Source organism: Streptomyces sp. NPDC091972, assembly GCF_044756385.1.
Classification (GTDB): Bacteria; Actinomycetota; Actinomycetes; order Streptomycetales; family Streptomycetaceae; genus Streptomyces.
On sequence record NZ_JBIVSV010000001.1, the window covers coordinates 844309 to 900712 of the forward strand.

Genomic DNA, 56404 nt, shown 5'->3' on the forward strand with positions numbered 1-56404 from the left:
GTCCGGGCGGACCCGGAGCGCGGCCCTGTGGCCGAGCAGGATCGCCGCCCTGGCACTGCTGGTCTGCGGTGTCCTGTGCTTCCCGCTCCAGCAGGACCGGGCGTCCGTGCAGGTGTACGGGTTCGCGCTCGGGGTGTCCCTCCTGTGCGTGCTGCTCGCCGCGATGACCCTGCGCCCCGCCGTCCCGGTCCTGGCCCTCGCGGTCGTCGTGCCGGCCGGGGTGGCCGCGGGCCAGCTGCTGAACGGGCAGTTCCGCTCGGCCGGGCTCGCCCGGGCCCTGGAACTGCCGCTGGCCCCGGCCTGGCTCGCGGGGACGGCGGCGGTGTGCGCGTCGCTGGCCGCGCTGACCGCACTGGTGGTGCATGTCGCCACGCCGCCACCGCCGGAGCACGTGCTGGCACGGCGACGGACGGCGGAGGCCATCCGCGAGGCGGCGGACGCCCCCCTGGCCCGCTAGCCGGCGGGTGCGGAGGCTAGGAGCCGCCCCTCTCCCGGAGGCCGCCGAGGACGCGGTCCGGGGTGAGGGGCAGCTCCCGCAGGCGTACGCCGGTGGCGTGGAAGACGGCGTTGCCGATCGCGGCCGCCGTTCCCACGATGCCGATCTCGCCGATGCCCTTGCTGCCCATGGGGTTGAGGTGGGCGTCGTCCTCGTCGATCCAGTGCGCCTCGATGTCGGGCACGTCGGCATGCGTGGGCACGTGGTACGCGGCCAGGTCGGACTCGGTGAAGTCACCGAAGGCGGCGTCCACCGTGCTGCCCTCGGTCAGCGCCATGCCGAGCCCCATGGTCATGCCGCCGACGAACTGGGAGCGCGCGGTGCGGGCGTTGAGGATGCGCCCGGCGGCGTACACCCCCAGCAGCCGGCGCACCCGGGTCTCACCGGTGACCGTGTCGACGGCGACCTCCGCGAAGTGGGCGCCGAAGGCATGACGGGCGTAGGGGCTGTCGGCGTCCGCGCGGCCGGCGGTGTCGGCACGGACCTCGATCCCGTCCGCGGGCAACGGCCCGCCGGCCAGGCGTTCCGTGAGCCGGGTGCACGCCTCGTGCACCGCCCAGCCCCAGGACGCGGTGCCCGACGAGCCGCCGGCGAGTGACGCGGCGGGCAGGTCGCTGCGGCCCACCTCGGTCCGCACCCGGGCCACGGGTACCGCGAGCGCGTCGGCGGCGATCTGCGCGAGCACCGTCCGGGCGCCCGTGCCGATGTCGGTGGCGTTGATCCGTACGACGAACGTCCCGTCGGGCAGTGCCCGCGCCGCCGCCGTGGACGGTTGCGCCATGACGGGATAGAGGGCGGCGGCCACTCCCGAGCCCACCAGCAGCGGGCCCTCGGCCCGGGAGCGCGGCCGTGGGTCCCGCTCGGACCAGTGGAAGCGCCGGGCGCCCTCGCGCAGGCACTCGACCAGGTGCCGGCTGCTGAAGGGCTTGCCGCTGTCGGGCTCGGTGTCCGGCTCGTTGACGATCCGCAACTCCACCGGGTCCATGCCGAGTTCGACGGCCAGCTCGTCCATGGCCGACTCCAGGGCGTACATGCCGGGCGCCTCGCCGGGCGCCCGCATCCAGGACGGGCTGGGCACGTCGAGGGGCGCCACACGGTGGGCCGTGCGGGAGTCGGGGGCCGCGTACATCACCCGTGCGGGCACCGCGGCCTGCTCGACGAACTCCTTGATGCGCGAGGTGTGGGTGGTGACCTCGTGGAGGAGGGAGGTGAGCCGTCCGTCGGGGCGGGCCCCTAGGCGCAGCCGGTGCAGGGTGGGGGCGCGGTGTCCCACGACGGAGGGCAGAAGACGGCGGGGAAGGGCAAGGGTGACCGGCCGTCCGGTGTGCCGGGCGGCCATCGCGGCGAGCACCACGTCCGGCCGGGGTGTGCCCTTGGAGCCGAAACCGCCGCCCACGTGCTCGGCGTGCACGGTCACGTGGTCCTCCGGGAGGCCGAACAGGCCCGCCAGGACGGCGCGTACGACCGTGGAGCCCTGAGTGGAGGTGTGCACCGTGAGCCGGCCGTCGTGCCACTCGGCCGTCGTCGCGTGCGGTTCCATCGGGTGGTTGTGCAGCGGGGGCACCCGGTAGCCGGCGTCGACACGGACCGGGGCGGACGCGAACGCGCCCTCGGGGTCGCCGTGTTCACGGGTCCCCGGGAAGCCGCCGTTGGCCTCCTCGGGGGCGTACGCGTCCGGGTGCGTGGCGGTCAGGATGACGTCGTGGTCCTCCACGACGTAGTCGACCCGCACGGCGGCGGCACCCGCGCGGGCGGCCTCCAGGGTCTCGGCCACCACCAGGGCCACGAACCAACCGCGGTGCGGCACACGGGAGTCGCGCAGGACGGCGAGGGTGGGGTCCTCCGGCTCGGACAGCCTCGGTGTGTTCTCGTGGGTGAGCACGGCGAGGACTCCGGGCACGTCCAGAGCGGCCCCGGTGTCGATGCCGGTGACCCGGCCCCGGGCGATCGCGGCGGGCACGGGCCAGGCGTGCGTGCGGCCGGGACGGGGCTGTTCCGCCGCGTAACGGGCGGTGCCGGTGACCTTCTCGCGGCCCTCACGGCGCTCGACGGGAGCGCCCAGAGCGGTGGCGGTGCCGTGCGCGGTGGCGTCCATGCGTCCTCCTCAGGCCCTGGCGGCCGCGGTGAGCCGGGTCAGGACGTCCACGGCGAGCGAGCGAGCCAGCGGCACCTTGTAGGCGTTGTCCCGCAGCGGCTCGGCGGCGGACAGCTCCACTTCGACGGCGTGCTCGAACGCGTCCGCCGTGGGTGCCGCGCCCAGCAGCGCCCGCTCGGCCCGCAGCGCCCGCCACGGCCGGTGCGCCAGCGCCCCGAAGGCGATCCCGGCGTGGTCCACCACCCCGTCCGTCACCCGCACCACGGCGGCCACCGAGGCGAGGGCGAAGGCGTACGACGCCCGGTCCCGGGCCTTGCGGTAGGCGGACGGCAGCCCGGCCGAGGCCGTCGGCAGCAGCACCCCGGTGACGAGTTCGCCGGGCAGGATCTCGGTGTCCCGCTCCGGCTGGGCCCCCGGCAGCCGGTGGAAGTCGGCGACGGGGACACTCCGGGCGCCCCCGGTGCCGTACAGCTCGACGCGGGCGTCCAGCGCGGCGAGCGCGACGGCCATGTCGGAGGGGTGGGTGGCGATGCAGTGCGGGGAGTGCCCGAGCACCGCGTGGTCCCGGTGCACGCCCTCGCGGGCGCCGCAACCACTGCCCGGTTCCCGCTTGTTGCACGGTTTGGAGACGTCCTGGAAGTAGGGGCAGCGGGTGCGCTGGAGCAGGTTGCCGCCCGTGGTGGCCGCGTTGCGGAGCTGCCCCGAGGCGCCCGCGAGCAGCGCCTGGGACAGGGCCGGGTAGCGGGTGCGGACGGCGGGATGGGCGGCCAGGTCGCTGTTGCGGACCGTGGCGCCGACGCGCAGCGAGCCGTCCGGGAGCTCGTGGATGTCGTCGAGGGGCAGCCGGCTGACGTCGACGAGCACGTCCGGCTGTTCGACGCCGAGCTTCATCAGGTCGACGAGGTTGGTGCCGCCCCCGAGGTAGCGGGCGCCGGGCCGGGCGGCGAAGAGCTCCGCCGCCTCCTCGGCGCTGGTCGCGCGTACGTAGTCGAAGGTCTTCACCGGATCACGTCCTCGACCGCGTCGACGATGCGTGGATAGGCGCCGCACCGGCACAGATTGCCGCTGAGCCGTTCGCGGATCTCGTCCCGGTCCAGCGGGACGGAGTGCCCTGCGGGGGTGTCGCCGGTGACGCGCGAGGGATGGCCGGCCGCGGCCTCGTCGAGCATGCCGAGGGCCGAACAGAGCTGGCCCGGGGTGCAGTAGCCGCACTGGAAGGCGTCGCGGTCAAGGAAGGCCCGCTGGAGGGGGTGCAGTGCGTCCCCTTCACCGGCGAGACCCTCGACGGTGCGGACCTCGCTGCCGTCCAGGGCGACCGCGAGCAGCAGGCAGCTGTTGACCCGGCGCCCGTCCACCAGGACCGTGCAGGCCCCGCACTGGCCGTGGTCGCAGCCCTTCCTGGCCCCCCACAGGTCGAGGTCCTCGCGCAGGACGTCGAGCAGGACGCGCCGGTGGTCGACGAGGAGAGTGCGGGGTTCTCCGTTGACCGTGAGCTTCGTCTCCGAGCAGGTGGCGCTGTCGTTGTTCTCGCCGCTCATGATGACGGTGACCTTCCGGACGGACCGAGGTGCTGTCCCCACCGCGTATCCACAGCGGGCCCTCCGACACCTCCCGTCACGCCGGGAGAGCGCCCTGCCTAGGCTGGCCCCATGAACGCCGACGTGCTGCGCGCCGCCTACGGGGCCTTCGCGGCCGTCGTACGCCCGCTCGGGGACGAGGAGTCCTGGCGGCCCACCGGGTGCACCGGCTGGGCGGTGCGCGACCTGGTCTTCCACTGTGTCGGCGACGCCCAGCGGGCCCTGGTCGCCCTGCACACGCCCGTGGCCGGAGCAGCCGACCGGGACGCGGTGACCTACTGGCGGGACTGGGCGCCGGACCCGGTCGGCGCGGCGCACGGCCGGCGCTGGAGCCGGGTGTGCGCCGGCATGTTCCTCGACTTCGGCCAGTTGCGCGAGCTCTACCTGGGGACCACCGCGGCCACCGTGCACGCCGCCGCGGGCGTCCGGCCGGACCTGCGGGTCTCCACGCAGGGACACGTGCTGACGGCCGAGGACCTCGTGCACACCCTCGTCGTCGAGGCGACCGTCCACCACCTCGACCTCGTCACCGACCTGCCGGAGGCCGCCGGGCCGTCCCCGGCGGGCCTGGCCGCGGTGCGCGCCACCCTGGACGGTCTCCTCGGCCGGCCCGTCCCGCTCGACTGGAGCGACGAGCACTACGCCCGCGCCGCCACCGGGCGCACTCCGCTCACGGACGCCGAACGCCTCGCCCTGGGTGCGGACGCGGACCGCTTCCCGCTCTTCAGCTGATCTGCCGGTCCTGTTCCCCGTCGCGGGCCGGGGGCCGCAGGGTGCCCTTCCAGCGCCCGAAGGTCCTGGACAGCTGCTGCAACGGCGAGGTGGCCTCCGGATCGGCCCGGGGCTCGGGAACCGGGGCGTTCTCGCGGTAGATCGCCAGTGCCTCGTTGGCCCGCTCGGCGGCCTCCCGGTACAGGTCCCGGGACTTCGTCATCGCCTCCAGCGCCTCGGCGTACATCGCCACGAGCGCGCGCTCGCGTTCCAGCTCCTCCTGGAGCGTGAGGAGCTGCCACTGCTCCCGCAGCGCGGTCAGGGCCGCCTCGCCGCCGTCCGGCAGCGGCTTGGGCATCGCGGCGTAGCGCGTGACGGCCGCGATCAGTTCGGCGGGTTCCGAGCCGTCGAGGAACACACTGCGCACGGAGAAGTCCTGGCCGTCGTACCCGGGTGGCACCGGCGTCCCGGGCAGCACCACGGCTCCGCCGCGCGGCACCTCCACGCCGAACTCCTTCACCGCCCAGTTCAGGACCCGCAGCTGGTGAGGCTGCGCCCGGTGCTCGACTACCCGGTGGCGCAGGCTCGGCGGCAGCATGTCCGCCAGCGGGCGGCGGCCGCGCTGGTCGGTGGTCATGGCCTCGTGGACGACGACGTGCACGGCCCAGCTGCGGCGCACGGCCTGCCGGAGCACCCGCCGCACCTCCTTGTCCTCCTCGGGCAGCACGCTCAGGTCCCGCAGCCGCAGCCCGGTGGCGGCGTCGCGGTCCCAGAAGACGTCCTCGCCGTCGGGCCAGAACATGGTCGCCGGGGAGGGCCATCGCAGATCCCACGGCGCCTCCGCCTCGGCCGCCAGCACCCACTCCTGTCCGCCGCTCGACACGGGGGCGAGCGAGAGCCGGGCCCGGACGGTCACCTCACCGGCCACGCGCCAGCGGGCCTCGAAGATCCGCTCCGGGGCGTCCCCGGTCTCGGACGGCTCCTGGAAGTCGTCGAGGGTCGCGCTCTCCTTCAGTCGCTCCAGGTTCCGGCGCAGGACGTCGGCCGCGTCGGATCCGAGATGACGGCCGCGGGCCAGCCAGACGGTGGAGGGTGCGGGGTCTGCGGTGGGAGTGCTTGACATGGGTCCATCTGTGGAAGGGGGTGGTGTGTGCCGGGGCCAAGTATCGTCGCCGCCGGCCCCTGCGGACCAGGCGGGTCCGGCAGACGGACACACCCGGCATGCGGTGCCCGTCCGCCCGGGTCACTCAACACGATCCGTCCCGCGCACACGGGGCGCACACGCCGTGCACCGAGCAACCGCCGTTCACTCGTGCCCTGTTCATGGCCGGCACGCCAAAATGACCTCTCGAACAGGGCCCGCCCACCATCCGCATTGGGGCGGGCCCTGTTCGCGGTCACCGCGCCGTCCTGCGTCTGTTGCCCGCCTGCTACCGGCGCGAGCGCGAGGAGGAGATGGTCGAGACGTACCTGTGGGACGTCGACCAGGAGACCCAGGAGCAGAGCCGGCCCACCGTCGCAGAGGTGGGGAGTGTCGTCGCGCTAGCGGGGCGCCCCGCCGGTACGCCGTGCTCGGCTCCGCCCGTCCTGCTCCAGGCGGCGTCCGCCGTGGTCGACCGCGTCCTGGGGCTGACCTGGGCGTCGTCCCGGGGTGGCAGCCAGTGGGACATCTTCACGGACGGCTTCGTCGGCCACGGGTCTGGGCCGGCGTCGGCGCGGTCACCCAGTGGTTCCTGCCGCTGTTCCGGACGGTCGCCTGCCGCGCCCCCCTGCGCGACCACCGCGGCCCCGCCCAGGTGTCGGCGCTGGTCGCGGCCCTGCCCACGCTCTGGCCGCTGGCCGATCTTCTCTGGGTCCGCGACTTCGTTCCCTCGGACACCGCGTACGTCGTCGCGGCCGCCGTGCCGGCCTGGGCGTCGGCGCTCGCGCTGTGCGCGGCCCACCACCGTGACGCGCCCCCGGCGGCTCTGCCCGCGGGCGCGCCCGGCCTGGTCTTCGCCGCCTGCTGCGCGTTGCTGGGCGGCTCCGTCGTGGCGCTGCCCGGGGCCGACACCGTCTGGGCGCTCGTCACGTGCTACCTGGTGACGGCCCCCGCCTGGCTGCTGTACCGCGTACGGGGCGAGAGCCGCGTCCCCGCGGGAGAGGCGGCCGCCCTCGCGGCACTGGGGCTGCTCCTCCTGGCGGTCCGGATCACCGCCGTCCGCCCGTGGCTGGACCTGCTGCCCGGGGCGCTGGCGTCGGCGTCCTCAGCCAGGCGGCGGCCCTGGTCGCACTGACCGCCGCGCCGGCCGTCGTGAGCGGACGCGGCCTGCTCAGCCGTGGTACGTGATGTACCCGTTGCCGTCCCGGTCGTCGGCGCTCTTGGTGTACGCGTGGGTGTCGGCGTGCGCGCCCGAGGGCTTGTAGAGGCGGATCGTGTCCTTGTCGTTGTTCCAGAGGAAGTTGCAGTTGTTGCGGTAGACGACGTTGTTCGCGTCGGAGTCGGTGCCGCGGCCGCCGCGCAGCTTGACGTAGTCGCCGGGCTGGAGCGTGTGGTTCTTCGTGAACGTGAACTTGTTGGTGCTGGTGGAGTCCCTGACGACGTACCCCTTGAGGTTCACGGTCGCGGTCCGCGAGTAGTTCTTGATCGTCAGGTACTCGTCGTCGGTGTTGCCGGTGGAACAGCTGTTGGAGTCCCGGCCCGGGGCGTCGTACTGGACGCCCTTGACCTTCAGCGCCGACGAGTACTCGGTGGCGTGGGCCGGGACCGCGGTCAGCACGGTCAGCGCGCCCGCGGCCGCGACGGCGGCTATGTGTCCTCTGCGCATGGAAAAGCCCCCCTGTGAAGGTCTCGTGAAGAAGACCTGGAGCGTATACAACGTGAGGCGCGGAGGGGGGCTTTTCGGTTGAATCAGTAACCGACCCGGAATGTGGCGTCTTGCTTCTCGGCGGCGGTGGAGACCGGGTCGATGCGCAGTGCGTAGTTGAAGTGGCGGATGTAGCGGGTCGGGTTGTTGTAGGAGCGGAAGGAGGCCCAGCTCGCGTCCGCGAGGCCCGCCGTGCGGTAGAAGGTCGCGTCACCGGCGAAGGCCGACGTGCCGTCGTTCGCGTCGAGGCGGAGCGCGTAGTCGTAGTGCCGCAGATAGCGGTCGGGGTAGTTGACGGACCGGAAGGACACGCCGGAGCCGTCGGCGAGACCCGGGACGAGGGCCCACAGCGAGTCCTTGTAGGGCTCGACCGGGTACTCGTCGATGCGGCCCAGGTAGTTGGAGTGCCGCACGTAACGGGCCGGGTAGTTGTAGGACTTGAGCCGGTTCCAGGTCGGCGCGCCCCACCTGGCGAGCAGGTTGTCGTACTCGGTCCTGGTGATCGTGGCGATGCCGCAGTGCTTGGAGTTGACCGGCTGGGTGTAGGTCTTCTGGTCCAGGGCGGTCCAGGTGCCGGTGGCCGGGCTGCCGGCCTGCCACACGTAGAAGACGCCGTTGGGGGTGTAGGTGTCGCCCCACAGCCACCAGGTGCCGGAAGTGAGGGACTTGACGACGGTGGGGGCCTCGGTGCCGCCGTGGGCCACGCCCGCGCTGTACTCGGTGAAGCTGCCCGGGTTCAGGGTCGTGGACCTGGCGCTCACCAGCGTCTGGTTCTTCTTGAAGAACAGGTAGTTGTAGCCGTTCACGCCCACGGCCATGTCGCCGTCGATGACGTCGTAGCCGGGGTCGAAGAAGACCTGCGGCGCCGAGGTGGTGACGAAGTCGTCGGTGTAGTTGACCATGATCACGTTGTGGCCGCTGGAGTTGACCGAGGAGTAGATGACCGCGTACTTGCCCTGGCCGGCGTCCCAGAACGCCTCGGGTGCCCAGCTGTGGGTGGTCATGTCGTGCAGCTTCAGGCGCCGGTAGCCGGTGAAGGTGCGCAGGTCGGTGGAGTCCCAGACGTGGATGTACTGGCTGTTGTAGCTCCAGTCGGTGCCCTTGAGGTCGGTGGCCAGGACGACGAAGGTGCCGTCCTGCTTGCGCATCAGGAACGGGTCGCGCAGTCCGAGGGCGCCGGCGGTGGGGGTCACCAGGGGGTTGTTCTGGTTGAGGGGTGTCCAGTTGAGCCCGTCGGGGCTCACGGCCAGGTGGAGGCCGTAGTCGGTGCCGTCGCCGAGGTTGGTCGACTCGGTGAAGTAGACCATGGCGTACGCCGAGTCGGCGGCGTGCGCGGTGCCGGAGCCGAGGGTCAGGGCGAGCGGCACGGCGGCCGTCATGCCCAGGAGGCCGCGGCGGGACAGGTGGGGGTTTGCGCTCATCGTGGTCTCCAGGGTGGCGTGCGGGGGCACCAACTGGCCGGTATTTCGAACGAGGTTCGGTAAATCGATCAGAACCTAGAGCCTGGTCATGGGCGCGTCAATCGCCGTGCCGCCCTTTTGTGTTTCCTGTGGCTCCGGGGCGCTCGGAAGCGCCCCGGACGGAGGGGTCAGTGCCGCGTGTAGACGAAGCCGACCTTGTCGACCGCGTCACCGGAACGCCCGTGGAATCCGGCGATCTGCCACCCGGCGGGGGCGGTACGGGTCACGCAGTCGGAGGTGGCGGTGCCGCCGGCCAGTGTGCGGCCGAGGCTGGTGGTGAACTTCGCGTAGAAGATCCGCGTGTGGCCGTTGTGCTCGCCCTGGCAGAGCTGGGCCGCGGTCACGTACTCGCCGCTGCCCAGAGTCAGGGAGGACGCGGTGCCGCCGGTCCCGCCGTGGGCGAGGGTGGTGCCGTTCGCCAGCGTGAGGCTCATCCGGTCGACCCGGGAGCCGCTGCGCAGCTCGACGGCGGTGGCCCGGGCGCCGGCGGGGACGGCGGTGATGTCGTTGTAGTAGTCGCCGTGCGGGCCGCCGAACTGCTCGCTGAGCTGGTAGGCGGGGTTGCGCGACCAGGTGAAGCCGACGGCGATCGGGTCGTGGTCGGAGAGCATCAGGTCGTCGCCGGTGAGGAACTCGGCGTGCTCGTTGTCGTACGAGGTGGCGTCGAGGGAGACGAGCTTGCTGCCGCGGTAGAGGACCTTGTCGACGACCTCGCAGGTGTTGGGGACGGTGGTGCCGCTCTGGTCGCAGACCAGGGCGTCGCTGCCCTTGGCGGGCGGGGTGCCGCCGCGGACGAGCTGGACCCAGGGGTCGGTGAGTCCGTTGGCTGCGGCGAACTCGGCGATGGTGTCGCCGGTGCGGGTGTAGCGGGTGTTGGTGTCGCCCATGACCACGACGGCGTTGCCTGCGGAGTGGGTCCTGATGAACGCGGTGAGCTGGTTGAGGTTGTCCGCGCGCGAGGCGAGGTCTCCGTCGCTGGTGCCCGCGTTGGTGTGCAGGTTGTAGAAGTCGACGTAGACGCCCTCGGCGAGGCGCTCGCGCATGAAGGTGAAGCCCTTGGGGGTGAGGCAGTCACCCGAGTCCACCTGGCAGGAGTTCCAGCGCACCCGCTCGAAGTCGTCGGTGTCGTAGGGGATCTTGGACAACGTGTTCAGGCCGCTGCCGATGCCGGCACCGCCGCTGGTCGGGGTGCGGTGGGCGTGGTTCGTGTCGGCCGCGTAGAGGCGGGCGTGGTAGTTGAAGTCCTCCTGCACGTGGACGATGTCGTACGGCGCGATCCGCCGGCCGATCTCCGTGGTGCTCGGCTCGCGGGGCGTCGGTGCGCTGGAGATGGCCTCGGGCAGGCCGGCCACGTTGTAGCTGAGCACGCTGAAGGTGCCCGAGTCGGCGGCCGTGGCGGAGGGGGCGGCCGCGGTGAGTCCGCCGAGGACGGCGGCGGCCGCCGCCAGGGCGGCGAGGAGTCTGCGCATGGGGAGTGTCTCTCCTGGAGGAGTGGCGCGGGCAAGGGAGCGGGGCGGGACAGAAGTTACCGCTGGTTACCCCATGTTGTCGCCGCCCTGCGCACTCCGGGGCGGTCAAGTCCCCTGTCTCGGAACGGGTGTTGGGGCCACGCGTCCGCCGCCGTTCATGTGGCCTTCATGCGCGGTGGCTGAATTTCGGCCCTGAGGACGCCGCGGTTCCGGAGTGATACGGGTTGTGGAATTTCCGCGCGGCATATCTGTCTACGATATGAAGATCGTAGGGAGAGGGAACGCACGTGAGTGAACCACCAGTCCTCGTCTGCCCGGAGTGCGGGGCGCCCAGGGCGGCGGACGGCACTCCCTCCTGCTCCTGTGCGCACCGCGCCTCCGAGGCCCACCGCGAGTCCCGTACGGCCGAGGCGGCCGCGGCGGAGGACTTCGACCCGGTGCGCATACGGCCCTTCGTGGAGGTCGGCGAGGAACCGTCGGGTCCTCGACCTCCCTTGCTCACCGGGCACTTGGCCGATGTCACCATGGCCCCGGCGGACCCGGGCGGGGCGTCCGGCGAGGAGTCGCACCCGGAGTTCCCGGCCGACAGCGGCCCCCACGGGCGCGGGCGGCGGAACCTGGTCGTCGCCGGGGCGGGGGCGGCCGTCGCCGTTCTCGTCACCGGTGGATTCGTCGGCGGGCTCTTCACCTACGACGGTCCGACCCGGGACGGTTCCGTGGCCGGCGGAGTGCGCGCGGGCGTGCCGGAGGCGCCCGCGTCGTCGAGCAGCCCGTCCGCCACGGCCCCTTCCGTGACGGCGAGTTCGTCGCAGTCGTCCGCGCCGCCCTCGTCCTCGCCGAGCGCGGAGTCCAGTGGCAGCGCCTCCCCGACGGTCACCGCCACCCCGACCGGGGCCCCGTCGAGCGCCGCCGCCACCGCCACGGCGGCCCCCGGCCCGACCGTGTCGAACGGACAGCCCCCCGTGCTCGGCCTCGGCGACCAGGGGCCCGAGGTCGTCGAACTCCAGCTCCGGCTCCGGCAGGTCGGCGCCTATGACGGAGAGGCCGACGGCGACTTCGACCGGCAGGTCCAGAGCGCGGTGCGCACCTACCAGGTCACCCGCTTCATCCTGACGGACGAGTCCGGCGTCTACGGCCCGGCGACGCGCGCCAAGCTCGAGTCCGAGACCTCGGAGCCCTGACGGCCGGGCGCTACTTCCGCTGCCCGTCGGCTGGGTGCGCCCGGTCGTAGGGGCGGGGGTAGGCGGCCGGAAGGTAGGGGACATAACGGGCCGGTGAGGCCGGATCGGCTTGCCGGCCACGGGAGTTGAGCGCGGCCGGATCGCTGCCGCGCCAATGGCCGCTGCTGATCCGGTCCTCCAGCGCGTGCAGGGCGGCGATCTGCTCGCCGGGGCTGAAGGTGCAGTGGCCCGCGTTGCCCACGTAGCGCCGGCGCAGCAGGGGAGCCGAGCCCCCGGCCGTGGCGGTCCGGCGGTAGGCGCTCTCGGACTGCACCGGGATCAGTGCGTCGCCGGTGGTGTGGATGTTCAGTTGCGGCTTGGCGAGGCGCCCGGTGAAGGCGCTGGTACGGCTCATCCAGTCGACGGCGTTCCGGTCGGCGCGGATGCGCGGGGCCCGGTCAAGGGTGTCGAGGTCGGACTTCAGGGAGAGGCCGGCCTTCGTGTACAGCTCCTCGACCTCCTTCAGGTAGGGGGAGTCGCGGAGCATCGCGCGGTAGTCGACCCCGGTGTTCCACGACGGGTTGCCGCCCGCCCGGGACTCGGCCTCCTGGCGCCAGACGAACGCGGGGAACTTCACCAGTCCGACAAGGGCCTGGTACTGGTTCGACTGCTGCGCGTCCCGGTCGGTAGGCGCGGGCCGTGGCTGTGCGGGGTCGTTCCAGCCGGGGATGTTGTGCAGGGCGGCGGCGAGCGCGATGCGGGCGCGTCCGTCGGCGGTCCGCTGGGCTTCGGTGAGGACGGCCGTCATGGCGTCGGACGCCCGGGTCGCGGCGGTCGTGCTCGGCAGGCCGGTCAACGGGATGCCCGAACCGGGCGCGAGGAGTGTCCGCAGCGCGAACACCGGGTCCAGCGTGCTGTTCCAGTTGGCGACACCGCCCTGGACCAGTCCGCACATCGACAGTGAGCCGGCGAGGCGGGACGCGTGGCGTTCCGCGAGGGCGGTCGTGACGAGACCGCCGTAGGAGGTGCCCCAGGCGATGGTCCGGCCGGCGCGTCCGAAGCGGGCGGTGAAGGTGTCCAGGGTGGCGAGCTGGTCGGGGACGGCGTCGGTCACGGCCCAGCCGGTGGTGGCGTACGAGGACCCGATGAGGGCGTAACCCTTTTTCAGGAGAAGGGATTTCGTCGTGTCGTCGGGTGCGTTGCGGGCCGGGTTGGGGACGCCGGCCGGTGTGTAGCCGTGGCTGTAGAGGAGGACCGTGCCGTTCCAGTCGGCCGGTACGTCCATGAGGTAGGTCGCGCCGGACGGCAGCCGGCCCTCGACGCGGGTGTCCTCGGCGGCATGGGCGGCCGGGGTGAGGGGGGCGGCGAGCAGCAGGGCCGCGACGGTGACGAGCGTACGGGTGCGGATGCGGTGCATCACGAGACGTGGGCTCCTTGGACGCAGTCCGGTTGTCCTGCGGTCGGGGGACTGACATCGGCGAAGGTAGGCGTGTACATTACGGGCGTCAATGATGTGCACAACATCAGCGAACGGGTCGTGAGGCGTTCCGACGCCTCGTCAGGAGGGCCCCATGCGAAGGCGCTTGCTCGGACTTGCCGTTGCGGTGGTGACCCTCGCGGGCGCCGCGGGATGCGGCTCGTCGGACTCCGGGAGCGACGGCACGACATCCGCGAGCGGGGGGAGGAAGACCCGGGTCACGGTGGGGGTCATCCCCATCGTCGACGTGGCACCGCTCTATCTCGGCCAGAAGAAGGGGTTCTTCGCCGCCCGGGGGATCGAGCTGCGGACTGTCACCGCGCAGGGCGGCGCGGCGATCATCCCGGGAGTGGTGAGCGGTCAGTTCCAGTTCGGCTTCAGCAACACCACGTCCCTGATGCTCGCGCAGACCAAGGGCGTTCCCGTGAAGTCCGTGGTCAACGGGGCGGCGACCAACGGCAAGGTGGGCGCCGACGTGACCGGCGTCCTGGTGAGGAAGGACAGTCCGGTGAAGTCCGCGAAGGACCTGGCCGGACGCTCGGTCGCCGTGAACACCCTCCAGAACATCGGGGACACCACGGTGCGTGAGTCGGTGCGCGAGGCCGGCGGTGACCCGGGGAAGGTGAAGTTCGTCGAGATTCCCTTCGACCAGATGCCGGCCGCGCTGGACGGGGGCCGCGTGGACGCCGCGTGGATGGGGGAACCGGCGCAGACGGTCGCCAAGGCGCAGGGCGCCCGGGTCGTCGCCTCGCCCTTCGCCGAGACCGACCCGAAGCTCACCGTCGCGACCTGGTTCACCTCGACGAAGATCGCGGGGCAGGATCCCGACCTGGTGAAGAGGTTCACCGAAGCCATGACCGAGTCACTCGAGTACGCGACCGGTCACCCCGAGGAGGCCCGGCAGATCCTCACGGCCTACACCAAGATCAGCGGCGATGTGCTGAGCGAGCTCATCCTGCCGAGCTGGCCGGCCCGGGTGGACCTGGCCTCGTTGGAGAAGCTCGCCGCCCTCGGCGAGGAGGACGGCATCTTCGACGGCAGGAAGCCGGACGTCCGGGCGTTGTTCTCCTGAAGGCCGGGCTCAGGCCTTGGCCCGCCGCCCGCTGCGGCGCGGGGCGGGATCGGAGCCGCCCAGCAGCTCACGGCGGCGCTCCTCGCCGTGCTCCGCCCCCTGGATCACGACCTGCCGAAGCCCCTCGGCGAGGTCACGACACCGGCCGTCGCTGAGGCCGGCCTGGTCTCCGACCAGCCGCACGACCCGTTCTCCAGGCGCCGGCGCACCAGGTCACATGCTAGAGGGGGTGACGTTCGACCCAGAGGTCCGCGTCCCAGTCCAGGAGCCGGACGAGGTCCTCGTCACTGGGGCGGGAGGCGGCCGAGGGGGTGTGGGTACCCCGGGAGATGTTGCCGCTGACGGTGATGTTGTGCTCCACGCGCGGGCGCCGCAGCGTCTCGTAGAGGGTGAGCGCGGTATCCGTGTCCGGGGCGTCCCGCAGGGACTTGGCGAGCACGACCGCGTCCTCCAGCGCCATCGAGGCGCCCTGGCCGGTCGCGGGCGAGGCCGCGTGGGCGGCGTCGCCGATGAGCAGGGTCCGTCCGGAGCGCCACCGGGTGCCGGTGGGGATCTCGGTGGCGTTGGTGACCATGAGGTCGTCGCCGGTGGCCGCGACGAGGTCCGCGGCCGGTGTGCTGTCCTTGCGCAGCAGCGGCAGCAACCGCTCGCGCCAGTCGGCGGGCGCGCCCTGCGCCATCTCCTCCGCGGACAGCGGGCCGCCGGTCACCCGGGCGAACCAGTACGCCTCCCCGTCGGGCGACACCGCGTAGCCGAACGCGGCACCGCTGCCGCGGACCATGGTGATGCACGCGTCCGCGCCGGAAGGCGCCCCGGCGCGCGTGTAGCCGTAGAAGACGTACTGGCCGGCGTGGAACGGCCGCGTCCCGGGGGAGACCGCCCCGCGGACGGCGGAGTTCAGGCCGTCGGCGCCGATCAGCAGGTCGCCGGTCGCGGTGGTGCCGTCGGCGAAGTGCGCGGTGACCTCGTGGGGGCCGTCCTCGACGGAGACCAGCCGTGCGCCGTGCCGGACGGGGACACCGCGGCGCGCGGCCTCCGCCTGGAGCGCGGTGTTGAGGTCGCCGCGGCGCAGGCACCGGTAGTGCAGGAGCGGGTCGGAGACCTCGCCCATCGGCCCGTGCGCCCGCTCGGCGCCGGTGTCGTCGAGGACCCGCAGCGAGGTCAGCGGGAAGCCGATCGAGGTGACCGCCGCGGAGGCGCCCAACTGGGCCAGGGCGCGCATGCCGTTGCTCGCCAGGGTGAGGAACGCGCCGATGTCCTCGGCCGAGTCGGGATGGGCCTCGTGCACGACGGCCTCGAAGCCCGCCCTGTGCAGCGCCAGAGCCGCCGCCGTACCGGCGATACCGCCGCCGATGACCAGTACGCGTGCCACACCCACCCCGTTCGTCCCGCGTCGGCCCGCACGGTCGTACGGACACGAGGGGAACGACGGGCCGACGGCGAGGGTTCCGGACACGGCACGACGCCGGCCGCGCCGCCCCTGAGGGGCTTCGGCACGGCCGGCGTCGTGATCGGGTCAGGCGCCGCTCTCGCGCAGCATGTCCTCGCGCTCGACGAGCTTCACGCGCTCGCGGCCCTGGGGCTCGCCCAGCGCCTTCTCGGCGGCGTCCAGCCTGTACCAGCCCTCCCAGGTGGTGAAGCGGACGTTCCGCTCGGCGAGGAACGCGTCCACGGCCTCCGGCTCGGGCGAACCGGGCGTCTGGAGACGGTCGTTCGCGAAGTCGTCCAGCAGGTTCGACACCGTCTCGTTGGCGTCGCCCTTGGTGTGGCCGATGAGGCCGACCGGGCCGCGCCGGATCCAGCCGGTGACGTACGTCGACTGAAGGTGCTCGCCGCTCTCCTGTATGACGCGCCCGCCCTGGTCGGGGACCGTGCCCGAGTCGATGTCCCAGGGCAGCTTGGGCAGCTTGTCGGAGAGGTAGCCGACCGCGCGGTAGACCGCGGTGACGTCCCAGTCCTTGAACTCGCCGGTGCCCTTGACGTTGCCGGTGCCGTCCAGGGCGGTGCGCTCGGTGCGCAGGCCGACGACCTTGCCGTCCTCGCCGAGGATCTCCGCGGGCGACTCCAAGAAGTGCAGGAACAGCTTGTGCGGGCGGTCGCCGACGTCGCGGATCGCCCAGTTCTCCAGGGTCTTGGCGACCATGTCGGCCTGCTTGTTGCCGCGGCGGGTCTCGATCGAGCCCTCGTCGTAGTCGATGTCCTCGGGGTCGACGATGACCTCGATGTTGGGGGAGTGGTCCAGCTCCCGCAGCTCCATCGGGGAGAACTTCGCCTGCGCCGGGCCGCGGCGGCCGAAGACGTGGACCTCCAGCGCCTTGTTGGCCTTCAGACCCTCGTAGACGTTCGGCGGGATCTCGGTCGGCAGGAGTTCGTCGGCCGTCTTGGCGAGGATGCGGGCCACGTCGAGGGCGACGTTGCCGACGCCGAGCACGGCCACCTTCTCGGCCTCCAGCGGCCAGGTGCGGGGCACGTCCGGGTGGCCGTCGTACCAGGAGACGAAGTCAGCGGCACCGTAGGAGCCGTCGAGGTCGATGCCCGGGATGCGCAGCTCGCGGTCGGCGGTCGCGCCCGTGGAGAAGATCACGGCGTCGTAGAACGCGCGCAGGTCGTCCAGGTTGATGTCGGTCGGGTAGTCGACGTTGCCGAACAGACGGATCTGCGGCTTGTCGAGCACCTGGTGCAGGGCCGTGATGATGCCCTTGATCCGGGGGTGGTCCGGAGCCACGCCGTAACGGATCAGTCCGAACGGGGCCGGCATCCGCTCGAAGAGGTCGATGGAGACACCGGGTTCGGCGGCCGCATCGGACTTGAGCAGCGCGTCGGCGGCGTAGATCCCGGCGGGGCCGGCTCCGACGATGGCTACCCGCAGGGGGCGGGGCATGATCAGGTTCCCTTCGAGCGGTGACAGATCAACTCGAGGGAAGCCTAAGCTAAGGCAAGCCTAAGTCGGTACGCGGGTCCGGTCTATGAGCTCATAAGATCACCTTATGGGTGGTCAAAGCGCGCCCACGGGGTCACGGCAGCGGCTGTTCCGCCCAGATGACCTTGCCGGCCGGGGTGTACCGGGTGCCCCAGCGCTCGCTGAGCTGGGCCACGAGGAACAGCCCCCGGCCGCCCTCGTCGGTCATGGCCGCGTACCGCAGATGCGGTGAGGTGCTGCTGCCGTCGAAGACCTCGCAGATCAGCATGCGGTCGTACAGCATGCGGACGTGGATGGAGTCGCCGCCGTAACGGATCGCGTTGGTGACCAGCTCGCTCAGGATCAGCTCCGTGGTGAACGCGAGCTCGTCCAGACCCCAGCGGGCGAGCTGCCGGGACACGGCCGCCCGTACGTCGGAGACGGCCGCCGGGTCCGCGGGGACCTGCCACTCGGCGATCCGGTCGGCGGCGAGCGCCCGGGTGCGGGCCACGATCAGGGCGATGTCGTCGGTGGCCCGGGACGGCGGCCGCGCGTCCAGCACGGCCCGGGTCGTGTCCTCGGGCGACGGGCCCGCCTGCGCCAGGGAGGCGCGCAGCAGCTCCAGTCCGACGTCGATGTCGCGCTCCCGGTCCTCGACGAGCCCGTCCGTGTACAGCACCAGGCGGCTGCCCTCGGCGAGTTCCAGGTCGGCCGTCTCGAACGGCAGGCCGCCCAGGCCGAGCGGGGGACCGGCGGGCACGTCGGGATACTCGACGCTGCCGTCGGGGTGGATGAGGGCGGGCGGCGGATGGCCCGCGCGGGCGATGGTGCACAACCGGCTGACCGGGTCGTAGACGGCGTACAGGCAGGTCGCCCCGGTGACCGGGGAGTTGCCGCTCTCCTCCGCCTCGTCCTGGTCGATGCGGGCGACCAACTCGTCGAGCAGGGCGAGCAGTTCGTCGGGCGGCAGGTCGAGTGCGGAGAAGTTGTGCACCGCCGTGCGCAGCCTGCCCATCGTGGCCGCCGCGTGCAGCCCGTGGCCCACGACGTCACCGACCACGAGTGCTACCCGCGCACCGGACAGCGGCAGCACGTCGAACCAGTCGCCGCCCACCCCGGCCTGCGCGGGCAGGTACTTGTAGGCGATGTCCAGGGCGTCCTGCTCGGGCAGCCGGCGCGGCAGCAGGCTGCGCTGGAGCGTCACCGCCATGGTGTGCTCGCGGGTGTAGCGGCGGGCGTTGTCGATGGAGACCGCGGCCCGCGTGACGAGCTCCTCGGCGAGGGCGACCTCCTCGGTGTCGAACGGCTGGGGCTTGTCCGAGCGCCAGAAGCTGACCGTGCCCAGGACGAGGTTCCCGGCCCGCAGGGGGACCGCGATCAGCGAGTGGATGCCGTACTCCATGACGTGGGCGGAGCGCTCCCGGTCCTGCGCGTGCCACCCGGTGGCCTCGGCGAGCCGCGGCTCCAGGACGGCCCGGCCGCTGCTGATGCCGCGGGCCTGGGGAGCGGAGTCGACCAGGGGGATGCGCTCGCCGACCTTGAACAGCGGCGCGTCCTCACGGATGCCGCTGAGCGCGGTCCGGCGCAGGGTGGTCGCCGCCTCCGGCTGGCCCCCGCTGAGCACCGCGTCGAACAGGTCGACGGTGGCGAAGTCCGCGAACCTCGGCACGGCGAGCTCGGCCAGCTCCTCGGCGGTGCGCGTCACGTCCAGGCTCGTGCCGATGCCCACCGTGGCGTCGTACAGCATGTCGAGGCGCTCCCGGGCCACCTCGGCGCGCCCGGACAGGGCCCGCAGCTCGGTCGAGTCGCGCAGGGTGGCGACACTGCCCGGGGGACCGCCCTGGATGTCGGTGGGCCGCTGGTTGACGGCCAGGAGGCGGTCCCTGACCCGGTGCACCTCGTCGGTGGCGACCCGGCCGGAGGCCAGCAGCCCGGCGGTGTCGGCGGGGAGGGCGAGGTCGAGGACGTGCCGACCCTCGGCGTCCGCGGGCAGGTCCAGCAGCCGGTGCGCCTCGTCGTTGGCGAGCAGCAGCCTGCCCTCGCCGCCGACGATGAGCACGCCCTCGCGCACGGCGTGCAGCACGGCGTCGTGGTGCTCGTACATGCGGGTCATCTCGTGCGGGCCCAGCCCGTGCGTCTGGCGCAGCAGCCGTCTGCTGACCAGCGCCGTGCCCGCCGTGGCCAGCGCGAGCCCGACCGCGGCGGCCATCAGGAGCAGCGGGAGCTGCTGGTTGGCGGTGCCGCCCACCTTGGCGGTGGTGATACCGGCCGACACCAGGCCCACGACCTTGCCGTCGTCCTTGATCGGGACCACCGCCTGCACGAGCGGCCCGATCGTGCCGGTGATGTCCTCGGTCACCACGCGTCCGGCCAGCGCGGGGGCGATGTCCCCGACGAACTTCTTGCCGATCCGGTCCGGCTTGGGGTGCGTGTACCGGATGCCGTTCGTGTCCATGACGACGATGAAGTCGACGTCCGTCGCCCGGCGGGCCGCCTCGGCGCGCGGCTGGAGCACCGCCGAGGGGTCGGGGCTCCTGAGGGCCTCCACGGTGCCGGGGGCGTTGGCGAAGGCCTGGGCGACCGCCACCGAACGGTTGCGGGCCTCGACGGTGCTGTCGTGCCGCACCTGGAGCACCAGGGCCACCACCGCGGCCACCACCAGCAGCAGGACGATCACGACCTGGAGGACGAACACCTGCCCGGCCACGCTGCGGCCGCCGACCGCCGCCCGCAGGGCTCCCGGCCGCCGCGTCCGGGCCCCGTCGCGCTCCACCCGCGTGGGCGAACTGCCCTTCAGCGGGCCCTCGTGCCGGTCGTGAGCGTCGTCGGGTGTCTGCGGTGGGCGGGGACCGCCGGGGCGACGGGCCGACCCGCCCCCGAAGCGGCCCAGGAGTCGGACCATGTGCCCATGTCTACACTGCCGCGCCCCAGGAGGCGAGGGTCGTCACACGGTGTGACAGAACATGAACAAACCCGCCAGACCGTTCTCACAGCGACTTGGTGGGTGCCGCCCGCCGGGTGGCGAGCAGCAGCGCGATGTCGTCGGGGCGGTCCAGGGCGTGCCGGGCCTTCGCCGTGAGCCGGTCCGCCACGCCCGCCAGGAACCTGCTGCCCGGCCGGGCGGCCGGAGCGCCCGCCCTCGCGAGGGCCACGCGCAGGGCGGAGATGCCCTCGTCGATGTCACTGCCCGGCCGTTCCACCAGCCCGTCGGTGTAGAGCGCCAGGATCGCGCCGGGCTCCACCCGGAGCTCGGTCACCGGATAGCGGGCCCGCGGTGCCACCCCGAGCACCACCCCGCCGGGCAGGTCCAGGACCCGGGTGCGGCCGTCGGGGCTGCGGAGCAGGGGCGGGGGGTGCCCGGCGCGGGCCGCCCTGGCCACCCCGGTGGCCGGGTCGAGCCGGATGTAGCAGCAGCTTGCGAACAGGCCGGGATCGAGGTCGATGAGGAGGTGGTTGGTGCTGGCCATGACCTCGTCCGGCGGCCGGTCGCCGAGCGCGAAGGCCCTGACCGCGGTGCGCAGTTGGCCCATGGTGGCCGCCGCCTGCACCCCGTGCCCCTGGACGTCCCCGATGACCAGGGCCAGCCCGTCGCCGGACTCGACGACGTCGTACCAGTCACCGCCGACGTCCATCCCCGCGGTGCCCGGCAGATAGCGCCCGGTGGTCTCGAGCTGCGGGTGCGCCGCGAGACGGCGGGGGAGGAGCGCCTGCTGGAGGCCGCGGGCGAGCACGGTCTCCGACTCGTAGCGCTGCGCCTTCTCCATGGCGTGGGCGATGAGTCCGGCCAGCGCGGTGAGCACGGTGCGTTCCTCGGTGCTGAAGCTGCGCGGCCGGTCGAAGCCGAGGATGCAGGAGCCGACGGGACGCCCGGAGGCGATCAGCGGCAGGAAGGCGCGGGCGCCCTCGGCGGCGTCCAGGGGGATGCCGGGGTAGGCGGCGGTGAGCTGTTCCATCGAGTCGAAGAACAGCGGGCGGCCGGTGGTGAGGGTCTCCACGCCGGGCAGGCGCGCGCCCAGGTCCACGCCCTCGAAGGGGGCGAGGAAGCCCTTGGGGAAGCCCGTCTCCCATTCCAGGTACAGATGCCGCTCCTGGAGCAGGTAGATCGCGAGCCGGCGACCGCCGAACGCGGGCAGCAGCTCCCGCATCACGACCGCGGACACCTGCCGGGCGGTGACCGCCTCGGTCAGCGCGATGGCCAGCGCGATCGGCCGGTACAGGGGCGCCAAGGGGCTCCCGCCCGCCTTGCCGCCCTCCTGCCCCGCGGGACTGTCCGCGACCCGGGTCGCGGGCCGGACCGTGCAGGTCAGCCGGTCCGGACCGGGATGCACGGAGACGGCGAGCCAGTCGCCTTCGTACGACCGCGGGTCGGGCTCGGGGTCTGACGGGCGCGGGGGCGGGGGCGGCTCGGTGGGCCGGGAGGGGGAGGAGGGCGGTGCGGTGGCGTTCGGGGCCGGGGACTCGGGGCGGGGGGTGGGTGTGGGCGGGCGCGTGTTCCGGGCGGGGGGCGGTTGGACGGGTGGGGGCGTGGCGGCGGGAGCGGGTGGCGAGGGCTCGGCGTGGTGAGCGGGTGGTGGTGACCCGGTGTCCGGAGTGAGTGGCGGTGCTCCGGCGTCTGGAGCGGGTGTGGGCGGTGCGGTGTCGGGAGTGGGTGGTGAGGGTTCGGTGTGCCGGGCGGGTAGTGGTGCCCCGGCGTCCCGAGCAGGCGTCGTTGGCGCGGCGTCCGCGGCGAACGTGGGCGGCCCGGCGTCTCCGGCGGACCCGGATTCGGCGGCATCCGGCGCGGGTGGCGGTGACCCGGGGTCCCAGCCGGGCCGCGGGGGCCCCGCGTCCCACCCAGCTGGCGGCGTCCCCGTGTCGGCAACCGGTCCAGGCGCCCCCATGCCCGCAACCGATCCAGGCGTCCCCGTGTCCCGAAGGGTCGGCCTGGGTTCCGGCTCCTGCTCGGGTGGGCGGGCGAGGTGGAAGTGGACCGGGTCCGGGGTGAGGAGGGCCGCCCGCAGGTGGTCCTCGAAGTCGGGGCGGGCCAGCCAGGGCACGGCCTCCCACAGGTCCCGGCCGACGAGCTCGGCGCGGGGGCGGCCCAAAAGCTCGGCGGCGCGCGGATTCGCGTAGACGACCAGACCCAGCCGGTCCACGCAGAACACGCCGTCGGGCAGCAGGTCCGCCGCGGAGTCGGCCGTGGGGGCGGGGCCCGGGGCCACGACGACGCCCCGGACCGCGGGCGCGGCGGGCGGTTCGTAGGCGTTCCACAGGTCCAGCAGACGCAGGGCGCCGTCCGCGTCGCGCAGATAGAGGGGCAGCGCGGGAGGGCGGCCCGCGGCGGTGTCCCGCAGGCTGGCCAGGATGCGGTGCGCGTCGGACGGTGCCACCGCTTCGGCGAACGCCTCGACCGTGCCGGCGAACTCGCTGGGCGGCACGCCCAGCAGGGTGTGCAGGTCCTCGTCCAGGGTGATCCCGGCCGTCTCCGGGTCCCAGGCGAAGCGTCCGTGGCGTCCCACGGACGTGGAAGCGGTCGGCGGACGCAGGCACACCGGCTCGCCGTCCCAGGCGACCTGGTCCGGATCGCCGTCCTCCAGGGCCCGCAGCGCCTCGCCCAGCTCCTGGGCGAGGCGCACCACGCGGTCGCGTCCGGACAGCACCTCGGCGGCGTCGGTCACGGCCGGGCGCAGCACGGTCAGCACGCCGTAGGTCGAGGAACCGGCGACGACGGGCACGTAGAGCGAGCCGAACTGGAAGGGGAGCCCGGCGGCGAACTGCGGGTAGCGCCGCATCGTCTCGGTGGCGTTCGGCAGGACCACCTGGACTCCGAGCCGGTAGGCGTCGGCGACCGGGAAGGGGCGGTCGAAGTGCAGGCGCCACCAGGGACGGAACAATGGTCCGGGCAGTCCCGACAGGACGGCGAGCCGGAGCAGTCCGGGCGTGCGGGAGCGCAGATAGACCCCTCCGGCGTGGCCGCCGGCCGCACTGATCGCCTCCGTCGAAGCGTCGATCAGCAGCGCCGCCAACCGCCCGGCCGTCGGGTGTGCGTCCTCGGCGCTCCCAGTCATCGGCCCTACCTAGTCCGTGCACCGTCCCACGGGCGACACAGCAAGAATGCGCCACAACGACACCGGCCCGCACCCGGGCGGCCCATATGTACACCTCGCCCGTCGCGCTGGACAACCACCGGTCACGCTCTTAGGCTGCATATCCAGATCTAGACGATCAGTCTAGGCAGGTTCCGGGACGGAGCGCGGGTGGTGGAGGGCGTCGTGGACGGTGCGGACGAGCACCTCATCGGTACGGACGAGCACCTCATCGGTGAGGCCGAGAAGATCGCTGTGGCGCTCGGCCGGATGTTCCCGGGCCTGTGCGAGGTGGTCCTGCACGACCTCCGGGACCCGCGGCACGCGATCCGAGCGATCGAGAACAACCTCTCCGGCCGCCGGGTCGGGGACTCCGCGACCGAGCTGGGCCTGGCGCGCATCGCCGATCCGGAGTACCCGAGCGTCATCCAGAACTACCCCAATCGCTTCCCCGACGGCCGCCCGGCCAAGAGCACGTCCATCGGCATCAAGAACGAGGCCGGCGAGTACGTCGCGGCCCTGTGTCTCAATCTCGACGTCTCGGTGCTGTCCCCCGTCACGCTCGCCCTGGCCAACCTCGTGGCAACCGACACCGAGCACCGCGAGCAGCCCCTGGAGACGCTGCGGGACCGCACCACGCGCGAACTGCGCCGGACGGTCGAGGAGTGGGCCGCGGAGCGGGCCGCCACGCCCCGGTCGCTGAGCAGACAGGACAAGAAGGCGCTCGTACGACGGCTGCACCGGGACGGCTACTTCGACTCGCGGGACGCGGCGCAGACCATCGCGGACCTGCTGGGCGTCTCCCGGGCGACCGTCTACAACTACACGAAGTGAGGGGCCTCTCATGACCTCCGACGGACCGCACCCAGGCCCGCCGCCGACCGACCGCCCCCTTCTGCACATCCCGGAGGAGCGGACCGCCGCGCTCGTGGACGAGGACCTGGCCCTGGAGGCGGCCCGGGCCGCCTTCGCCGCGACGGTGGACGGCCCGGTCTTCCCCTCGCTCGCCGTGCACGGATCCGATCCGCGCAACCGGTTCAGCCTCAAGCCGTCCGCGTCCGCGACACACGCCGGCGTGAAGATCGGTACGTACTGGCCGGGCAACGGCGAACGCGGCCTGCCGCGCCATCACTCCGTCCTGCTGCTGTTCGACCAGTCGGTCGGCAGGCTCGCCGCCGTCCTGGAGGTCGGCACCGCGAACGCCTACCGGACCGCCGCAGCCGACGCCCTCGCGGTCGACCTGCTGGCCCGCCCGGACGCCACCACCCTGGCGGTATTCGGGACCGGTCACCAGGCGGCCTACGAGGTGCGCGCCGTCAGCAGGGTCCGGCCCGTCACCGAGGTCCTGGTGGTGGGCCGTACGGCCGGGCGTGCCGAGGGAACGGCTGCGGCACTGGCAGCCCAAGGCCACCGGGCCCGGGCCGCCGGTGCCGAGGAGGCCTGCGCCCTGGCCGACGTGGTCGTCACCGCCACCGCCACCCGCGACGACACCCCACCGCTGTTCGATGCCTCGTGGATCCGCCCCGGTACGCATCTGTCCTGCATGGGCGCCGATGCCCCCGGCAAGAGGGAGATCCCGCCCGAACTGTTCACCCGCGCCCGCGTGTTCTGCGATCTGCCCGAACAGGCCCGCCGTCTGGGCGAGAGCCGGCACGCCCCCGCGGACACCGTCCTCACCCCGCTCGGGCAGGTCCTCACCGGCCGGGCGGAAGGCCGTACCGCCGCCGGCGACATCACGGTGTTCGACAGCTCCGGGATCGGAGTGCAAGACCTGTACCTGGGCCTGGCCCTGCTCGAGAAGATGGACATTTCCCTGTGAGCCCGATGCACCCTGTCGACCCCGCGAGCCGGGTCGACCCCGCGAACCCCGTCCGCCCCGCGACATCCGCGGGTTCGGTCCAGACCTCCGCGGGCGTCGCCGCACGGACGCTGGCCGATCCCGACACGCCGTTCGCCGTCGTCGACGTCCACAAGGTGCGGCGCAACGTCGAGCGGCTGGCGGCCAGGGCCGAGCGGCTCGGTGTCACCCTGCGGCCCCATGTGAAGACGGCCAAGAGCCTTGACGTCGCCGCACTCCTGCGCGAGGGCGACCGGCCCTGCCCGGTCACGGTGTCCACCCTGGCCGAGGCGGAGTCGTTCGCCGACGGCGGGTATACCGACATCACCTACGCCGTGGGGATCGACCCCCACAAACTCCCGCGTGTCGTCGCCCTGTTGCGACGCGGGGTCACCCTGCGCGTCCTGCTGGACAGCGAGGAGCAGGCCGAGTCCGTGGCCGAGGCCTCCCGCCGGGCCGGGCTTCCCGTCCCCGCCCAGATCGAGATCGACTGCGACGGCCATCGCGGCGGTCTCAGGCCCGATGCGCCCGCCCTCCCGGCAATCGGCCGCGTCCTGCACGAAGCGGGCTGCCTGGACGGTGTGCTGACCCACGCGGGCGAGTCCTACTTCGCCTTCACGGCCGAGGAGCAGCGGCTGGCCGCGCGCAACGAACGCGACAGTGCCGTCACGGCGGCCGAGCGGCTGCGTGCTGCGGGCCTGCGCGTCTCCACCGTCAGTGTGGGGTCGACCCCCACCGCCCATGCCGCCGAGGACCTCACCGGGGTCACCGAACTGCGCGCGGGCAACTACGTGTTCTTCGACCTGGTGATGGCCGGCCTCGGGGTCTGCGACGTCGACGACCTCGCCCTGTCGGTCGTCGTCACCGTCATCGGCCACCGCCCCGAGTACGGGTGGATCCTCACCGACGGCGGCTGGATGGCCATGTCCCGCGACCGCGGCACCGCGGCCCAGGCCCAGGACCAGGGGTACGGCCTGGTCGCCGACCTCGACGGCCGCCTGGTGCCGGGACTGGTCATGACAGCGGCCAGTCAGGAGCACGGCACCCTCACCGCCCGCGACGGCACCCAGCTGCCCGACCTGCCCATCGGCACCCGCCTGCGTGTCCTGCCCAACCATGCCTGCGCCACAGCGGCCCAGCACCACGGTTACCACGTCGTCGACGGCACCCGGCCGGCGCCGGGCGCGCCGGTCGTCGAGGCCTTCTGGAGCCGCGTCAGCGGGTGGTGACCGGCCGACGGGTCCGCGCCAGCGCCCGGGTGCGGGTGCGGGTGCGGGTGCGGGTGCGGGTGCGCTAGGATCCCTGTCCCCCTGAACGCTCGTCAACAAGCAGGGTCGGCAGGGCACCTCGGAGGGGCAGGCGTAAAGTGCCGCGCGGGAGGGGTATCGCCCTTGTGCAGATCGTGGCTCGTGGTATTACAGAGGCCGTTTAACGGGTAACTACCACCCTGCGCGGCTGTTCAATCGTGGTGATGATCATGATGTGATCAGAGGGTGCCTCGGGCTACGTTGCCGCTGTGATCACCTCTCAACTCCCCGTAACGGCACCCCCGCTGACCGAGACGGCCGCGATCCGGCACCTCCTGTTCGGCGCGCAGGCCGAGATGCACGAGCCCTGGCGTCGCCTGTTCAGCTCCGACGTGTTCGCCTACCACGAGGGGCTGACCCATCAGGAGCGCACGGAACTCTCCTATCAACGCCTGCGCACGGTGAACGCGGCGGTGCCCGATCCCCAGGCCCTGGCGCGGGATCCGGTCGCCCTGGGCGCCCTGCACGAGTGGGCCGGGGTGGTGGACGCCGGCATGACCACGATCGCCAGCATCCACTACAACCTGTTCCTCGGCAGCCTGCTCGATCACGACCACGAGGGGCGGGATCTGGGTCCCTACCTGCGAATGGAGCGCCTCGGCACCTTCCTGTGCACCGAGCAGGCGCACGGCAACGACGCCGCCCAGATGGAGACCACGGCGACCCTGGACCGGGCCACGGGCGGATTCGTGCTCACCACCCCCACCCGGGGAGCCCGCAAGTGGATGCCCAACACCTCCGTGGCCGGCGGCCCGAAGGACGCCCTGGTGGCCGCCCGTCTGGTGATCGACGGCAAGGACCAGGGGGTCTTCCTCTTCCTGACCTCGCTGACGGACACCAACGGCCGTCATCTGCCGGGTGTCGAGGTGGAGTTGCTGCCCCAGACGGCCAGCAGTCCGGTCGACCACTGCGCCACCTCCTTCCACGGGGTGCGGCTGCCGCGGACGGCCATGCTCCAGGGGGACCACGGCAGGCTGACCGACGACGGCGAACTCGTCTCCTGCCTGGGGAGTCCGCGCAAACGGTTCCTGCGCTCCATCGGCCGCGTGACCATGGGCAAACTGTGCATGAGCGCCTACAGCCTCGGGGTGACGCGGCACGCCCTGACCGTCGCCGTGCGCCACGCCCACCAGCGGGTCACCTCGGGCATGACCAGCGGGCAGCGGGTGCCGCTGTTCTCCCATCGCACCCACCACGCCCCGCTCGTAGAGGCGCTCGCGACGACCTACGCCGCCACCCTGCTCCAGCGGTCGGTCGTACGGCGATGGGCGCGGGCGGCGGCGGAGGGGGAGCGCGAGGAGGCCGAGCGGCTGGTGGCCGTCGCCAAGGGCTGGATCACCTGGCAGGCCCGGTCCGTGATGACCGAGTGCAGAGAACGCTGCGGAGCCCAGGGCCTGTTGCTCTCCAACGGGATCGCCGGACAGCTCGCGGCCAACGAGGGCACGATCACCGCGGAGGGTGACAACACCGTCATCTGGGTCAAGGCGGCGGGGGAGATGCTGCTGGGCGGCTTCACCCCGACGCCGTCCAGCGAGGTGCCGCCGGCCACCCGGAGCCTGCACGACCCGGCCCACCTGCACGACCTGATCGGGGACCTGGAGCGAATACGTCACGAGCGGGCCCGGGTGCGCCTGCGCGCGAAACGGGCCGGCTCGCCCCTGGACCGCTGGAACGGCGCCTCCGGCGCGGCGCTGTCCCTGGTCGACGCCCACGTCCACCGGCTGGCCGCACAGGAACTGCTCGCCGCGGCCGCGCAGGCCGCCGACCCGCAGGTGGCCCTCCTGCTGGAGCACCTGCACCGGCTGTTCGCGCTGCGGTACGTGGCCGCGCACAGCGGTGAGCTGCTCGCGCACGAGCGGCTGACCGCCGAGCAGGTCCGGTACCTGCCCGAGGTCCTGGAGGCCACCGTCGCCGCACTGGTGCCGCATGCCCTGACGCTCACCGACGCCTTCGCCGTGCCGGACGAGATCGCGGCGCGCCATCCCATGCTGCGCGCCGAGCCGGCGCCTGCCTGACCCACGCCACGCCTTCCTGAGCCCGGGGGCCGCGGACCACTCCGCGACCCCCGGCCGCTTTTTAAGGCTTGGCTTATATAAGTGCAGAGTGGCATAGTGGGGCGCGTGCACGCGTTCGACGTACTCGGGGATCCGGTCAGGCGCCGGATATTGGAACTGCTCGCCGCAGGGGAGCAGGCGTCGGGCGAGGTCAGTGCCGTGATCCGGGACGAGTTCGGGATCTCCCAGCCGGCCGTCTCGCAGCACCTCAAAGTGCTGCGGGACAGCGGGTTCGCCTCCGTGCGCGCCGACGGCACCCGGCGGCTGTACGCCGTCGAGGCCGCCCCGCTCAGAGAGGTGGACGCCTGGCTGGAGCGCTTCCGCGGCTTCTGGGACCAACGGCTCGACGCGCTCGGAACGGAGCTCGCGCGGGGAAAGCGCGAGCGCAGGCTGCAAGGAGAGGTGAGCGAGCATGAGTGAGATCGCCGACGCGATCAACCGTACGCACCGACGGGTCGGCACCCGGCAGGTCGAGTCCGGCGAGGCCCGGACGGTCGTGCTGCGCCGTACGTACGACGCCGAGATCGCCGACGTGTGGGACGCGGTGACCTCCGCCGAGCGGATCGCCCGCTGGTTCATGCCGGTCAGCGGCGAGCTCAAGGTCGGCGGCCGCTACCAGCTGGAGGGCAACGCCGGCGGCGAGATCCTCGAGTGCGTGCCGCCCGAGCGGCTGCGGGTGAGCTGGCTGTACGGCCCCGACCCGGGCTTCAGCGAGGTAGAGGTGCGGCTCACGCCCGAGGAAGGCGAGCGCACGGTCCTCGAACTCGAGCACGTGGCCGTCGTACCCGACGAATTCTGGGACCAGTTCGGACCCGGAGCCGTCGGGGTGGGCTGGGACCTCGGCCTGTACGGACTCGCGCTGCACCTCGCGGGCGGCGGTCTCAGCAAGGAGGAGGCCGCGACCTGGCACACCACGCCCGAGGGCAGCGCGTTCATCACCGGCTCGGGCGAGGGATGGGGCGAGGCGTACGCCGTCTCCGGAGCGGACCGGGAGACGGCGACGCGGACGGCGGCCGCGACGATCGCGTTCTACACGGGCGCGGAGGGCTGACGGCAGGACGCCGGCTCAGACGGCCCGCAGGGTGCGCCGTGCGAGCTCGTACGCCGGGAGCATCTCCTCGTGCTCCTCGGTGTCGAGCCCGCCGAGGTGCACCACCACCGGCCCCTCCGCGGTGGTGACGGCGAAGGCGCTCTCCTTCTTCGTCTCCTCCAGGAGCTCACTGGTGTACAGGTACTCGACCTTGGCGCCGGAGAGGCCGCCGGACGTGAAGGCGCTGTACTTCGCGCCGCTCACCCCCTCCTCGGCCGCGACGAAGGCCTCCAGCACGGTCCGGGCGTCGGCGTCACCGGGCTTCCCGGCCCACACCCGCAGGAAGCCGATGTTGCCCGCGGGCTTCGCGTCGATCTCGCACGCCAGGGAGACGGGCCCCTGGTCCAGCGGCGCCTCCACCGCCTCGGCCTTCCAGCTCTTCGCCGTGTCGAAGGCGACGGGCAGCTCGCACGCCGAGCCCGCGGCGCCGATCGTGCCGCCGCGGGGCGCGGCCGAGTCGCCCGCGCCGGACGTCTCCGCCGACGCCGACGCCGACGGCCGCGTGGACGCTTGGGAGTCGTCTCCGTCGGCGGCCTCCGAACAGCCCGTCAGCACACCTGCCAGCAACGCCGCATGGGCCGTCCACAGCCACGTGTTCCCCGCCCTGACCAGCATGGCTGTGTCTCCCTCTATTCAGTGGTGGTCCCGGAGGGAGTCAGGTTAGGTGGCAGGGATAACGAATCGTGCAGCGAAGGGGGAAGCGTTGTTGACCTTCGAGGAGTACTGCGACGCGATCGTCGCCCAGACCGACCTGCTCGCCCGACACGTCAAGGGCGCCGATCCCACCGCCCCGGTGCCCACCTGCCCCGGCTGGGACCTCGGCCGGCTGCTGCGGCACGTGGGCGCTGACCACCGGTGGGCAGAGGAGATCGTACGCACCCGGGCCGCCGAGCCGACCGACGACGACATGGTCAACGACCCCGCGGCCTACGCTCACCTCGACGACTCGGCGCTCGGCGGCTGGCTCGTCCAGGGCGCCGCGGGACTGGCCGGTACCCTGCGCGCGGCCGGCCCCGACATGCCGGTGTGGACCCCCGCCGACGAGCAACTCGTCACGCAGACTTCGATGTTCTGGGCCCGGCGCATGACCTACGAGACTCTCCTGCACCGCGCCGACGCGGCCCTCGTGACCGGGGCGGAGTTCGAGGTCGAGGAGTCGCTCGCGGTGGACGCCGTCGAGGAGTGGCTGGAGTTCTCCACCGTCCCCGAGGCCTGGGAACCCCTGCCGGGCGTGCCGGATCTCCTCGGACACGGGCGGGCCCTGGGCTTCGACGCGGGGGCGGCGGGACAGTGGCTGCTCGACCTCGGCGGGGAGCGGCCGGTGTGGCGGCGCGGGTCCGGCGAGGCCGCCGTGCGCGTGTGCGGGCCGGTGACGGACCTGCTCCTGTTCCTCTACGCCCGCCCGGCGCCCGGTGTCGAGACGCGGGGGGACTCGGAGCTGCTGGATCTGTGGCTGAAGCGCACCCGGTTCTGGCTGGAGGTGTAAGGGCGCAGGGTGCCGGTGTGGCCGAGGCCACGTGCCGGGTGAGGCCGGAGCCATGTCGTCCTGGCGGGGGCGCGGGCTACCGTTTCGCGCAGTTCCCTCTCCCACCAGCACCTCGGACGGCCCGGCAGTGCAAGCAGATCTCTCCCCGGTCATCGCGGCGACGGCCCACTGGTTGACCCGCGCCTACCCGCCGGCGGGCGGCGCGCTGGCCGCCGCACTGTGCGAGGTGCAGGCCCGGCAGGCCGTCACGGTCGCCGCGTGGCTGCGCTATCCGACGGCGATGGACGCCGCTCTCGTCGGCATCGTGGGCCCGGGCGGTTCCGCCCGCCTCGACTGGGTCACCGGCGCGGACACCGCAGCCGACCGGGACGCCGAGGAGTACGCCTGGTGCACCTGGGTGGACGAGGTCGTGGCGAGCTGGGCGGCCTGTCTGCTCACCGACCCCGGCCTGGCCGCACGCGCGGTGGCCCGCATCGCCGGGGGCGAGCACACCAAGGGCTCCCCGGCCGCGTTCCGCCGGCTGCTCGCCCCGGACACGACGGACCGGAACGCCGCGGCCCTGCTCCGTCACCCGGACCTGCTCGCCGACGTGGCCGGTCTGCACCGCGGCGGGCTGCTGGACCGGCTGGGGCCGGACGAGGCGCTGGCGGCCTGAGGACTGAGGACTGAGGACTGAGGACGGGCGGCGGGCGGCGGGCACCGGGGCCCGGCCCGCGCGATGCCGACGCCGCCCGGTCGAGCTGCCGGCCGGAAAGGAGTCGTGGCCGTCCGATGCGGGCCGTGGCCGCCGGCGCCCCCGGCCGGCTCGCCGGGCCTCAGTCCTCCTTGCCGCGGCCCGAGAGGGCGTCCCGGAGCCGGTCGACGAGGCCGGTTCCCGGAGCGAGGAGCTTGTTCGCCGGAGGAGTGTCCGGGGCCGAAGGATGCGGGCGGGTCGGCGCCATCTTCTTGGCGCGGCGCACCTTGTCGCCCAGCTCGTTCAGCTCCTTCTCCGAGCACGCGACACGAAGCTGCGGGAAGAGGGTCTCCTCCTCCTCGGCGATGTGCGAGCGGACCTCGGTCATCAGCTCGCCGACGAGCCGGTCGAACTCGGGATCGTCCGCCTCGCAGCTCTCCAGGTCCTTCATGAGCTGCTCGGCCTTGGAGTGGTCCTCGATCTCCCGGTCGGCCATGGTGTTCCCGTTGACCAGGTGCTCCCGCACGGCCGGGTAGAGGTACTCCTCCTCCGCGACCGAGTGCCGGATGAGCTCCATGGTGACCTGGTCGGCGTAGACCTTCCGGTTCTTCTCGCCGGGCGCCAGCGCCTCGATCTTCCCGAACAGTTCCGCGACCTCGTGGTGATCCGTCACCAGCTCGTCGATGACGTTTCCTCCGTGTCCCATGTTCTTCACCTCCGTCCCCCGGGTGCCCTGCGCCGCACCCTCTATGCCTGGTCACAGGCTTGTCAGGGCCTGTGGGGACAGTTGTTTGACCAACGTGTCGGTCCAGCGCATCTGGCGCAGCGTCTGCGGGTGGCACGCCGACGCCGGCTCCAGCAGGCGTTCGTCCCGGGTCGCCTGTGCGGCCTGCGCGAGCATCTCCCAGTGCAGCGAGTTCTCCGTGGCGGCCAGGTGCAGGGCGCACAGGTCGTGCAGGAGAAGCAGGCCCTCCGGTCCCTCACCGGAGGTGGGTCCGGGAGTGTCGTCGTCGAGGCGCAGCCCCTCGGCCGCGGCGAACTCGACGAGCCGCCGGGCGTGCTCGCGCGACCAGTCATGACGTGCCTCCCGGCTCACCGTCCTGGGTCGCGTACGCCTGCCGCCCGCCGGCCGTGGCCGGCACCGAGCCGGCGTCCGACGGCGCCGAGGCCGTGGTGGTCGGCGCCGGCGCGTACCGTCCGTCCGCGCGGGCGCCCAGCGTGAGCGAGGCGGCCGCGGCCTTGAGCAGGGGCTGTTGGAGGCGGGGTCCCAGTCGGCGCCCCGGCTGACGCGGTCCGTCGCCCGTCCCCGTGCGCCCGCCATACGGCCGTCGACGACGGCGATGTCCATGGCGTCGAACTCCCGTTGTCCGCCCCGGAGTACCCGTGGCCCGTGGCCGGTAACGGTGCCCCGGGTGTAAGGCGGGCCGCTGGAAGGAACCCGCACCGGGACACATGCGTACGACGCCCCTGGGAGGCCGATGTGACCGACGCCGTGGACGACGTTCTCGCGCGAGTGCGCGGAGAGGTGGCCGCACGCGCGGATCGGCTGTGGGACATGGCGCGGATGCTGCACTCCGACCCGGAGTACGCCTTCGAGGAGCACCGGGCGGCCGCCCTGCTGTGCGGAGAACTCGAATGGGCCGGGTTCGAGGTGCAGCGGGACGTCGCCGGACTCCCCACCGCCTTCACCGCCCGCTCCGGCACCAGGACCCGCCCCGCGGTCGCCCTGATGCTGGAGTACGACGCCCTGCCCGGCCTCGGCCACGCCTGCGGCCACAATCTCATCGCCGCGGCCGGACTGGGCGCGGCCCTGGCCGCCCGAGCCGTCCTCGACCGCGACGCGGGCACCGTGTGGGCCATCGGCACCCCCGCGGAGGAGGGCGGCGGAGGCAAGGTCGCGGAGACCGACGCCGGGGTGTTCGACGACGTCGACGCGGCGCTCATGTTCCACCCCGGCGTGCACAACTGGCAGTGGGCGCCGCTGACCGCGCAGGCCCAGTACCGGGTCGGGTTCCGCGGGCGCGCCGCCCACCCGACCGGCAACCCCACCGAGGGCATCGACGCGCTCGCCGCGCTCATCCAGTTGTTCAACACGCTGGCCGTGGTGGGGCGCAGACTGCCCGAGGGCTCGCACGTGCAGGGCATCGTCACGGACGGCGGCACGGCGACCAACATCGTCCCCGAGTACGCGGAGGGCCTGTTCGGGCTGCGCGCGGTGACGACGGCAGCGCTGGAGGACCTGGCGGGGGAGCTGCTGACGTGCGCCCAGGGCGTGGCGCGGGCGACGGGCACGACGGTCACCGTGGAACGCGCCACGCCCCGCTACGAGCACTTCCGGGACAGTACCGTGCTCTCGGCCCGGTTCGCCCGGCACTTGGCGGGGACGGGCATCGCGATGACGCCGCCCGCGCCGGGCGTCTACCTGGGCTCCTCCGACGTCGGCAACGTCAGCGGCCGGGTGCCCGCCATCCACCCCTTCGTGGCGATCATGGAGGAGGACGCCTCCGACCACACCCCCGAGTTCGCGGTCGCGGCCGGCTCCGAGCGCGGCCGGCAGGTGATGCTCGCGGCGGCGGAGGCGCTGGCCTGCACCGCGGTGGAGGTCCTGCTGCGCCCGGAGTTGCGGGACGCGGCCTGGGAGGACCACGACCGGGCGTCCGTCCGCGGCTGAGGGGCACTCAGCCGGCGGGCGGACGCCCGGTCCGGTCGTGGTTTCAGTCGGCGTGCAGGTGGTAGACGTTGAACGCCCGCCGGATCACCGGCTGGGCCACGTTCCGCACCCGTACGCCGCCGGCCGTCATCCCGTGCTCCGTGCCCGCGTGGGCGTGTCCGTGCACGCTCAGGTCGGCCCCCGCGGTGTCGATCGCCTCGGCCAGCAGATAGCTGCCGAGGAACGGGTAGATCTCCGGCGGCTCACCGGCGAGGGTGTCGGCGACGGGGGAGAAGTGGGTGAGCGCGACCCGCCTCCGGCAGCCCTGCCGCTCCAGTTCCTCCAGTGCGGTGCGCAGTCCGTCCGCGCAGCGCCGTGAGTACCGTACGAACTCCTTCATCAGCGGCTCGCCGAACTCGCCGGCGCTGCGGCCCACGAACCCGCCGCCGAACCCCTTGGTGCCGGCGATGCCCACGCGGGTGCCGCCGCACTCGACGACCGTCCCCTCGCCCTCCAGCACCCGCACCCCGGCGTCCTCCAGGAGGGCGGCGACCTTCTCGGGCTGCTCGTCGTGGTGGTCGTGGTTGCCGAGGACCGCCACGACGGGCACCGGGAGGTCCCGGACCTCCTGGGCCACCACCCGCGCCTCCTCCGGTGTGCCGTGCCGGGTGAGGTCCCCGGCCAGCAGGAGCAGGTCGGCACAGTCGGGCAGGGTGTCGAAGGCGGGGCGCAGCACGCCCTGGCTCTCGAGTCCCATGTGGATGTCCCCCACGGCGGCGACGCGGATCACGGCAGCTCCTCCGCATGATCGGGCGTGGCGGTCTCCGCCACCACCACGTCGGTGTGCACGGACAGCCCGGCCAGCTCCTCGCGGACGGTGCGCAGCACGGTCTCCCGGCACTGCGCGGACGGCACCGTCCCGGTGACCACGACCGCCCCGGCCCGCACCTCGGCGCGCACTCCCAGCTCGCCGAGTTCCTCCGCGGCGAGCCGGTCGCGCAGGTGGGCGACCCGGTACTCGATGTTCTCCTCGGAGTGTTCGGGCGCGGACCCGTTCATGACCGTTCCTCCTCGCTCCTCGGCGCGATGACCTCCAGCCGTTCCAGGAAGTAGAAGAACGCGTCCGGCATCGGCGCGTCCCCGCAGTCCCGGCGTACGGCGTCCCAGTCGACCTTCTCGCGCAGTGCGCGGGCGATCGGCAGGACGGCACCGAAGTCGCAGTGGTGCTCGGAGAACGCGGACAGCAGGCTGTGCAGCAGGTCGGTCGGCGACAGCACGGGCATGAACACCGAGTCCACCGAGAGTTCGTCGGCCCGCGCGAGCAGTTCCCGGGTGACCGGCTGGTGGGCCAGCTCGAAGATCAGGTCGACCTGCTGGCCCATGCAGTCGGCCTTCAGCAGCCAGTCCTCCGGAGGTGTCCGGACCTCCAGACCCGCCTCGCGCAAGGTGTTGGCCACGGACTGCGCGTCCTCGGGGAGGATGGCGAAGTCGACGTCGTGCTGGAGATTCTGGGCGCCGCCGTGCGCGTACACGGCGACGCTGCCGGCAAGCGCGAACGGGTGCCCTTCCCGTTTCAGGATCGCGCCGACCTGCTTGGCCGCCTCCAGGATCGCCTGGTTGCGGTCGACAGGCAGACTCGCGGCGAGCGCGTCGGCAGCGCTCCCCGTGGCGAGTCGCAGTGCGGCGGCGCCTCCGTGGCGGTTGACGTCGTCGTCGGCGTGCTGCGTCATCAGTGCCCCCTTCCTGGTCGGCCCGCACCCGAGGGGCCGTGACGGCGAGGTCCGGGTACCCGGGGTGAGTGCTTCGACACGGTGGCACCTCGGGGATGGGCAGGGGGCCGGGCGAGACGGCGGGGCCTGGGGAAGGGCAGGGTGGCCGACCGGCCGTGGTGGTGGGTCGATCGTCGGCTGCGGGTGTGTGGGGGTGATCGCACGGTTCCCCCTGGGCGGGAACGGCCAGGTGGCTCATCGGTGCTGGTGTCGGGCTGGGTGGGACTCGCCGCCTTGAGGTTGCGTGAGGGGGGAGGGCGGGGCCGCGACTGGCGGCGATCCCGGCGGGTGTGGGGACGTCCGCGGTGATCACGGCTCAGGCCACGACCGGGGCGCCGCCCCCGGGCTCGGTGACGTGGTCGTTCACTCCGGAGGCCAGGCGTTCCGCTCCGCCAGGTGGAGCACCAGGGCCGCGATGTTCCACGCGTCGTCCTCGCCGCGATGGTGGCGCCCTTCCAGGGGGAGTCCGGCGAGGGCGAGGGCCTGGGCCATGCCCGGGCGCTTGCGGAGACCGTGCACCTCGGTGAAGACCGCCTTGGCGTTGGTGTGGCGGCGGCCGAAGGGGTACGGCGTCCCCGTGGCCCCGCACTGCCGGGTGAACTGGCGACGGTCGTAGTCGCCCCAACTCGCCCACGGGCGCGCCCCGGAGGCGTGTTCGGCGGCCAGCAGCCGACACGCTTCCCCGAACGGCAGGCCCGCGTCGACCTCTTCCTGGGTGAGGCCCGTCAACTCCGTGCAGAAGTCGCTGACTTCGGAGCGGGTTGGCCGCACCAGGATCCGGTGCCGCTCGACGCGCTCGGCGGTCGACAGGTCCACGACCGTCAGCCCGATCTCGATGATCTCGCTGACCGCGCGTGGGGGAGGGGAGCCGGGCCAGCAGGTGGCTTCGACGTCCACGACGTTCAGGAGGCGTCCGGTGGCCGTGCTGTTCATGACGAGAACCGTAGGGCGCGGACAGGTGCGGGTCATCTCGTTTTCCCTGCACAGGGGTTCGGGAGCGAGTGGTGGAACCCGGTGTTCCGTATGAGGGTGCTGTGAATTTCCGAGGCACTTGAACACACCGGGCCCCCCGTCCGTATGGGGCGAGGGATGTGCATGCCCGGACAGCCGACACGCGCAGGAGTAGTTCCGTGGGACGCAGTAATCGCAGACGACCGACAGGCGCACGACGTGCGACCTTCGCCGCAGTAGCCCTGATGCTCGGGGGTGGTGGCCTGGTCGCGGCGAACGTGTACGCCTCCGCCACGGAGAGCGGCACACCGCAGCAGACGTCGTGGGGAGCCGTCACGATCGACTGCCCCGACGTCGGCGACACGCTCACCGACGTGCCGGACGCGTCGAGAGCGGAGGTCGACAAGGACCTCGCCTTCCTCGACCAGCAGATAGCCGAGGCCTACCGGCAGCTCCAGGACCCGACGGTGGACAGCCGCGAGTCCGCGCAGAACCGCATCGTCGAGCCGCTCCAGGAGAACCGCGCCGCCACGATCGAGCGCATCACCGCCGCCCTCCAGGGCGCGGGCCGACAGCAGGACGGCCTCGGCGACATGGCCGACTGCACCCTGCGCGAGACCGAGAACCAGAACGGCGACGGTCAGGACCAGCAGCAGGACGGCCAGCAGGGCGACGGCCAGAACCAGGAAGGCCAGGACCAGCAGGGCCAGAACCAGGACGGTCAGCAGGGCGACGGCCAGGACCAGGGCGGCCAGCAGCAGGGCAACGGCGGACAGGCCGGCAACGGTCCCGTCGCCGCCGACTACGCCGACATCAACACCGCTCCCCCCACCGCGCAGGCGCCGCAGGCTCAGGGCGACGCCTCCCGCGGCACCTTCGTCACCAGCTGCGGTGTGAACGCCAACGGTCTGTTCAACTCGGACAACGTCATCGTCGCCCCGGGTGTCTCCAACGGCGCCCACCACTTCCACGACTACATCGGCAACCAGTCCAACACCGCCTTCGCCAGTGACCAAAACCTGGCGAACGCCGAGACGAGCTGTGTCGACCAGGGCGACAAGTCCACGTACTACTGGCCCGTGATCCGGCTCCAGAACGGCACGCAGGAGCAGGACGCCGCCAAGCCCGGCGGCGGCATCGAGGGCAACGCCGGTGAGATCGTCACGCCGAAGGAAGTGACGCTGACGTTCGTGGGCAACCCCCGCAGCAAGGTCACCGCGATGCCGCGGCTGCTGCGCATCATCACCGGCGACGCCAAGGCCTTCGTCAACGGCACCGCCAACGCCAACGCGTCGTGGAGCTGCACCGGCTTCGAGGACCGGCAGCTGAAGGACAAGTACCCGCTGTGCCCGCAGGGCAGTGACGTGGTGCGCACCTTCAAGTTCCAGAGCTGCTGGGACGGCCGCAACATCGACAGCGCCAACCACCGCACCCACGTGGCGTTCGCCCAGAACGACGGCACCTGCCCCGAAGGCTTCCGGGCCATCCCGCAGCTGGTCCAGCGGATCGTCTACGACATCGACGCACCGAGCCTGAACGACGGCGGCCGCACGACCCCGCTGTTCGCGGTCGACTCCTTCCCGGAGCAGCTCCACAAGCCCGTCACCGACCACGGCGACTTCATCAACGTCTTCGACGAGAACCTGATGAACGAGATGGTCGGCTGCATCAACGACGGCCGTGAGTGCGGCGCGGGCACGGGCCAGGACGACCCGGGCAACGGCGGCGACGACGGCAACGGGAACGGCGACAACGGCAACGGCGACAACGGGGGCGACAACGGCGGCGACGACGGCAACGGTGGCGGCACCGCCCCCGACCCCGGCGCCGGCCAGGACCCGGGCAACGGGAACGGCGACAACGGCGGCGACAACGGCAACGGCGACGACAACGACAACGGCAACGACAACGACAACGGCTCAGGGAACAACCTCGGAACCGACGAGCCGCAGCAACCGACGCAGACCGCCGAAGCCCCGGCAGATGACCAGACGACCGCGCCGGCGGAGAACGAACCGAAGACCTACAGCTCACCCACCGCCCACAGCACGACCGCGCCCTCGCCCGGCACCGGCACCGGCAGCGGAAACGGGACCGAGAACGGGAACGTGTCCGGCGACGACCAGGCCACCCAGCCCGTCGCCCAGGACAACACCGCCCCCAGCGGCCCGGCCGCCATCGCCCAGCCCGCACCTCAGGGCGACCAGGGCAGTCTCGCCGAGACCGGCACCCAGCTGTGGCCGGCCGCACTCGGCGCGGTCCTCCTGATCGGCGGCTTCGTCCTCCTGCGACGCACCAGCCGCCGCTCGATGTGACACAGACCGGCACGAACAAGTAGTGAAGTGGCTGTCCGCCCGGTGATTCCACCGGCGGGCAGCCACTTGCATTCGGGCAGAAGGACAGGCGCCGGCCCCGGATGCGGCGAGCGCCTGAAGCGGCTCGCGTGGCACCTCGAAATCGACGTGGTTATTCTGGGTCTGGGAAACCGAATTCGGACCGTACCTCGGCGGGGTGAATTCACGGGACCACTCCGTGGCCCTGCCACTGGTCCGTGCACAGGTGCCCGGGAAGCAGGGGATGGTCGCTCCCGGTGACGCTCGGCGGGCCATGACGTCCCCACTTCCGGGAGCCCCCATGTCTCTACGCCGATCCCGCCTGCGAGCGGCCACCGTCCTCGCGGTCTGCCTGACCGCGCTGACCCCGGTGACGGCCGCCGGTGCCGCCGACGAACCGTCGGGCGACCAGTCGCTCCAGCGGCAGCTCGACGCCTTCGTGAACCGCACGGGCGGACCGCCCGGGGCCATCGCCGTCCTGCGCACCGAGAACGGGACGCGTGTGGTGCGCGCCGGAGTCGCCGAGGTGGGCACGGACCGGGCGCCCGGCTCCGACGACCACATGCGCATCGCGAGCACCGCCAAGGCATTCAGCGGGGCCGTGGCCCTCACCCTGGTCGACCGTGACACTCTGAGCCTGGACGACACGCTGGGCGAACGGCTTCCGCAACTCCCGGACGCCTGGGCGTCCGTGACGCTCCATCAACTCCTCAGCCACACCAGCGGCCTGCCGGACTACTCCAAGAGCGACGGGTTCGTGGACGAACTCCGGGCCGATCCCCTGCACCACTTCGACTCCCGGCGCCTGCTCGACTACATCGCCGACGACCCCCTGCTCTTCAAGCCGGGCACGCAGTACCGCTACTCGAACTCGGACAACATCGCCGTGGCGCTCATGGCGGAGGCGGCGACGCACAAGTCGTACGAGGACCTTCTGCGCGATCTCGTCCAGGAGCCGCTCCGGCTGGAGTCCACGACTCTCCCGCAGGGCAACCGGATGCCGACGCCCTACCTGCACGGCTACGACGTCAGCGAGGCCGGGTCCCCGCAGGACGTCAGCGAGGTCATCGGCATGTCGGGTGTCTGGGCCTCCGGAGGCATCGTCTCCACGCCGGCCGACATGACCCGGTTCATCCGGGGCTACGCCCCCGGACGGCTGTACGACCGGTCGACCGTCGAGCAGCAGCGGCAGTGGGTCGAGGGCGCATCCGAACCGGCCGGTCCGGGCCGCAACTCCGCTGGTCTGGCCGTCTTCCGGTACGAGACGCGATGCGGTGTCGTCCTCGGCCACACCGGGAACACGCTCGGATATACCCAGTTGATCGCGGCCACCCCCGACGGCCGCCGATCACTGACCTTCTCCGTCACCGCCCAGATCACGCAATCCTCGGACGCCCAGGGGTTGCAGAGAATGCGGGCGTTGCAGGAGAAATTCGTCTGTGCGTTGCTGCGCGACGGGAATCAATAGAGATTTTCCGCGGCGTTCACTTTTCAGCCCAGCACGATTTCCCAGGTGTCGACGGCGTAATGGACCGACATTCCGTTGCGCTCGTACAACGCGGGGGCCCCGGTTGCGTTCTCGGTGTCCACGCCCAGTCCCACGGTCTCCCGCCCGCGGGCCGCGAACGCGGCGAAGGCCTGCCGCAGCAGCAGTCCGCCCAGGCCCCGGCCGCGGGCCTCGCGGACGATGCCGAGACTGCGGATCCATCCCATGGCCTCGCGGTCGTCGCGGGAGATGAGGAAACCGGCGTCCCCGAGGTCGTCGGTGGAGACGAGCCACACCAGTGACCAGTCGAGCCGGTCCGCGTGGATGTCGGCCAGCCACTGCTCGTACGAGCGGGGCTGGAAGTCGAAGTGCTCGGCGAAGGCGGCCTGGTAGAGGGCGTACACCTGCTTCTGGTCCGCCTCGTCGGAGCAGGACCGCACCCGTACGCCCGCGGGCGGCCGGGGCGGCAGGTCCTCGCCGGCCCGCAGCGGCCGTTCCAGTACGTGATAGCGGCGTACGGCCGACCATCCGCGCGCCCGGATCAGCGCGAGGTCGGTCGTCGGCGCCGAGTTGAGGTGCAGGTGGAGCACGGCCTTCGAGGCGCCGTTCGCCCGGGCCCTCTCCAGCGCCCGGGCCTCGACCGCCTCCAGGAGGAGCTCGCCGGCCTGCTGGTGGTCGGGCAGGACGTAGTGGTCGGCGTCGATGCGCTCGCCCTTCGAGTCGTCCCAGACCAGGGCGTACGCCACCAGGCGGGGTCCGTCGAAGGCCAGCCAGGAGTCGCGGGCGAGGTCCACCTCGGGATGGGCCAGGTCGGACTCCACCGTGTGCAGATCGGTCTCGGGCCGCCCGATCTCGATCCGGTCGATCTCGTTGAGCAACTCGGTGACGGCCGGCGCGTCGGTGGGCGCGGCAGCGCGCAGGAGATAGGGCATGAGGCAAGGGTCGGGGGCGGGCGCGCCGGCCGCAAACGAGTTTCCGCCCGCGGGCGGCACGTGTTCTCACCGCCTTGGTAGGCTGCGGCCGTCGATCACGGACGAGCGGCCGCGACAGGTGATCCCGTGCGGCCGCCGGGGTGGCGATCAGAGCCCTGAGCCGCCGGCCGGGCGACACCGGACGGCCGGGGTGCGGGTCCGGAGCGCGGGGCGGTGACGACCGCCGGCCGCGGGCGCCGAGGCCATTTGCGGGATCTTTGTGGAGAGTCGTCAAGTGTGGCACCAGGTACGCCTGTTGACACTGTGACGACTGATAAGATCATTACACTTTTCAGTAGGCTGACGACGCGTCATGCGCGCGTACGGGGGACAGCCAAAACGGCCCCATCGTGAAGGAGTGACGGTTGGTCCGCCGGTAACGCCCGCGCCGCTCGGCGGTGGGCATTTCCGGGGTCCCATGCACGGTCAGTCTCCCGACGCGAGGCGACTTGAAGAGAGTCTCATGACGTCATTGTTCGAAGATCCACTCCTGTGGGTCCTGCTCGTGGTACTCATCGCTGCGGTTTTCGCAGTGATGCGCGCACGGAGAACCAACATCCAGCTCCGCGCGAACAACAACAAACTGCACGGCGACATGGCGAGTGTGCGAGGTCAGCTCGCCGAGCTCCAGACGACGTACTCGTCGGTGAGCGCCCGGCACGCCGCGGATCTGGAAGAGGTGCGCAAGGACGCCGAGTCGGCGACCAAGGCAACCCTGAAGTCGGCCGTCGGCACCCTGGCCACCCTCGCCGAGGAGCAGTTGGCCCTGCTCGACGGACTCCAGCAGAAGTACGGCGATGACAACGCTGTCCTCGCCGACCTGATGCTGGTCGACCACACCGGCAGCCAGTTCAGCCGCCGTACCAAGGGCATCTCCGTGCTCTGCGGCGGCTGGCTCGGCCGGCGTGACCGGGACGCCTCGGTGTACGACGTCGCCCGGAGCGCCCAGGGACGGATCCGCGACTTCGAGCGGGTCAAGGTCCACTCGCAGGCCAACGTCGCGATCACCAGCCGGGCGGTCGAACCGGTCGCCATGGTCCTGGCCGAACTGCTGGACAACGCCACCAAGTACAGCGCCCCCGGCACCCCCGTCGAGATCAACATCCAGGCCGTCCCCACCGGGATCTGCCTGATCGTCGACGACGCCGGCCTCGGCATGGACCAGGAGACCAAGGCCCGCGCCGCGTCCCTGCTGACCTCCGGCGGATCCGTGGACATCACGAGCCTCGGCGACCCGCCCAAGTTCGGCTTCGCCCTCTCCGGGAAGCTCGCCGCCCACTACGGGTTCCACGTCTCCGTCGACGCGGTCTCCCCCTACGGCGGTGTGCGGGCCGTGATCCGGGTGCCCGAGAACCTCCTGACGGCGGACGTGCCCGCACCGGCACCCGTCGAACTCGACGACCACGAGGGCGAGCCGGTCGCGGTCAAGCCGACCCCGGTCGCCTCCCTCGTCGTCGGACAGACGGCCGGCGGCCTGCCCAAGCGCCGGCGCCGCCGCAACGGCACCGTCTCCGTGGTCGCCACGCCCAGCGTCGAGGTGCCCGACCTGGACGCGGCCGGCGAGGAGACCGCCTCACGGCTCAAGGCATTCGCTCGCGGAACCCTGCTCGGGCGGGACTCGGACAACACGGAAGGACCTCAGAACCAGTGAATCCCGACCTGTCGTGGGTGCTGAACGACGTGCTCGAGGTACGCGGAGCCCGGCACGCCATCCTCGTCTCGGCGGACGGCCTGCTGATGCAGCGCTCCGACGGCATCGTCCGTGACGACGCCGAACGGAACGCCGCCGCGATGAGCTCCCTGCAGTCACTGTGCCGCAGCGTCGCCCCCTTCGTGGGCGGCGGCAAGGGCCTGTGGAAGCAGACGCTCATCGAGTTCGACGGCGGATGGATCTTCCTCATCGCCGGAGGCAGCGGCTCCTACCTCGCCGTCTCGACCGCCCTGGACGTCGACATGGAGGCCATGTCGATCCGGATGCAGAAGACGGTGGGCGCGCTGACCAAGGCGATGAGCGCCACGCCGCGCCAGCACACCGGCGTGGACGCATGACCTGGCCAGGCGAGGACGCACCGGTAACCAGCGACTTCGTCCGCTCCTACGTCATCACGGGCGGCCGTCGTCTCCCCTCCGACGACGACCTGGCCCTGCACACCCTGGTGTGCATCGCCCCCGACCGGACCCTGCCGCTCGGGGCCGGCCCCGAAGTCCGGGCCATCTGGGAGCTGTGTTCGGGCGGCTACCTGTCGGTCGCCGAAGTCGCAGGTCATCTGGGCCTGCCCGTCGGCGTGGCCCGGCTGCTGCTGTCCGATTTATTCGAGCAGGGGCACCTCATGCGCCGCGCTGAACCGGCCCCCGCCCAGCACGTTCCCCGAGCGATACTCGAGAAGGTTCTGCATGGACTCGAAACCCTCAACATCGGCTGACCCCGGGGCGAACGGCTCCATCTACGTCTCCTCCGAGGTGACCACCGCCGCGAAGATCCTGGTGGTCGGACACTTCGCCGTGGGCAAGACGACCTTCATCGGGTCCCTGTCGGAGATCACTCCTCTGCGCACCGAGGAGAAGATGACCCAGGCGTCCATGCACGTCGACGACCTGCGCGGGGCGCCGGACAAGGCGACCACCACCGTGGCGCTGGACTTCGGCCGGCTGACCCTGAGCGACGAACTGGTGCTGTACCTGTTCGGCACCCCCGGACAGCAGCGCTTCATGCAGCTCTGGGAGGACATGGCCCGCGGCGCGCTCGGCGCCCTGCTGCTGGTCGACCCCTCGCGGCTGGAGGAGACGTTCCCGGTCATCGACCTGATCGACGAGTACGGCCTCGAGTACGCGATCGCCGTCAACACCTTCTCGCAGACCAGCCACTTCGAGGAGGCGGAGATCCGCGAGGCGCTGGACCTGCTCCCGGACACCCCCGTCATCTACTGCGACGCCCGCGACCAGCGCTCCTCCGCCCGCGCCCTGATCGCCCTCGTGCGTCATCTGCTCGACCGCGCAGCCTGAACCACCACCCCCCGCCCGGACCGCACGGTCCGGGCCACCAAAGGACACAGACATGGACGTTCACGACACGGCCGCCACCGGTGCGGCCAGATGCCCCATGTACGACGGCTCGTTCGCCGCCGACCCGCAGAAGGTCTACGACTACCTCCGGGCGCACGGCCCCGCCGGCCCGGTCGAACTGGCCCCCGGTGTCGACGCCACCCTGGTCGTCGACCACGAGACCGCCCTGCGCGTGCTCCAGAACCCCAACCTCTTCGCGCGTGACGGCCGCCGCTGGACCGCCCTCAACGAGGGCCGGGTCCCCCTCGACAGCCCCGTCCTGCCGATGATGGCGTACCGGCCCAACTGCCTGTTCACGGACGGCGCCCAGCACCTCCGGCTGCGCAAGGCGGTCACCGAGAGCCTCGACCGCCTCAACGTCACCCGCATCCGCCGCGACGTCGAGCCGATCGCCGCCTACCTGATCGACCAGTTCAGCGAGCGGGGCCGGGCGGACCTGATCAACGACTACGCCAAGCTGCTGCCGATGTTGATGATCAACAAGCTCTTCGGCTGCCCCGCCAGCATCGGCGACCGGGTGACCAGCGCGATGGCCGACATGTTCGACGGCAAGGACGCGCTCAAGGCCAGCGACGAACTCACCGCCTGCTTCATGGAGCTGGTCTCCCTCAAGCGCCGCGAACCCGGCGACGACATCACCTCCTGGCTCGTCCAGCACCCCGCCGGTCTCAGCGACGAGGAGCTCAAGGACCAGCTCGTGATGCTGATCGGCGCCGGCGTGGAGCCCGAGCGCAACCTCATCGCCAACTCCCTGCTCCTGCTCCTGGACCGGGACGGTGGGAACGGCCCGAGCATGCAGATCGAGGACGCCCTCGACCACGTCCTGCTCAACAACCCGCCCATCGCCAACTACGCGACGCACTTCCCGCTCCAGGACGTCGACCTCGGCGGAGTGGTGGTTCCGGCGAACTCCCCCCTGGTCATCAGCTTCGCGGGCGCCAACAGCGACCCCGCGCTCACCTCGTCGGGCCAGGCCCACAGCCGCGGCGCCCACCTCGCCTGGGGTGCCGGTCCGCACGCCTGCCCGGCCAAGAGCCCGGCCCAGGTCATCGCGGTCACCGCCATCGAGCTGATCCTGAACGCCCTGCCCGACCTGGTCCTGAGCGTCCCCGCCCAGGAACTGCAGTGGCGCCCCGGCCCGTTCCACCGCGCCCTGGCCACCCTCCCCGTGCAGTTCAGCCCCACCCCGGCCACCCGGATGGCCTCGGCGTACGGCGTGCCCACCGCGCCCCGTCCGACCGCCGTCCAGCAGCCCCAGCAGGCGGCCCGCGTCCCCGCGCCGGCCGCGACGCAGAAGCCGGCCAAGAAGGGCTTCTGGAGCAGCTTCCTCGAGATCTTCCGTGTGTGACGGCTTAGCGCCGCCCGACCGGTGCCGGAGCGAGGACTGACACTTCACAAGTCCCCTCTCCGGCACCTGTGTTCGTTCCGGGGGACGGCCGACGGCGAACCGAGCGGCTGAGGCGCGGAGTTGCCTGGGACACCGGGCGCAGTCGTCGCGGACGCCCATGGCTTGGCGCGGACGCGGGCGCGGGGGACCGGACGGTGTTGCCCGTTCGCCCACCGGAGCCCCGGGGCAACTCTCGCGACCGTCCTCAACCCACCGTATGCGCAGGCCCGTTGCGCGGCTCGGCGGCCCGCCCGCCGTGGCCACCGCGATCCGGCCCACGCAGGCGGTGGAGGCCGAGGGACGCCCCTCGACCTCCACCGGAGGTGTCAACCGGCCACGCTCTCCCGTCGTGGCTGGTTCACCGGAACGCGCTTCGGCCGGGTGCGGGGACCGAAGGCGGCCAGGACGATCGCGCCGACCAGCCAGGTGCCGGCGATGAAGTAGAAGACACTCTGGTACCCGTGGCCGTTGTAGAGGGCCGCGACGATCAGGGGACCCGCGGCGTTCGAGAGACGCCCAAGGCCGTACGACACGCTCGTGCCCAGGGAACGGCCTCGGGTGTCGAACAGTTCGGGGGAGTAGGCGTACCCGAGGGCCGTGTAGCCGCGCTCGAAGAGGTTCACGAGGAAGCCGAACACGACGATGAGCAGCGGGTTGAAGGTCAGCCCGTACAGCAGGCCGCACAGCGCGATGACCGTGCCGAAGGCGACCAGGCACCACTTGCGTTCGAACCGGTCGGTGACCAGGGCCGCGAGGTAGGAGCCCAGCGGGGCGCCGACGGTGGTGAGGGCGACGTAGAAGACGGACTTCTCGACGCTGAAGCCCTCCTTGGCCAGCAGGGTGGGCGCCCAGCTCGAGTAGCCGAAGAAGCCGATGGTCTGGGTCACCCACAGCACGGTGAGCAGCAGGGTCGGCATCAGGTACTTCCGCTGGAGCAGGACCCGCAGGGAGGTCCTGGTCGCCGGGGCCTCCTCGACGGGCGGCGCCGGTGCGGGCAGCGGGCCCTTCTCGGCGCCGACGCGGGCCTCGATCTCCCGCAGGACCTCGTCCGCGGCGGCGTGCTCGCCCCGGCTCTCCAGCCAGCGCGGCGACTCCTTGAGGTGCCGGGTGAACAGGACGAGCAGCAGGCCCAGCGAGCCCCACAGGAAGACCAGCCGCCACGACCAGTCGCTGAGCGGGACGACCGCGCTCGCGATGAGGTTGGTGGCCGGGGTGCCGCAGATGCCGATGACGATGGCGTACGCCTGGAACTTCCCGCGGACGGCGGACGGGTACATCTCGTTGACGTAGATCACCGCCACGACGGTCATCGCCGCGAGCCCCGCCGAGGTCAGGACGCGGAACACGCCCAGCGAGACGAGGTCCCAGGAGAACGCCGAGGCGAAGGAGAACACCCCGAAGAACAGCGTGGTCAGCAGCAGGGTCCGCTTGCGGCCCCAGCGGTCGGCCATGGTCCCGGCGACGACGGAACCGATGAACATGCCGACGAACGACAGGGAGGTGACGTAGGCGATCTGGTCGACGGTGATGCCCCACAGGTCGATCAGTTTCGGGGCGGTGGTGGCGAAGGTGTTGATGTCCGCGAACTCGAAGAAGTAGGCGAACGACACGGCCAGCAGGGTGACCTTGTGGAAGCGGGAGACCGGCAGTCGGTCCAGCCGGTTCAGCGCGTTGGCTCGTTGCATGTGCGGCCCTTGTCGGAGTGGGAGGGGAAGGCGGAGACGTCCTCAGGCCTCGTCGGGCCAGTACAGGCGCATCGGGTTGTCGACCAGCAGCAGCCTCTGCTGCTCCTCGGTGGGAGCGATGTGCGGGACGTGGTCGACGAGGAGCCCGTCGTCGGGCATGTGGTCGGTGAGGTTGGGGTGCGGCCAGTCGGTGCCCCACAGCACCCGGTCGCCGAACTCCTCGACGACACGGCGGCCGAAGGGCACGACGTCGGTGTAGGCGTCGCGCTGACCGTCGAGGGCGGCGGGACCGGTGACGCTGAGGCGTTCGGGGCAGGTGACCTTCACCCAGACGTCGTTGGCGTCGACGAAGCGCAGGAACCGGCTGAACTCGGGGCCGTCCACGGGCCGGGTGACGTCCGGCCGGCCCATGTGGTCCACCACCAGCGGTGTGGGCAACGAGGCGAAGAAGGGGGCGAGTTCGGGCAGGTCGGCGCTCTCGAAGTACAGGACGACGTGCCAGCCGAGCGGGGCGATCTTCGCGGCGATCGTGCGCAGGTCGTCCTCGGGGGCGGTGTCCACCAGCCGGCGGACGAAGTTGAACCGCACCCCGCGGACGCCCGCCGAGTGGAGGGCCCGCAGTTCGGCCTCCTCGACGTCGGGCCGTACGGTCGCCACGCCCCGCGCGCGGTCTCCCGCCGCGCGGACCGCGTCGACCATGGCGCTGTTGTCGGCGCCGTGACAGGTGGCCTGCACGACGACGTTGCGGGCGATGCCCAAGTGGTCGCGCAGGGCGAACAGTTGCTCCTTGCCGCCGTCGCAGGGCGTGTACTTCCGCTCCGGCGCGAACGGGAACCGCGCCTGAGGGCCGAAGACATGGCAGTGGGTGTCGACCGTGCCGGCCGGGAGCCGGAAGGCGGGGACGGACGGGTCGGGGCACCAGTCGAGCCAGCCGGGGGACTTGGGGGAGAGCAGGTGCACGTGGATCAGCGCCCCTGTCGACGCAGCAGGGCGTCCAGCCGCGGATACACGGCACGCGCGTTGTGCTCCCGCACGGCGGCCAGGTCGTCGGCGGGCAGCTTCGCGGCCTCGGCGTAGCGGCCGGTGTCGTCGAAGTGGTGGCCGGTGCACGGGTCGACGTCCCGGACCGCGCCGATCATCTCCGAGGCGAACAGGATGTTCTTCTTGGGGATCACGTCGAAGAGCAGGTCGATGCCGGGCTGGTGGTACACGCAGGTGTCGAAGAAGACGTTCCCGAGGACGTGCTCCTCCAGCGGAGGCTTGCCCAGTGCCATCGCCAGGCCCCGGAAACGCCCCCAGTGGTACGGGACCGCTCCGCCGCCGTGCGGGATGACCAGCCGCAGGGTCGGGAAGTCCGCGAAGAGGTCGCCCTGGACGAGCTGCATGAACGCCGTGGTGTCGGCGTTGAGGTAGTGGGCGCCCGTGGTGTGGAAGGCGGGGTTGACGCTCGTGCTGACGTGCACCATGGCCGGGACGTCGTACTCGACCAGCTTCTCGTAGACCGGGTACCAGGAGCGGTCGGTGAGCGGGGGAGCCGTCCAGCGGCCGCCGGAGGGGTCGGGATTGAGGTTCACCGCGACGGCGCCGTACTCCTCGACGCAGCGGGTCAGCTCCGGGACGCAGGTGGCGGGGTCGACGCCGGGGGACTGCGGGAGCATCGCGGCGGGCGCGAACCGCTCCGGGTACAGGGTGGCCACGCGGTGGCAGAGCTCGTTGCAGACGGCGGCCCAGGCGGCGGAGGTCTCGAAGCCGCCGATGTGGTGGGCCATGAAGGAGGCACGGGGCGAGAAGACCGTCAGGTCGATGCCGCGTTCGTCCATCAGCCGCAGTTGGTTCGGCTCGACGCTCTCCCGCAGCTCGTCGTCGCCGATGCGCAGGTCGGACCGGGCCGGGGCGGCCGCCGGATCGCCCAGCGCGGCCACCTGCCGGGACCGCCACGCCTCCAGCGCCGGGGGCGCGGTCGTGTAGTGCCCGTGACAGTCGATGATCATGTGCTGCTACCTCCGTCTTACGGCGTCGTCGTCGACGGGAGCAGCGTCGGCCCAGGTCGGAGGCGTGGGCAGAGCGCCCGGCACAGAACTAACGCCTCCTTAACAGAGCTGCGGGGCTCACCGGAACGTGGTCTACATTCGGACCGTGACCCATGGCTTTCGGACACGGGTGGCGTCGCGGTGGAGGCCGAAAGGAGGCGGGCGGCGTGGACATACTTCTGGCCGAGGACGACGACGGAGTGGCCGCCGCGCTGGTGGAGGTCCTCTACGACCACGGGCACGTCACCCGGCGGGTGCGGTACGGCCGGGACGTGCTGACCTACCACCGCAGCTCCGACCTGCTCCTCCTCGACCTGGGCCTGCCCGACACCGACGGCCTGGACGTGCTGCGCAAGCTGCGGACGGTGAGCGACATGTCCGTGGTCGTGCTCACCGCCCGCGGCGACGAACGCTCCGTGGTGCGCGGGCTGCGGCTCGGCGCCGACGACTACCTCGTCAAGCCGGTCCGCCTCAAGGAACTCCTCGCCCGCATCGAGGCCGTCACCCGGCGCACCGCGTCCCGGCGCGACACCTCGTCCCTGCCGGCGGTCCGGGTCGGCGACGTGGAGGTCGACCTCGACGCGCGCCGGGTCCGGGTGGCCGGGGCACCGGTGGAGCTGACCACCAAGGAGTTCGACGTCCTCGCCGTGCTCGCCGCCCGGGCGGGCACCGCCGTCAGCCGGGAGCAGTTGCTGGACGAGGTGTGGGGCGACGCCTACCACGCGGTCTCCCGCTCGCTCGACGTCCACCTCACCCAGCTCAGGACCAAGCTGGGCCGCCCCGAACTGCTCACCACGATCCGCGGCTTCGGCTACCGCCTCGGCGACTGAGGAACCGCAGGTGCGCACCAGGGTCCAGGCCGTGCTGCTGATGTTCGGCGTCCTCGCGGTGGCCGCGTTCGCCGTCCCGCTGCTGCTGTTCACCGCCTCCGACCGCACCCAGCAGCTCGTCCTCGCCCGCAGCTCCGACCTCGACCGCTTCGCCTCCCTCATGGACCAGGCCGCCCGCACCGGAGACACCTCCGCGCTCACCGCGGAGGCCCGCCGCTACACCCAGCTCTACGGCGAACCCCTCGTCGTCACCGACACGCGCCGCCGCGCGGTCGTCGAGACCGGCGGCATGCACGCCTCCGACCCCGAGGTGGCGCGGCTCGTCGACGGTGCCCTGCGCAACCAGACCGCGCACCCCACCGGCTCGCTGCACCCCTGGTCACGCGCCCCCCGCATGTTCGCCGAACCCGCGGGCACCGGCACCCAGGTCTCCGGAGCCGTCGTGCTGCGCGCCTCGGTCGGCACGGCGGCCGACGACATCACCTGGCGGTGGAGCGCCGTCCTGGCCGGCACCGCCCTGGTCGCGCTCGCCTGCACGGTCCTGGCCCGTGCCGCCACCCGCTGGGTGGTCAGCCCCCTGCGCCGCCTAGACCGCGCCGTCGGGCGGCTCGCCGCGGGCCTGCCACCCGACCACACCCGGGCCGGCGGACCGCCCGAACTGCGTCAGCTCGCGACCGGCTTCAACCGGATGGCGAGCGCGGTCACCGCCGCTCTGGAACAGCAGCGACGGCTGGTCGCCGACACCTCCCACCAGATGCGCAACCCCATGGCCGCGCTCCGCCTGCGGGTGGACGCCCTCTCCGCCCACCTGCCCGACTCGGCTGACCGCACCTACCAGGGCGTCACCACGGAACTCGAACGCCTCGAAACCCTCCTCGACGACATGCTCACGCTCGCCACCGCCGAGCACCGCGCCGGAGAACTCAACGTCACCGACCCGCTCGACGCCTACTGCGACGCGGCCGAGGTCGCCCTGACCCAGCACCGGGTGTGGGAACCGGTCGCCCACCGGGCCGGTGTCGACCTGACCGTCACGGCGGACACCCCTGCCGCGGCGGCCTGCACCGACCACGAACTGGCCCAGATCACGGACGTCCTCCTCGACAACGCCATCAAGTACGCGGGCCACGGCGCCCACGTCGAGCTCCGCTGCACCACCGAGGGCCCGGACACGGTCCTCACCGTCACCGACGACGGCCCCGGCCTCACCCCGGACGAACTCGGGCAGGCCACCACCCGGTTCTGGCGCTCGACCCGCCAGAACGGCACCTCCGGCACCGGACTGGGCCTCGCCATCGCCGAACAGCTCCTGGCCGGCAGGGGCGGCCGCCTCGAACTTGCCCCGGCACACCCGCACGGCCTGAGGGTCCGCGCCGTCCTGCCGAGCGGAGGGTCCCGGTGAACCGCCGCACCGCACTGCGCGGCGCCTTCGGCCTCACCGCCGCCGCGGCCCTCGGCGGCGCCCTGACCGCCGACACCTCCACCCGGCGCCCCGGCCCCCGCGGCATCCTGCGGCTGGCCACCGGTGAACCCACCGCGTTCTACGCCGCCTTCGGCCGCCTCCTCGCCGCCGAGCTGGAGGCGGCGCACCCGGGCCTGAGCTGCCGCATCCGCACCACCGCGGGCAGCATCACCAACATCGAGCTCATCCGCGACGGCAAGGCCGACCTCGCGCTGGTCCTCACCGACACCGCCCGCGCCGCCCAGGACACCACGCTGTTCCCCCGCCCGGTGCCCCTGCGCGCGATCGGACGGGTCTACGAGACCTACCTCCAGTTCGCCGTCCGCGCCGACGCGCCCGTCCGCTCGGTGGCCGACCTCGCCGGACACCCCGTCTCGCTCGGCGCCCCCGGCTCGGGCGCCGCCCTGCTCGGCGAACGCCTCCTGCACGCCGCCGGCCTCACCCCCGGGACCGACCTCCCGGTGCGCCACCTGCGGCTGGCCGACGCGGCCCGCGAGCTGCGCACCGGCTCCGTCGTCGGACTGCTCGTCGCGGGCGGCGTACCCCTGCCCACCCTCACGAACCTCGACACGAACCCCGGGCTGCGCTTCCTGTCCCTGGCCGGCCTGCTGCCCGGCGTCGCGGGCCCCGCAGGGCTGGCCGCCTCCGGTCTCGAAGAGGTGGAACTCCCGCAGGACGCCTACCGGGCCGCCGCCGGCGTCGCCACCATCGGCGTGTCCAACCTCCTCGTCTGCCGCCCCGACCTCGCCGCCGAGACCGCCGACGCCCTCACCCGGCTCCTCGTCCTGCGCGCCCCCGCCTTCGTCCCCGAGGGCGCCGTCGGAGCGCAGTTCCTCGACGTCCGCAGCCTGATCGGCACGGGCAGCGTGCCGCTGCACCCCGGGGCGGTCGAGGCGTACCGGTCGCTGCACGGGTGAGAGGCGGCACCCCGCATCGCCGGTCCGTCAGGCCGGCGGGCCTGGCCTCGGACGACGGCGGCCTCGCGGACAGCCTTGCCGCATGAGCGGATCAGCCCTCGGTCCGGCACCCCTCGCCGGGACCGATCGGCCACGCCGCGGGACCTCATCGACGGCCGGACGTACGCGGCCGCCGCTGTGACCATCCGCCTCCACGACGTCACGTACCGTCTGTGCCGTCGGCCGCACGAGAAGCTCGCCAGCGGTAGGCGGACGGTGAGGGTCCTCGACTCCACGGGGCGCGGGCGCCCTCACCGGGCGGGCCGGGGCACCGAGGCAGGGGCAGGGCCCGTGGGCGCCGCTCGGCACCCCGCACTAATGTCCTCGTCATGAGCGAAAACTCCGCGCGGTCCGTCACCGTCGAGCGCACCAGCACCGGCCACTTCACCGCCACCAACACCCGGGGCGGCACGATCAGCTTCGGCACCGGCGCCGACACCGAGTTCACCCCCGTCGAACTGCTCCTCGCCGCGCTCGGCGGCTGCACGGCGGTCGACGTCGACCTCTCCACCAGCCGTCACGCCGAGCCCGACACCTTCACCGTCGAGGTGAGCGGCAACAAGGTCAGCGACGAACTCGGCAACCGGATGACCGACCTCGCGGTCACCTTCACCGTGACCTTCCCCGACGGCGAGGGCGCCGACCGGGCCCGCGCCATCCTGCCCCGGGCGGTGAAGACCTCCCACGACCGCCAGTGCACGGTCAGCCGCACCGTCGAGATCGGCACACCGGTCACCGCGACCGTCGAGGGCGCCTGACCGCCTCGTAGCCTGTCCCCGTGTCAGCCTCCCGCCTTCGCCGCGTCGCCGTTCTCGTCCTCGAAGGCGCCAAGCCGCTGGACGTCGGCATCCCCGCGCAGGTGTTCACCACGCGCGCGAGCATGCCGTACGAGGTACGGCTGTGCGGTGCGGCACCCGGGCTGGTGAGCGGCGGCGACGGGCTGTCGTACCACGTCGCCCACGGCCTGGAGGCGCTCGCGTGGGCGGACCTCGTGTTCATCCCCGGCTACCGCTTCCCGGACCGTGAGGACCCGCCGCCGGCCGTCGTCCAGGCCCTGGTCGCCGCCCACGACAGGGGCGCACGGCTGGCCGCCATCTCGACCGGCGCCTTCGCCCTGGCCGCGACCGGTCTGCTCGACGGCCGGCGCGCCACGACCCACTGGCACTACACGCGGGCCCTCGCGGCGAAGCACCCCCTCGTCCGGGTCGACGAGAACGTGCTGTTCGTCGACGAGGGCAGCGTGCTGACCTCGGCCGGCGCCGCCTCCGGCATCGACCTGTGTCTGCACATCCTGCGCGGCGACCTCGGGGTGGCCGCCTCCAACCACGCGGCCCGGCGCCTGGTCGCGGCCCCCTACCGCAGCGGCGGCCAGGCCCAGTACGTGCCGCGCAGCGTGCCCGAGCCGCTCGGCGAGCGTTTCGCCGCCACCCGGGAGTGGGCCCTGCACCGACTCGGCGAACCCCTCACCCTCGACATCCTGGCGCGGCAGGCCGCGGTCTCACCGCGCACGTTCTCCCGCCGCTTCGTCGAGGAGACCGGGTACACGCCAATGCAATGGGTCATGCGCGCCCGCATCGACCTGGCCCGCGAGCTGCTGGAGCGTTCGGAGCGGAGCGTCGAGCAGATCGCCACCGACGTCGGACTCGGGACGGGCGCGAATCTGCGCACGCACTTCCAGCGGATCCTGGGCACGACGCCGAGCGAGTACCGCCGCACCTTCACCCGGGGCGAGTAGCCCCTCCCTCGGCGCGGGGACGGCTTGGCGCGATCCTTTTGAACCGTGGCGATCCCGCCACTGTCAGCGGGCGATGCCGCGCGCGAGCCTGGTGGGCATAGGGAAGGGACACCATTCATGACTCGCATCGCCATCAACGGATTCGGCCGTATCGGACGCAACGTGCTGCGCGCGCTCCTCGAACGCGACAGCGCCCTGGAGATCGTCGCCGTCAACGACCTCACCGAACCCGCCGCCCTCGCGAGGCTGCTCGCCTACGACAGCACGGCCGGCCGCCTCGGCCGTCCGGTGACCGTCGACGGGAACACCCTGGTCGTCGACGGACGCCGCATCACCGTGCTCGCCGAGCGCGAACCCGCGCAGCTTCCCTGGGCCGAGCTCGGCGTCGACATCGTGCTGGAGGCCACCGGCCGGTTCACCTCGGCCAAGGCGGCCCGCGCCCACCTCGACGCGGGCGCGCGGAAGGTCCTGGTCAGCGCGCCCTCGGACGGTGCCGACGTCACCCTCGCGTACGGGGTGAACACCGACGCCTACGACGCGGACCTGCACACGATCGTCTCCAACGCGTCGTGCACGACCAACGCGCTCGCCCCGCTGGCGGCGGTCCTCGACGACCTCGCCGGCATCGAGCACGGCTTCATGACGACGGTGCACGCCTACACCCAGGAGCAGAACCTCCAGGACGGCCCGCACCGCGACCCCCGCCGCGCCCGCGCCGCCGGTGTCAACATCGTGCCCACCACGACCGGCGCCGCCAAGGCGATCGGGCTCGTGCTGCCCAACCTGGACGGCAAGCTGTCCGGCGACTCGATCCGCGTCCCGGTGCCGGTCGGCTCGATCGTCGAGCTCAACACGACCGTCGCCCGCGACGTGACCCGCGAGGACGTACTCGCCGCGTACCGCTCCGCGGCCGAGGGCCCCCTGGCCGGCGTCCTCGAGTACTCGGAGGACCCGCTGGTCTCCTCGGACATCACGGGCAACCCCGCCTCGTCGATCTTCGACTCGGCGCTCACCCGCGTCGAAGGCCGCCACGTCAAGGTAGTCGCCTGGTACGACAACGAGTGGGGTTTCTCGAACCGCGTGATCGACACCCTGGAGCTCCTGGCCAACGGCTGACCGGCCCGCGGACCCGCACGGCCGTGCGCGGCCCCGTCGACCTGAAGCCGAGGCCGACGGGAGCCCGCACGGCCGACCCGTCCGCGGTCTCGCCCGGGTCCTCGTACGGGGCCTCGTCCGGGCCTCAGAGGAAGGGCGTACCGGCGTCCAGCCCGGACAGCACCCTGCCGTACAGCTCCAGATTGGCGGCGGGGTTGACGAAGGAG

Annotated in this window: 51 protein-coding genes and 1 pseudogene (2 of these 52 running past the window's edge); 27 read left to right on the forward strand and 25 right to left on the reverse strand. The window is 72.4% G+C overall.

Going from position 1 to position 56404, the window contains the following annotated elements; genetic code table 11:
• A protein-coding gene (locus ACIQJT_RS03985; protein ID WP_402639603.1) for a hypothetical protein crosses the window boundary here: on the forward strand, window positions 1-457 show its end. The gene continues 563 nt to the left of window position 1, outside the view; 457 of the gene's 1020 nt are visible here — the last part of the coding sequence; its start codon lies off the left edge, out of view; it ends in the stop codon at window positions 455-457.
• Between the two features lie 16 nt (window positions 458-473).
• On the opposite strand, the gene ACIQJT_RS03990 is transcribed toward ACIQJT_RS03985, so the two are convergent.
• The 3 genes from ACIQJT_RS03990 to ACIQJT_RS04000 are packed head-to-tail and all read right to left on the reverse strand — an operon-like array spanning window position 474 to window position 4129.
• On the reverse strand, window positions 474-2591 hold the full coding sequence (locus ACIQJT_RS03990; RefSeq protein ID WP_402639605.1) for a xanthine dehydrogenase family protein molybdopterin-binding subunit: 2118 nt from the start codon (window positions 2589-2591) through the stop codon (window positions 474-476).
• 9 nt (window positions 2592-2600) lie between these two features.
• Window positions 2601-3593, reverse strand: a complete 993-nt coding sequence (locus ACIQJT_RS03995; RefSeq protein ID WP_402639606.1) for an FAD binding domain-containing protein — start codon at window positions 3591-3593, stop codon at window positions 2601-2603.
• Window positions 3590-4129 carry a 2Fe-2S iron-sulfur cluster-binding protein gene (locus ACIQJT_RS04000; protein WP_365458906.1) on the reverse strand — a complete coding sequence of 180 codons (540 nt, stop codon included), beginning with the start codon at window positions 4127-4129 and terminating at the stop codon, window positions 3590-3592. Before ACIQJT_RS04000 ends, ACIQJT_RS03995 begins: the two co-directional genes overlap by 4 nt.
• A gap of 111 nt (window positions 4130-4240) precedes the next feature.
• On the opposite strand from ACIQJT_RS04000, the gene ACIQJT_RS04005 reads away from it, so the two are divergent.
• A complete protein-coding gene (locus ACIQJT_RS04005; RefSeq protein WP_402639608.1) occupies window positions 4241-4900 on the forward strand; it encodes a maleylpyruvate isomerase N-terminal domain-containing protein in 660 nt (219 codons plus the stop codon).
• Here the strand turns inward: ACIQJT_RS04005 and ACIQJT_RS04010 are convergent.
• Window positions 4893-6002 (reverse strand): hypothetical protein, encoded by a 1110-nt coding sequence (locus ACIQJT_RS04010; RefSeq protein ID WP_365458900.1) that lies wholly within the window; start codon window positions 6000-6002, stop codon window positions 4893-4895. The genes ACIQJT_RS04005 and ACIQJT_RS04010 overlap by 8 nt on opposite strands.
• Before the next feature lie 538 nt (window positions 6003-6540).
• On the opposite strand from ACIQJT_RS04010, the gene ACIQJT_RS04015 reads away from it, so the two are divergent.
• The gene (locus ACIQJT_RS04015; protein ID WP_402639611.1) at window positions 6541-7155 is read left to right on the forward strand and encodes a hypothetical protein; all 615 of its coding nucleotides are present in this window, start codon (window positions 6541-6543) and stop codon (window positions 7153-7155) included.
• A gap of 36 nt (window positions 7156-7191) precedes the next feature.
• Here ACIQJT_RS04015 and ACIQJT_RS04020 read toward each other — a convergent pair whose 3' ends face one another.
• The 3 genes from ACIQJT_RS04020 to ACIQJT_RS04030 all read right to left on the reverse strand — a co-directional run bounded on the left by ACIQJT_RS04020 (window position 7192) and on the right by ACIQJT_RS04030 (window position 10654).
• Complete coding sequence (locus ACIQJT_RS04020; protein ID WP_365458894.1) at window positions 7192-7686, reverse strand: lamin tail domain-containing protein; 495 nt, start codon at window positions 7684-7686, stop codon at window positions 7192-7194.
• Window positions 7687-7769: 83 nt separating this feature from the next.
• On the reverse strand, window positions 7770-9146 hold the full coding sequence (locus ACIQJT_RS04025; protein ID WP_402639613.1) for a glycoside hydrolase family 43 protein: 1377 nt from the start codon (window positions 9144-9146) through the stop codon (window positions 7770-7772).
• Window positions 9147-9313: 167 nt separating this feature from the next.
• The gene (locus ACIQJT_RS04030; RefSeq protein ID WP_402639615.1) at window positions 9314-10654 is read right to left on the reverse strand and encodes a jacalin-like lectin; all 1341 of its coding nucleotides are present in this window, start codon (window positions 10652-10654) and stop codon (window positions 9314-9316) included.
• A gap of 287 nt (window positions 10655-10941) precedes the next feature.
• Between ACIQJT_RS04030 and ACIQJT_RS04035 the strand changes: the two genes are divergently transcribed.
• Entirely contained in the window at window positions 10942-11835 is an 894-nt protein-coding gene (locus ACIQJT_RS04035; protein ID WP_402639617.1) for a peptidoglycan-binding protein, read from the forward strand.
• 10 nt (window positions 11836-11845) lie between these two features.
• Here the strand turns inward: ACIQJT_RS04035 and ACIQJT_RS04040 are convergent, their stop codons facing one another.
• Complete coding sequence (locus ACIQJT_RS04040; protein WP_402640092.1) at window positions 11846-13231, reverse strand: alpha/beta hydrolase family protein; 1386 nt, start codon at window positions 13229-13231, stop codon at window positions 11846-11848.
• A gap of 154 nt (window positions 13232-13385) precedes the next feature.
• Between ACIQJT_RS04040 and ACIQJT_RS04045 the strand changes: the two genes are divergently transcribed.
• Complete coding sequence (locus tag ACIQJT_RS04045) at window positions 13386-14363, forward strand: ABC transporter substrate-binding protein (protein WP_402639619.1); 978 nt, start codon at window positions 13386-13388, stop codon at window positions 14361-14363.
• Window positions 14364-14372: 9 nt separating this feature from the next.
• Here ACIQJT_RS04045 and ACIQJT_RS04050 read toward each other — a convergent pair whose 3' ends face one another.
• The 5 genes from ACIQJT_RS04050 to ACIQJT_RS04070 form a co-directional block, all read right to left on the reverse strand.
• Window positions 14373-14546 carry a hypothetical protein gene (locus tag ACIQJT_RS04050; RefSeq protein ID WP_402639621.1) on the reverse strand — a complete coding sequence of 58 codons (174 nt, stop codon included), beginning with the start codon at window positions 14544-14546 and terminating at the stop codon, window positions 14373-14375.
• A 37-nt stretch (window positions 14547-14583) separates the two neighbouring features.
• Window positions 14584-15735, reverse strand: coding sequence for an FAD-dependent oxidoreductase (locus tag ACIQJT_RS04055; protein WP_402639623.1), 1152 nt, complete (start codon window positions 15733-15735; stop codon window positions 14584-14586).
• A gap of 144 nt (window positions 15736-15879) precedes the next feature.
• On the reverse strand, window positions 15880-17244 hold the full coding sequence (locus ACIQJT_RS04060) for an FAD-dependent oxidoreductase (protein WP_402639625.1): 1365 nt from the start codon (window positions 17242-17244) through the stop codon (window positions 15880-15882).
• A 133-nt stretch (window positions 17245-17377) separates the two neighbouring features.
• Window positions 17378-20164: a SpoIIE family protein phosphatase gene (locus tag ACIQJT_RS04065; protein WP_402639627.1), complete on the reverse strand. Its 2787-nt coding sequence runs from the start codon at window positions 20162-20164 to the stop codon at window positions 17378-17380.
• Window positions 20165-20249: 85 nt separating this feature from the next.
• Entirely contained in the window at window positions 20250-23309 is a 3060-nt protein-coding gene (locus ACIQJT_RS04070) for a SpoIIE family protein phosphatase (RefSeq protein ID WP_402639629.1), read from the reverse strand.
• Window positions 23310-23513: 204 nt separating this feature from the next.
• Between ACIQJT_RS04070 and ACIQJT_RS04075 the strand changes: the two genes are divergently transcribed.
• The 6 genes from ACIQJT_RS04075 to ACIQJT_RS04100 all read left to right on the forward strand — a co-directional run bounded on the left by ACIQJT_RS04075 (window position 23514) and on the right by ACIQJT_RS04100 (window position 29576).
• Entirely contained in the window at window positions 23514-24161 is a 648-nt protein-coding gene (locus ACIQJT_RS04075) for a transcriptional regulator (protein WP_402639631.1), read from the forward strand.
• Between the two features lie 10 nt (window positions 24162-24171).
• Window positions 24172-25146, forward strand: a complete 975-nt coding sequence (locus tag ACIQJT_RS04080) for an ornithine cyclodeaminase family protein (protein ID WP_402639633.1) — start codon at window positions 24172-24174, stop codon at window positions 25144-25146.
• A gap of 5 nt (window positions 25147-25151) precedes the next feature.
• Complete coding sequence (locus ACIQJT_RS04085; protein WP_402639635.1) at window positions 25152-26393, forward strand: DSD1 family PLP-dependent enzyme; 1242 nt, start codon at window positions 25152-25154, stop codon at window positions 26391-26393.
• Between the two features lie 287 nt (window positions 26394-26680).
• Window positions 26681-28486 (forward strand): acyl-CoA dehydrogenase, encoded by a 1806-nt coding sequence (locus tag ACIQJT_RS04090; RefSeq protein WP_402639637.1) that lies wholly within the window; start codon window positions 26681-26683, stop codon window positions 28484-28486.
• A 96-nt stretch (window positions 28487-28582) separates the two neighbouring features.
• Window positions 28583-28945 carry a metalloregulator ArsR/SmtB family transcription factor gene (locus tag ACIQJT_RS04095; RefSeq protein ID WP_365459586.1) on the forward strand — a complete coding sequence of 121 codons (363 nt, stop codon included), beginning with the start codon at window positions 28583-28585 and terminating at the stop codon, window positions 28943-28945.
• A complete protein-coding gene (locus ACIQJT_RS04100; RefSeq protein WP_402639639.1) occupies window positions 28938-29576 on the forward strand; it encodes an SRPBCC family protein in 639 nt (212 codons plus the stop codon). Before ACIQJT_RS04095 ends, ACIQJT_RS04100 begins: the two co-directional genes overlap by 8 nt.
• A gap of 15 nt (window positions 29577-29591) precedes the next feature.
• On the opposite strand, the gene ACIQJT_RS04105 is transcribed toward ACIQJT_RS04100, so the two are convergent.
• Window positions 29592-30230, reverse strand: a complete 639-nt coding sequence (locus tag ACIQJT_RS04105) for a lipoprotein (protein ID WP_402639641.1) — start codon at window positions 30228-30230, stop codon at window positions 29592-29594.
• An 88-nt stretch (window positions 30231-30318) separates the two neighbouring features.
• On the opposite strand from ACIQJT_RS04105, the gene ACIQJT_RS04110 reads away from it, so the two are divergent.
• Together ACIQJT_RS04110 and ACIQJT_RS04115 are read left to right on the forward strand one after the other, a co-directional pair.
• Window positions 30319-31101 (forward strand): maleylpyruvate isomerase family mycothiol-dependent enzyme, encoded by a 783-nt coding sequence (locus ACIQJT_RS04110; RefSeq protein ID WP_402639643.1) that lies wholly within the window; start codon window positions 30319-30321, stop codon window positions 31099-31101.
• Window positions 31102-31228: 127 nt separating this feature from the next.
• Complete coding sequence (locus ACIQJT_RS04115) at window positions 31229-31756, forward strand: hypothetical protein (RefSeq protein ID WP_402639645.1); 528 nt, start codon at window positions 31229-31231, stop codon at window positions 31754-31756.
• A 160-nt stretch (window positions 31757-31916) separates the two neighbouring features.
• Here ACIQJT_RS04115 and ACIQJT_RS04120 read toward each other — a convergent pair whose 3' ends face one another.
• Both ACIQJT_RS04120 and ACIQJT_RS04125 read right to left on the reverse strand, forming a co-directional pair.
• Complete coding sequence (locus tag ACIQJT_RS04120; protein ID WP_402639647.1) at window positions 31917-32480, reverse strand: hemerythrin domain-containing protein; 564 nt, start codon at window positions 32478-32480, stop codon at window positions 31917-31919.
• Window positions 32481-32531: 51 nt separating this feature from the next.
• Window positions 32532-32750, reverse strand: a pseudogene (locus tag ACIQJT_RS04125) (hypothetical protein); the annotation flags it as partial.
• A 504-nt stretch (window positions 32751-33254) separates the two neighbouring features.
• Between ACIQJT_RS04125 and ACIQJT_RS04130 the strand changes: the two are divergent.
• The gene (locus tag ACIQJT_RS04130; protein WP_402639649.1) at window positions 33255-34445 is read left to right on the forward strand and encodes an amidohydrolase; all 1191 of its coding nucleotides are present in this window, start codon (window positions 33255-33257) and stop codon (window positions 34443-34445) included.
• 43 nt (window positions 34446-34488) lie between these two features.
• Here the strand turns inward: ACIQJT_RS04130 and ACIQJT_RS04135 are convergent, their stop codons facing one another.
• From ACIQJT_RS04135 to ACIQJT_RS04150, 4 genes are all read right to left on the reverse strand, one after another.
• Complete coding sequence (locus tag ACIQJT_RS04135) at window positions 34489-35214, reverse strand: metallophosphoesterase (RefSeq protein ID WP_402639651.1); 726 nt, start codon at window positions 35212-35214, stop codon at window positions 34489-34491.
• A complete protein-coding gene (locus tag ACIQJT_RS04140) occupies window positions 35211-35483 on the reverse strand; it encodes a BON domain-containing protein (protein ID WP_365462401.1) in 273 nt (90 codons plus the stop codon). Before ACIQJT_RS04140 ends, ACIQJT_RS04135 begins: the two co-directional genes overlap by 4 nt.
• Window positions 35480-36154: a nucleotidyltransferase domain-containing protein gene (locus tag ACIQJT_RS04145; protein WP_402639653.1), complete on the reverse strand. Its 675-nt coding sequence runs from the start codon at window positions 36152-36154 to the stop codon at window positions 35480-35482. Before ACIQJT_RS04145 ends, ACIQJT_RS04140 begins: the two co-directional genes overlap by 4 nt.
• A 402-nt stretch (window positions 36155-36556) precedes the next feature.
• The gene (locus tag ACIQJT_RS04150; protein ID WP_402639655.1) at window positions 36557-37126 is read right to left on the reverse strand and encodes an exonuclease domain-containing protein; all 570 of its coding nucleotides are present in this window, start codon (window positions 37124-37126) and stop codon (window positions 36557-36559) included.
• A 263-nt stretch (window positions 37127-37389) separates the two neighbouring features.
• Between ACIQJT_RS04150 and ACIQJT_RS04155 the strand changes: the two genes are divergently transcribed.
• Both ACIQJT_RS04155 and ACIQJT_RS04160 read left to right on the forward strand, forming a co-directional pair.
• On the forward strand, window positions 37390-39459 hold the full coding sequence (locus ACIQJT_RS04155; RefSeq protein WP_402639657.1) for a DUF1996 domain-containing protein: 2070 nt from the start codon (window positions 37390-37392) through the stop codon (window positions 39457-39459).
• 319 nt (window positions 39460-39778) lie between these two features.
• A complete protein-coding gene (locus tag ACIQJT_RS04160; RefSeq protein WP_402639659.1) occupies window positions 39779-40945 on the forward strand; it encodes a serine hydrolase domain-containing protein in 1167 nt (388 codons plus the stop codon).
• A gap of 23 nt (window positions 40946-40968) precedes the next feature.
• Here ACIQJT_RS04160 and ACIQJT_RS04165 read toward each other — a convergent pair whose 3' ends face one another.
• Window positions 40969-41895, reverse strand: coding sequence for a GNAT family N-acetyltransferase (locus ACIQJT_RS04165; RefSeq protein ID WP_365462409.1), 927 nt, complete (start codon window positions 41893-41895; stop codon window positions 40969-40971).
• Between the two features lie 502 nt (window positions 41896-42397).
• On the opposite strand from ACIQJT_RS04165, the gene ACIQJT_RS04170 reads away from it, so the two are divergent.
• Genes ACIQJT_RS04170 through ACIQJT_RS04190 form a run of 5 tightly spaced genes read left to right on the forward strand, consistent with a single transcriptional unit; the run spans window position 42398 to window position 46345 of the window.
• On the forward strand, window positions 42398-43585 hold the full coding sequence (locus ACIQJT_RS04170) for an ATP-binding protein (RefSeq protein WP_402639662.1): 1188 nt from the start codon (window positions 42398-42400) through the stop codon (window positions 43583-43585).
• Window positions 43582-43983 (forward strand): roadblock/LC7 domain-containing protein, encoded by a 402-nt coding sequence (locus ACIQJT_RS04175; RefSeq protein ID WP_053853026.1) that lies wholly within the window; start codon window positions 43582-43584, stop codon window positions 43981-43983. The genes ACIQJT_RS04170 and ACIQJT_RS04175 overlap by 4 nt, the downstream gene beginning before the upstream one ends.
• Window positions 43980-44357 (forward strand): DUF742 domain-containing protein, encoded by a 378-nt coding sequence (locus ACIQJT_RS04180; RefSeq protein WP_053853025.1) that lies wholly within the window; start codon window positions 43980-43982, stop codon window positions 44355-44357. Before ACIQJT_RS04175 ends, ACIQJT_RS04180 begins: the two co-directional genes overlap by 4 nt.
• On the forward strand, window positions 44329-44937 hold the full coding sequence (locus tag ACIQJT_RS04185; RefSeq protein ID WP_365462413.1) for an ATP/GTP-binding protein: 609 nt from the start codon (window positions 44329-44331) through the stop codon (window positions 44935-44937). Before ACIQJT_RS04180 ends, ACIQJT_RS04185 begins: the two co-directional genes overlap by 29 nt.
• A 52-nt stretch (window positions 44938-44989) precedes the next feature.
• Window positions 44990-46345 carry a cytochrome P450 gene (locus ACIQJT_RS04190; protein WP_402639665.1) on the forward strand — a complete coding sequence of 452 codons (1356 nt, stop codon included), beginning with the start codon at window positions 44990-44992 and terminating at the stop codon, window positions 46343-46345.
• 365 nt (window positions 46346-46710) lie between these two features.
• Here ACIQJT_RS04190 and ACIQJT_RS04195 read toward each other — a convergent pair whose 3' ends face one another.
• The 3 genes from ACIQJT_RS04195 to ACIQJT_RS04205 are packed head-to-tail and all read right to left on the reverse strand — an operon-like array spanning window position 46711 to window position 50060.
• The gene (locus tag ACIQJT_RS04195) at window positions 46711-48069 is read right to left on the reverse strand and encodes an MFS transporter (protein WP_402639667.1); all 1359 of its coding nucleotides are present in this window, start codon (window positions 48067-48069) and stop codon (window positions 46711-46713) included.
• A gap of 42 nt (window positions 48070-48111) precedes the next feature.
• Window positions 48112-49029, reverse strand: a complete 918-nt coding sequence (locus ACIQJT_RS04200) for an amidohydrolase family protein (RefSeq protein WP_402639669.1) — start codon at window positions 49027-49029, stop codon at window positions 48112-48114.
• 5 nt (window positions 49030-49034) lie between these two features.
• On the reverse strand, window positions 49035-50060 hold the full coding sequence (locus ACIQJT_RS04205; RefSeq protein WP_402639671.1) for an amidohydrolase family protein: 1026 nt from the start codon (window positions 50058-50060) through the stop codon (window positions 49035-49037).
• Between the two features lie 206 nt (window positions 50061-50266).
• Here ACIQJT_RS04205 and ACIQJT_RS04210 point away from each other — a divergent pair, with 206 nt between their 5' ends.
• The 6 genes from ACIQJT_RS04210 to gap all read left to right on the forward strand — a co-directional run bounded on the left by ACIQJT_RS04210 (window position 50267) and on the right by gap (window position 56198).
• On the forward strand, window positions 50267-50929 hold the full coding sequence (locus tag ACIQJT_RS04210) for a response regulator transcription factor (protein WP_365462423.1): 663 nt from the start codon (window positions 50267-50269) through the stop codon (window positions 50927-50929).
• Window positions 50930-50939: 10 nt separating this feature from the next.
• Complete coding sequence (locus tag ACIQJT_RS04215; protein WP_402639674.1) at window positions 50940-52331, forward strand: ATP-binding protein; 1392 nt, start codon at window positions 50940-50942, stop codon at window positions 52329-52331.
• Window positions 52328-53308 carry a TAXI family TRAP transporter solute-binding subunit gene (locus ACIQJT_RS04220; protein WP_402639676.1) on the forward strand — a complete coding sequence of 327 codons (981 nt, stop codon included), beginning with the start codon at window positions 52328-52330 and terminating at the stop codon, window positions 53306-53308. The genes ACIQJT_RS04215 and ACIQJT_RS04220 overlap by 4 nt, the downstream gene beginning before the upstream one ends.
• Before the next feature lie 368 nt (window positions 53309-53676).
• On the forward strand, window positions 53677-54105 hold the full coding sequence (locus ACIQJT_RS04225) for an OsmC family protein (RefSeq protein WP_402639678.1): 429 nt from the start codon (window positions 53677-53679) through the stop codon (window positions 54103-54105).
• A gap of 20 nt (window positions 54106-54125) precedes the next feature.
• Window positions 54126-55082, forward strand: a complete 957-nt coding sequence (locus ACIQJT_RS04230; RefSeq protein WP_402639680.1) for a GlxA family transcriptional regulator — start codon at window positions 54126-54128, stop codon at window positions 55080-55082.
• Window positions 55083-55199: 117 nt separating this feature from the next.
• Entirely contained in the window at window positions 55200-56198 is a 999-nt protein-coding gene (gene gap, locus ACIQJT_RS04235; RefSeq protein WP_365462433.1) for a type I glyceraldehyde-3-phosphate dehydrogenase, read from the forward strand.
• A gap of 124 nt (window positions 56199-56322) precedes the next feature.
• On the opposite strand, the gene ACIQJT_RS04240 is transcribed toward gap, so the two are convergent.
• A protein-coding gene (locus ACIQJT_RS04240) for an acyl-CoA dehydrogenase family protein (protein ID WP_402639683.1) crosses the window boundary here: on the reverse strand, window positions 56323-56404 show its final stretch. Its footprint extends 1106 nt past the window's final position; the window shows 82 of its 1188 coding nt (coding positions 1107-1188); its start codon lies beyond the right edge, outside the window; it ends in the stop codon at window positions 56323-56325.

Excerpts from the sequence above, each read along its gene's own strand:
- ACIQJT_RS03990 (WP_402639605.1), bottom strand. The coding sequence starts at position 2,591 with ATGGACGCCACCGCGCACGGCACCGCCACCGCTCTGGGCGCTCCCGTC.
- ACIQJT_RS04000 (WP_365458906.1), bottom strand. The coding sequence starts at position 4,129 with ATGAGCGGCGAGAACAACGACAGCGCCACCTGCTCGGAGACGAAGCTC.
- ACIQJT_RS04005 (WP_402639608.1), top strand. The coding sequence starts at position 4,241 with ATGAACGCCGACGTGCTGCGCGCCGCCTACGGGGCCTTCGCGGCCGTC.
- ACIQJT_RS04010 (WP_365458900.1), bottom strand. The coding sequence starts at position 6,002 with ATGTCAAGCACTCCCACCGCAGACCCCGCACCCTCCACCGTCTGGCTG.
- ACIQJT_RS04020 (WP_365458894.1), bottom strand. The coding sequence starts at position 7,686 with ATGCGCAGAGGACACATAGCCGCCGTCGCGGCCGCGGGCGCGCTGACC.
- ACIQJT_RS04025 (WP_402639613.1), bottom strand. The coding sequence starts at position 9,146 with ATGAGCGCAAACCCCCACCTGTCCCGCCGCGGCCTCCTGGGCATGACG.
- ACIQJT_RS04030 (WP_402639615.1), bottom strand. The coding sequence starts at position 10,654 with ATGCGCAGACTCCTCGCCGCCCTGGCGGCGGCCGCCGCCGTCCTCGGC.
- ACIQJT_RS04040 (WP_402640092.1), bottom strand. The coding sequence starts at position 13,231 with ATGCACCGCATCCGCACCCGTACGCTCGTCACCGTCGCGGCCCTGCTG.
- ACIQJT_RS04045 (WP_402639619.1), top strand. The coding sequence starts at position 13,386 with ATGCGAAGGCGCTTGCTCGGACTTGCCGTTGCGGTGGTGACCCTCGCG.
- ACIQJT_RS04060 (WP_402639625.1), bottom strand. The coding sequence starts at position 17,244 with ATGCCCCGCCCCCTGCGGGTAGCCATCGTCGGAGCCGGCCCCGCCGGG.
- ACIQJT_RS04065 (WP_402639627.1), bottom strand. The coding sequence starts at position 20,164 with ATGGTCCGACTCCTGGGCCGCTTCGGGGGCGGGTCGGCCCGTCGCCCC.
- ACIQJT_RS04070 (WP_402639629.1), bottom strand. The coding sequence starts at position 23,309 with ATGACTGGGAGCGCCGAGGACGCACACCCGACGGCCGGGCGGTTGGCG.
- ACIQJT_RS04080 (WP_402639633.1), top strand. The coding sequence starts at position 24,172 with ATGACCTCCGACGGACCGCACCCAGGCCCGCCGCCGACCGACCGCCCC.
- ACIQJT_RS04085 (WP_402639635.1), top strand. The coding sequence starts at position 25,152 with ATGCACCCTGTCGACCCCGCGAGCCGGGTCGACCCCGCGAACCCCGTC.
- ACIQJT_RS04100 (WP_402639639.1), top strand. The coding sequence starts at position 28,938 with ATGAGTGAGATCGCCGACGCGATCAACCGTACGCACCGACGGGTCGGC.
- ACIQJT_RS04105 (WP_402639641.1), bottom strand. The coding sequence starts at position 30,230 with ATGCTGGTCAGGGCGGGGAACACGTGGCTGTGGACGGCCCATGCGGCG.
- ACIQJT_RS04120 (WP_402639647.1), bottom strand. The coding sequence starts at position 32,480 with ATGGGACACGGAGGAAACGTCATCGACGAGCTGGTGACGGATCACCAC.
- ACIQJT_RS04140 (WP_365462401.1), bottom strand. The coding sequence starts at position 35,483 with ATGAACGGGTCCGCGCCCGAACACTCCGAGGAGAACATCGAGTACCGG.
- ACIQJT_RS04145 (WP_402639653.1), bottom strand. The coding sequence starts at position 36,154 with ATGACGCAGCACGCCGACGACGACGTCAACCGCCACGGAGGCGCCGCC.
- ACIQJT_RS04150 (WP_402639655.1), bottom strand. The coding sequence starts at position 37,126 with ATGAACAGCACGGCCACCGGACGCCTCCTGAACGTCGTGGACGTCGAA.
- ACIQJT_RS04155 (WP_402639657.1), top strand. The coding sequence starts at position 37,390 with ATGCTCGGGGGTGGTGGCCTGGTCGCGGCGAACGTGTACGCCTCCGCC.
- ACIQJT_RS04160 (WP_402639659.1), top strand. The coding sequence starts at position 39,779 with ATGTCTCTACGCCGATCCCGCCTGCGAGCGGCCACCGTCCTCGCGGTC.
- ACIQJT_RS04165 (WP_365462409.1), bottom strand. The coding sequence starts at position 41,895 with ATGCCCTATCTCCTGCGCGCTGCCGCGCCCACCGACGCGCCGGCCGTC.
- ACIQJT_RS04170 (WP_402639662.1), top strand. The coding sequence starts at position 42,398 with ATGACGTCATTGTTCGAAGATCCACTCCTGTGGGTCCTGCTCGTGGTA.
- ACIQJT_RS04180 (WP_053853025.1), top strand. The coding sequence starts at position 43,980 with ATGACCTGGCCAGGCGAGGACGCACCGGTAACCAGCGACTTCGTCCGC.
- ACIQJT_RS04185 (WP_365462413.1), top strand. The coding sequence starts at position 44,329 with ATGGACTCGAAACCCTCAACATCGGCTGACCCCGGGGCGAACGGCTCC.
- ACIQJT_RS04190 (WP_402639665.1), top strand. The coding sequence starts at position 44,990 with ATGGACGTTCACGACACGGCCGCCACCGGTGCGGCCAGATGCCCCATG.
- ACIQJT_RS04195 (WP_402639667.1), bottom strand. The coding sequence starts at position 48,069 with ATGCAACGAGCCAACGCGCTGAACCGGCTGGACCGACTGCCGGTCTCC.
- ACIQJT_RS04205 (WP_402639671.1), bottom strand. The coding sequence starts at position 50,060 with ATGATCATCGACTGTCACGGGCACTACACGACCGCGCCCCCGGCGCTG.
- ACIQJT_RS04225 (WP_402639678.1), top strand. The coding sequence starts at position 53,677 with ATGAGCGAAAACTCCGCGCGGTCCGTCACCGTCGAGCGCACCAGCACC.
- gap (WP_365462433.1), top strand. The coding sequence starts at position 55,200 with ATGACTCGCATCGCCATCAACGGATTCGGCCGTATCGGACGCAACGTG.